This window comes from Gammaproteobacteria bacterium (assembly GCA_027296625.1).
GTDB lineage: Bacteria > Pseudomonadota > Gammaproteobacteria > JAKEHO01 > JAKEHO01 > JAKEHO01.
Genome location: JAPUIX010000134.1, coordinates 1 through 47,564 on the forward strand (window position 1 = coordinate 1; position 47,564 = coordinate 47,564).

Below are 47,564 nucleotides of genomic sequence, written 5' to 3' on the forward strand. Positions count from 1 at the left end.
GCACTAATGAGTTCTTATCACGTCGCCCTTTAGATCCGTCTCGGGCTCCTCCTGCTTGACGAGTTCGTCCGGTTCGTCACTGACGGACAACGCTTCTGGCATTCGCTGCAGTGCAATCTCGAGCACCTCATCAATCCAACGGACAGGACGAATTTCTAAATTGTGTTTAATATTCTTCGGTATTTCCACGAGTTCGCGCTCATTTTCCTTCGGGATCAAGACCGTCGCAATGCCGCCGCGTAGTGCCGCCAGCAGTTTTTCCTTCAAACCACCAATGGGCAAAACTTCGCCGCGAAGCGTGATCTCACCCGTCATTGCGACGCTCGAACGAACCGGGATCCCGGTCAGCGCAGAGACCAAGGCTGTGCACATCGCGACACCGGCACTGGGACCGTCCTTGGGAATCGCCCCCTCCGGCACGTGGAAGTGGGCATCGTGCTTCTGGTAGAAATTGGGATCGATGCCCAGCGTGTCACTCCGGCTGCGCACAACAGTCATGGCCGCCTTGATCGATTCCTGCATTACTTCGCCGAGTTGCCCCGTGTAGGTTTCCTTACCTTTCCCCGCAACGACGGCTGCTTCGATCGTGAGCAGCTCGCCACCAACCTCAGTCCAAGCCAGCCCCGTCGCCAGACCGATCCGATCTTCCTCTTCAGCCCGGCCGTAACGGAAGCGCTTAACACCGAGTAACTTCGCTAAATTCCGCGAACTCACTGCCGTGACCTTCTTCTCCGGCTTCAGCAACACCTGCTTAACAACTTTACGGCAGATCTTGGCGATCTCGCGTTCAAGGTTCCGCACCCCAGCTTCACGGGTGTAGTAGCGAACGATTTCCCGAATCGCACTTTCACTGATCGACAACTCACTCGATTTAAGACCATGGTTCTTGAGCTGCTTGGGAACAAGATATTTCATGGCGATCTGGACCTTCTCGTCCTCGGTGTATCCCGATAGACGAATGACTTCCATACGATCGAGTAACGCTGGCGGAATGTTTAGACTATTGCCTGTGGTAACAAACATGACCTCTGAGAGATCATAATCCACTTCCAGATAGTGATCGTTAAACGTGTTATTCTGCTCAGGATCAAGCACCTCAAGGAGTGCGGAAGCCGGATCACCGCGAAAGTCCATCGCCATCTTATCGACTTCATCGAGTAGAAACAGCGGATTTCTCGTGCCAATCTTTGCCATACTCTGAATGATCTTTCCGGGTAACGAACCGATATAAGTGCGACGGTGTCCCCGGATCTCCGCTTCATCACGGATTCCGCCCAAGGACATACGCACAAACTTACGGTTGGTTGCACGCGCGATCGACTTGCCTAGTGAAGTCTTACCAACACCTGGTGGTCCAACAAGGCACAATATCGGACCCTTAAGCTTTCTGACGCGTTGTTGTACAGCAAGATATTCAAGTATCCGTTCCTTCACCTTTTCAAGACCATAATGATCCTCATTAAGGATCGTCTCGGCCTTCGCAATATCGCGGCTGGTCTTCGTGCGCTTTTTCCACGGTACACTCAGTAGCCAGTCGATATAATTGCGCACAACAGTTGCCTCGGCAGACATGGGCGACATCAGTTTGAGTTTATTGAGCTCTGAGGTCGCTTTTTCCTTAGCTTCCTTGGGCATGCCGGCTTTCTCAATTTGCTTCGCGAGATCCTCAACCTCATTCGGAGTCTCTTCCATCTCGCCCAGCTCTTTCTGAATGGCCTTCATCTGCTCATTAAGAAAGTACTCCCGCTGACTCTTCTCCATCTGCTTCTTAACCCTGCCACGAATACGTTTCTCAACCTGGAGCAGGTCGATTTCCGACTCCATGAGGGCAAGCAGGCGTTCAATTCGTCCAGCAACATCAACGATCTCAAGAATTTTCTGCTTCTCTTCAATCTTTACGGACATATGCGCCGCAACGGTGTCTGCCAAACGGCTTGGATCGTCAATGCCAGCCAACGAAGAGATGATTTCAGGAGGGACCTTCTTGTTTAACTTGACATACTGGTCGAATTGACCTGTAACGGAACGAACCAGTGCTTCCAGTTCCAAGTCGTCCGCTGACGTGGATTCTAAGAGTTCGATCTGAGCGGAAAAGTAATCATCCGTGCCAACAAACTGCAGAACACGAGCGCGGACAACACCCTCCACTAGAACCTTGATCGTGCCATCAGGCAATTTGAGGAGTTGGAGAATATTCGACAGGGTGCCGACGGAATAGAGATCGTCCATGCTCGGCTCGTCTTGAGCGGCACTGAGCTGCGCCAGCAGTAAGACCTGCTTGTTGCCCCCCTCCTCCATGGCCCTTTCCAAGGCCTTAATGGATTTCTCCCGCCCTACAAAGAGCGGAATCACCATGTGCGGATAGACAACAACGTCCCTTAGCGGCAGAACAGGGGCCACCTGAGCTTGTAGTTGCAAGTCTTTGGAAGACTGATCGTTTTCCATTCCGTATCCCTCTAATGAGATTGTGAGGTTAACATGCCACTCAGGCTATATATGGGGGAAATAACAGGGCTTTTCAAGTCTTTAGGCCACAAAAGCACACCGTAGGCGTGCCCATGGGTAGGCAGGCGCGCCACCGCCCCCCAAGGGGCCCAGCCCTCGAGCTTAGTCAGAGGCGACCTTCGGTATCTTCGATCCCTCATAGATCATCAGCGGCTTCGATTCCCCAAGGATGGCCGCCTCATCGACCACAACTTGGGTCATCCCCTTCAAGGAAGGCAGATCATACATCGTGTCTAACAATACGTTCTCAAGGATCGAACGCAGTCCCCGAGCGCCGGTCTTGCGTTCCATAGCCTTTCGAGCAACGGCACGCAGGGAATCTTCGCGGAATTCGATCTCGCAACCTTCCATTTCGAAGAGCCTGGAATATTGCTTGGTGATCGCATTTTTTGGTTCCACCAGGATCTGGACCAATTGGCTCTCTTCCAGCTCGTCAAGGCTGGCAACCACCGGCATGCGCCCCACAAATTCGGGGATCAATCCGTATTTGATCAGGTCCTCGGGTTCCACGCTACCCAAGATTTCATTCATGCTCTGCTTGTCGTTCTTGCTCTTGACCTCAGCCGAGAATCCAATCCCACCCTTCTCTGAACGCTCCCGAATGATCTTGTCGAGGCCGGCAAAGGCGCCACCGCAAACGAACAAGATGTTGCCCGTATTGACCTGCAGAAATTCTTGCTGGGGATGCTTGCGCCCCCCCTGCGGAGGTACCGACGCGATCGTTCCTTCAATGAGTTTGAGCAGGGCTTGCTGCACACCTTCGCCAGATACGTCGCGCGTGATCGAAGGATTGTCTGACTTGCGTGAAATCTTGTCGATCTCGTCAATATACACAATCCCGGTCTGGGCCTTTTCAACGTCATAATCACATTTTTGCAAGAGCTTTTGAATAATGTTCTCAACATCCTCGCCCACATATCCCGCTTCCGTGAGTGTGGTCGCGTCGGCGATTGTAAATGGGACATTTAAGAAGCGTGCAAGAGTCTCAGCAAGCAAGGTCTTTCCAACACCTGTTGGACCAATTAGCAGCACATTACTTTTTGAAAGTTCTACATCGGATTTCTTTGTGCCTTTCTCTAACCGCTTGTAATGGTTATATACCGCGACCGACAGGATCTTCTTGGCCTGTTCCTGACCAATGACATATTCATCTAGGATTTTTTTGATCTCATGGGGCGTAGGTAAGATACTTCCCGCACCACTGGAAGTTTTTTCCTGGATCTCCTCACGCACGATATCATTACAAAGTTCAACGCACTCGTCGCAGATAAATACAGAAGGACCTGCAATGAGTTTACGAACTTCGTGCTGACTCTTACCGCAAAAAGAACAATAGAGGAGCCGATCGCCGTCTCCACCCTTGCTGTGCTTGTTATCAGTCATAAAGCACCTTTGCGCCTACCCGTGCATCCGTAACGTATTAATATCAAACATAACGTAATCTAGGTGTAATTCAACTGCGATTCCTCCACGATTCAGCTGTTGTGTCCCTTTGTGAGAGCACCGCATCAACGAGCCCATAGTCCCTGGCTTCTTCAGCACCCATAAAATTGTCGCGCTCAGTATCAGCCTCAATCGCCTTAAGCGGCTGTCCCGTATGCTTTGACAGGATATGGTTCAGCCGTTCACGCACCTTAAGTATCTCCCGCGCGTGAATGTCAACGTCCGTTGCCTGGCCTTGAAATCCCCCCAGCGGCTGGTGAATCATAATCCGCGAATGCGGCAGACAGAAGCGCTTGCGCTTAGCTCCACCTGCCAACAATAGCGCACCCATACTAGCAGCCTGACCGACGCACATCGTACTCACATCGGGCTTAATAAATTGCATGGTGTCATATATTGCAAGTCCCGCAGAGACAGGCCCGCCAGGCGAATTAATGTATAAGTGGATATCCTTATCAGGATTCTCAGACTCCAGGAACAAAAGCTGTGCCACGACTAGATTCGCCACATTGTCCTCGACCGCACCAACGATAAAAACCACGCGCTCCTTTAAGAGCCGCGAATAAATATCATAGGCACGTTCACCTCTGGCCGTCTGCTCAACCACCATTGGCACGAGATTCAATGCCTTGATTTCTCCAGGAGAATTGGTATTTGGGTTATCTGCCACTCGCCACGTCTCCGCTATCCAACATCAGTCTGCCCTTTATTCATCAAGGCGTCAAACGCGGTCTCGACCTCATTAACCTGGGCGCGATCCAAGATCCAATTGACGACCTCCTCTTCAAGGACAGCGGATTCCACTTCCATCAACCGGGTTCGATCACTGTAGTACCAGTTAATCACCACAGACGGGTCCGCATAGCTCGCGGCAATCCCTTCGACCGCGGCGCGCACCCTCCCCGCGTCAGGCTTCAGATTGTTGTTTTGGATGATCTCTCCCAGTATCAACTTCAACGCCACACGTCTTTGCGCCTGCTCAGTAAACATGGCAGGCTGCAAATTCTCATAACTTTCGTTACTAGCCCCCTGTTGCTTCATCGCATTCTGCATCTCAATTAAAAGACTCTGTGCCTCAGAGTCCACAAGTGCTTTTGGCAAATCAATGGGATTAGCTGCAAACAATGCATCCATAATCTCATGTTTAACCCTGTTCTTAATTGTTTGATCGGCCTCCCGCTCCATGTTCTTACGAACTTCCTCCCTGAACTTTTCCAGTCCGCCCTCAGCGACCCCAAACGCATTAAATAATGATTCGTCAACTTCCGGGAGTATCGGCTCAGATACTTGGTGGACCTTGACCTTAAACTGTGCGGGTTTGCCCGCTACATCCTTGTTGCGATAGTCATCAGGTAATTTCAAACCTAAGGTCAACTCATCAGACGCACTAGCTCCCACAAGCCCTTCTTCAAAATCTTTCAACGCACGCATTGAACCCAATTCAATTTCAAAACCGTTTGCTTCGCTACCCTCGAAGATCCTCCCGTTAACCGTTCCCGTAAAATCGATTTTCAAAACGTCACCGAGCTGCGCGGGGCGGTCTACCTTCTCCAACTTCCGTTGCTGCTTGCGAAGTACCTCGACCATATTGTCGACGTCTTCATCTGCCACGGCGCAGACGGGCTTCACGAATTTGATCTTTTCTACAGCGCCAACCTTGAACTCCGGATAAATTTCGAACGTCGCTGTATACGACAGCCCCGTACCCGGATCATCATTGAGCGGGTCAATGGTCGGGTGACCAGCAGGCCTCAGCTTGTGCTGGGTCACCGCTTCGCGAAAACTCGATTGAACAACCTCTCCGACCACCTCGCGACGAACTTGCGGTCCATATCGCTTCCGGACGAGGCCTATGGGCACTTTGCCCGGACGAAATCCATCCAACCGCGTCTTACGGGATAGATTGCGTAAGCGAGTCTGTACTTCATGCTCAATGCGCTCTGGCGGTACTTCGACTTTCATGCGTCGTTCGAGTGGACCGGTAGTTTCAACTGAAACTTGCATTGGTGCGTACTGTTAACCCGATTCTAGCGAGAAGCAAGGCTATGGTAGCAAAACCCTGTTCCGGCTTGTTGCGCAACATAGCGGCCTATTGGTGCGAAAGGAGAGATTCGAACTCTCACGGGTTGCCCCACTGGCACCTAAAGCCAGCGCGTCTACCAATTCCGCCACTTTCGCAGTTCCCCCAAGTCACTCTTCTGCCAGGTAACCGCCCAAATTCGGGCCGAGCTGCAGAGATGAGTGGAGACAATCGACACAAGAGACCTTCCCGGGGACCCGTCAGGCCATACGCGTTGCGCCCCGCCGGCTGTCGGGTCGCAGAGCGTTGGCTGGCCACATTATATGTGCCGTGCCAGGCATTGTAACCCCTCTCCCAATGACCCCTTAGGCCCCCGCGGCGGCCACCGTGACACCCCGCTGGCGCCTCTCGCGCTGCCCTATCATCCCATGACCCTATGGTTTCTACTTCTGAAAATAGTCAGCTTCCCATGATGTTGCAAGCATTAATTCGTCCTCACCATTAAGACATACACTTGCTATACTGTATGGCAAGCACTTTTGTAACCATAAGGCAACCAGCGGCATGAGATTGGTCACCACCGTGATTCTTTCAACGCTGTATCTATTTGCAGCGTCTAAGCTCAGCGCCGTTAAGGTCTATGAGTGTGTGGATGAAGAGGGTACCCATTCCTTCCGCGATTACTGCCCGCCAGGTAGCACACCCGTCGGCGAGAAAAAGCTATCAACAGGCCAACATCCGGCGGGCCAGGACGGCGGTACAAGGTCGTCGGTCGACGAACTCGCAGAGAAGTACCCGATCACGCTTTATGGGATCCCTGAATGCGACGCCTGTGACCTCGTCAGAAACTTCCTTAATCAGAGGGAGATCCCGTTTACCGAGAAAAACGTGGCCGATGACGTTGATGTGCAGCTTGAGCTAGAAGAAAAGATTGGTTCTCTTTCAGTGCCTGCCATCACCATCGGCGAAGACAAGGTATTGATGGGCTATCACCCGACAAGGCTTAAGGAGGAGTTCGACGCGATCGGATATCCCGATGCCACGGCAGCCGGGAACTCTACCAAAAACACAAGCGAGGCGGAGTAGCGCTAAGATCCGATCACCTTTCGCCCAGGTGCGTTTTGAGGGAGATGCTTGAGGGTACCGAGTCCCAGCTAATTTAAGGCATACGATTAAAGGGTGTGTCCCGCACGACCCCACCCGATGATCCAAGCAACCCTATGCGGGTTCCATGGACTCTTCGATAAAGCGCCTGAGGACGTTGGCACTGTCCCCGTCAAATTTGGTGAACTTCATCCCGAAGGCGATGCTACCCGGGACGACGGCAATGTACATCAATCTGCAATGGGCCTTGACCTCCACTTCTCCTTTCTTCAGTGCCACGCTCAGCCGGATATCCACCTCTGGTGCATCCTCCGGTTTAATGAATGCTCCACTCGGATGGATGAGCTTCGCTGCTTTCCGGTCACAGCGTACCTGTAATCCATCCGGCGAGATGTCATGGACCACCGCATCGACCAGATCACCATTTGATGTACGGACCTCGACACGGCGTTTCACAATGAGTCTCGGAAATCGCCTTCTTTCTTCAAAGACCTTCTGGTGCCAGGCACCCGATACCTGGGATTTGACCTGTCCTTTGCTATTATCCGTCGACATAGGTGTGAACGCCGGTGCTTTGTAAGGTTTTTGCGGAAATCGATGGCTTAATAACTAAAACGAATACACATGCCCCTGTGTTCACCATTTTCAGATGATTTCCGCAAAATAGTGATCAATTGCTCTGGTTCAGTATAGAAGCTCCTTGAACGTTGTGCGCCCTGTTATTCGCAATTCTTTTTTCACCGCAAGGGGGACGTATCCTGTGCCGACGCAGATAGGGAAATCGTGCCTTGCATGCTTTTCGAAAGACACTCGAGTGAACGAACTAAGCGTGTATTTGTCTTTGCCCGAGTCATATCTGGATCGGGGACGGCGTTGACTGCACCAAGCTGATCAATATATGACCGAGGTAGCGCATGATCGCGTGCACCATATACAACAAAGGCTTTGTACCAAGTAAACGGCTTTAGTGAGTCATCGATAAACTGTGGATCCGCGAGATACGTAAAGGCGGTTTGCTCTTCCCCTTCAATTGTCACTGTAACATTCGCCTTATGATAGCCATTACCCAAACCCTCAACGGTATCGAGCTGCACCTTGTCACGTGCCCTGATTTCATAGACTACACCGATAACACGGTCAGATTTCACGCCCGTGTAGTAGGCATTACATTTCCCAGAACTATCCTTGAGGCCCCTTTTATGAAAGCGCAACACAAATTCAGGCAGCTCTGATACACCCAACGAACGAAACGATAAAACCCGCTGACGAAAGCGTCCACGGTGCATGTTAGACCCATAGGCAAAATATTTGAGATGTGACACAGTTATGCCTCGCGCGCAACTACACCGGCATGGCAGGCACGAGTCCTGGGGAAGAATAAACAGCAAATTCCTCCACAGGAGATAGCGTTCGGCTGCAAAGGGAAACCAACCCCTTAATCCGTGTACAAGGGCGGCTCACCCAAGTGCAAGAACCAACGATCCATTACGACGTGACGGGTGAACCAATGAGTCGCTAGCAGCTTCTGCGCAAGGGATCTTTTTAGCCAGTCGGGCAGCTTTGCCGAGATGCTTGGGTCCGCCTCCCGTTCACCGAAGCGTTGCCTGAGGCGCGCCAGGTAGCCCGCGAGTTGCTCACGCCGATAATCCCCCTGGGCTGCCCGGATCACGTCCGCCGCCATCATCCCCGACTCCACGGCAGGCCGAATACCCTCACCGCTCTGTGGATAAGCCAATCCCGCTGCATCACCAACCAGGAACGCGCCATCAACAAACTCCTGCCGGGCGGCGTGCTGATACAACAGATAGGCATGGCCGTTAAACTTATGGTTTACGTCATGGGGCAGCTTGTCCTGCTCTTGCAAGAATGCACAAAATTCCTCCACGTGTTCTGAGAGTTTATGATTGTCCTCTCGGCCGAGTCCGACATTCAAATAGTCCTGTTTCCGAAACACCCAGCCATATCCTCCGAGGTCTTCACAAAAAAACAATTCGGGCACCTCTGGTTTGACGTTACAGGCCGCGCTTTCTTCCGGCCTCAGCTTGAATTCAATCTCTTGGGCGGCCACCACCATCTCGCTTCGTCCAAGTTTGGCACCTATGGCCCGGGCCACTGGGCAAAAGTGTCCTCCAGCGCCCACTACGAGCGGCGTTTCAATCTGCTCGTTGACGATCCATGTATCACCGTTACGTACCATGCCCTTAAAGGGCTCTCCTAAACGCAACGTGGCGCCCGAACGTTCCAGAAGGTAGTGATCGAACTCGTACCGGCGGATGCCATAACTGACTGGTTGCCCTGAATAGAATGTTTCAACCTGCTTACCCCCCATACAGCTGATCCGAAATCCATGGATCGGCTGAAACACCCGGCCTTGTCGATAATCCTCCATATCAAGCTGTAACACATCGATGACCGCCGGCGTGACCCAGCCAGCGCAAACCTTATCACGGGGAAACGTTTTCTTATCCATGACGATTACGTCTAGCCCAGACCCCCTTAATGCCCAGGCCAATGACGATCCCGCGGGACCCCCACCGACGATCAATACATCACATCGATCCATTCTCTCACGACGCTCCGAACGACACCCTTATAACTCATACAGGTGCGCTCTCGACCACGGTAAATCATTGTTTCTCTGTCGTGTGAAAACAATCTGAAATAGCTGCATTGAACCGGTAGTAAATCCCGCGATGGACCCAGCTAAGTACAGACGCCAGGCGCGAACAAACGGGTCATCATACTGTTCCCGAATCTCATCAACGTGCGCCTCAAAACGTGCGAGCCAATGCTCCAGTGTCTTCGCATAGTGCAAGCGCAAATTCTCGACATCGAGAACTGAAAAAGACCACGGCTCAAAGATATCCATCATCTGGCGAAGGCTAGGGGGACTCGCGCCCGGGAAGATACGCTTCTCGATCCAAGTATTCAGCATCATCTCTTTATTGCGACCGATTGAATGGATAAGGCCAAAGCCCTTGTCCTTCAAAGTCCGATCAACTACGCCGCCTAATTCGTACTCGTTCTCAGGACCGGCGTGCTCCAGCATACCAATCGACACAAACACGTCGTACTCGCCCTGGATATTGCGATAGTCATCTTCAACATACTCAACACGCTTGGACAAGCCTTCTCGCGCAGCCCGTTCCTGTGCATAGGCCACTTGCGCATGGGAGATGTTGTATGCCTTGACCGTTACGCCATAGTGTTTCGCCATGAAGGCTGCAAGACCGCCCCACCCACATCCGGCTTCCACAACAATTTGACCGGGCTCCAGGCGCAATTTGCGGCAGATATGATGCATCTTGGCAGTCTGTGCATCTTCGAGGGATATTGTCGGGTCTGGAAAATAGGCACAGGTGTACTGCATGGCTGGACAGTCTAGCCACAATTCATAGAAGGCATTACCGATATCGTAATGGTGGTGAATGTTATTGCGCGAACCAGAAAGCGTATTGGTGCGCCGGCGGCCACGTAGCAATCGTGATAACCACCGGGAGATCTTATGTCCCTTGCGACGAGCGAGCGCCATATAAGTGGACTCGAGGAACGCCACGAAGTCCCCTTCAATGTCAACACGGCCCGCACTATACAGATCACCAAAATGCAGATCAGGATCGATCATCAACTTGTAGATGGCGCTGCGGCTATCAATCTTCACCCTGGCCTGCGGCACGATGTTTGGCGCAATAATCTCTTGTCCATCCCACAACACAATAGAAAACGGTGGATCGCCCACAATGCGCAATAGGGTGCGTGCCAACCACCGATCAAACCTCGTCACGGCACCAGAGCGAGCGCGCACCGCGGCGGTATCAACTGCATTGCCCTGCCGGTTCAGCTCTGAGAGGTTCGGCGCGTTTTTTTTATTGTCGTGCATCGAATGAGCCCGCATCAGGATCCTATCGTTAGACTCGGTAAATAGGCCAGAGCCGCATGTCCTTGCATGATACTACGAGTCGATGGCGGGACGCACATCTTGCGATTAAATCGGTGGTTCGTGGTGGCATCGACTTTGAGATCGGCTCAGAAGAAAAAGGCGGCGCACGTCGCCTGCCACCCGCCTGTATACACCACCATAGCGCTAAGCGGTGTGTACCGTTATTTCTTGCCGATGGGTAGTCCAATCGGGACACGAAACTTGAGTCGGCTGACATACCAGCTGCCTTCGGGGGCGACGCCCTTGCCTTCCACCGCCAGCACAGAGATCACCTTCGATTTCTCATCATTCTTTTGACTTGCCACGGCCACATCGAAGTCAACGTACTGGAGCTCTCCACCCCCCATGAGCGCCAGCCCGCGTGGCGTTCCACGCGTGACCGGATTGATGGCACCGCCGCTATTGGTTTGCTTAGGTTAGTGTCGCGCTAGCTTGAAAAGCTGCATTTGGGTGAGCGTTAATCCGGAAACCTCCTTTACCCGCACAGGTAAGGATTATGATTTCTTTGTATGGCGCGGTGATCTGGACCGCAACCTATGAAAATTAAACAGATTTGCCCGATAACTCCCGACAAAACGCTGGCGGCATTGGCTTCAGGCTTCCGCTTTTGCTTTTGTTTTTCGCGTTCTTGAACTTGTCTTAGGCTTTGCCAATTGTAGTTCCAATTTTTTCTGCGTCCTTTCCATCATTTTTATAAGGGCTGCATTACTTCTTGCTGCCATCTTTAAAGCCGCGAGTTCAGCGCTAGAGGCAGCATCCGCAAGCTTCGATTTCCTTAACCAAACGGCCATATTGTGCAGTTCTTTATTGAGTTTTGCGATCTCCCGTTTCGTTACGGGTACAGCTTTCTTTCTGTACCGTACTGTTAGCCTTTTCAACTTTTTCGCCGCTTGTTTTTGTTGTTTCAGCAAACGATCCATCGTCCTTTTACCAGCAGCAACTTCCTTATTGATGAGCCGAATAGCTTTACTGTAGGAATTCGTGATCGACTTAGCCAATTGGCCTTGCCGAGTACTCATTGCCTTAATATATTTCATTCTTTTTGACCCGGCTGTTGGCATTGCAGATTTAGTTGCCGCCTTTTTTCTTGCCACTTTTTTCCTCGCTGCCATCTTGCCTACCCCTCTTTTATCAATAACTGATTAGAATAGTACCTGTTACCCACGCATCCGCTCGCCGTCACCATTTATCACAATTAACGATCTCCAAATAAAATTATGCGTTTTTCACAGCTTATGGGGTAGCGAAAACCTCATCAACCCTGTTTGCTAAGAATCGTACCTGTGGATCGAGGATAGCCCACAGTCAGGAAAAACTCTTCTTGTTCGATAATGAATATAATTCGCCCTCGGTCAGCTTTGCGTAAATGCGAACTACAGCGACACGAGACGTATCCTCGGATCGCGCTCTACAGAGCCGTAACCGAAGTATAGAAAATCTATTGGAATTGCGCCCCTACTCTCTTACCGGATTTGCGACTTAGTCACTAAGGGGCGGTGGGAAGTTAAGGTAACGGCTAATGCCGTATTCCAATTTGTTCCTTATACGTTTCGAATAGCTGGCAAGACAGCTTTCTTGCCGCTTCGATCTCAGCTGGCGTCATTAAGTCAACCATGATATCCCGACTCTTGCTCGCCGTATCATCTCCCGCGGCTGCGCCCACGTTAAACCAGGCATACGCCACTACATAGTCCTGCGGGACACCTGTCCCCTTGAGATAGGCGACACCGAGGTTGTATTGGGCATGGACCTGACCTTGTTCTGCAGCTCTCCGCCACCATTTCACCCCTTCCACGGGGTCTAGCAGTACCCCCTTGCCATTCATGTACATATCCCCAAGGAAGCACTGCCCAACAGGAGCTCCCTGCTCGGCCATCAGCCAAAATGTGCTAAGCGCCACGGTATAATCGGCTCGTTCATAGGCGGCTACGGCAGCGTCAAAATCTTGCAATGTGAGCATCATAAGGCGCATCTCCCCTGAGGATCCAACGGCAAGCACCGTTTCTGCTGGTGCCGATTCTGTAACGCCACTTTGGCTTGGTCGCTTTGCCGACTGCGTTCAACCGGCGGTAACCGCCGATCTGGCGTATAGGACATTAGGTCGTGCCGATATGCACCCTGCGTACCAGCGGTCCTTTGCAGATCCCCATGGCCGCCTGTCGCAGCGAGCAGGGAGACGGCCAGCACGGCTGGAATCAAAAAGTATTGCATGCTTGTTGTCATCGCAGCGCCTCAAATGAACGAATGAGATTGCCTTTAAAACTCTGCATCCGCTCGACCTCTTCATAAAACTACTTCTAGCAACCCGAATGCAGCATGTCAGCCTCTGCACGACAGGAGGTGCGGATCGGCCGACAAACGGTCCCAGCCCTGCGCAAATTGTGACGTAGGCCCGAGGGACGCCCTTTAGCGGAAGCCGGGTTGTTTGTGCCATACGGCCAATATAGGGAAAACGACGCGTCGGTTAGAGCGCCGCGACAAAGCGTTGTTGACCTGGAAGTGTGACGTGATGCTAGCTGCGGGGAACGTGCCGGTTACAGTCAACGATACCCACGAAAATAGCGTTTAAGTCCCTCAAGTGTTTGATTGATGTCCTGCATCTCTGCATCTCGCTGTTGTTCCTTAAGCCGGTTTTCGGCAAGTGCAAGTTCCTCCTCCATATCTAGATTCTCTATCGCTCTCGCTTCACGTCGAGTTTCTTGATCCGGCTTATCATAGAATTTATCTAGCTTTTCGTCGATGGCAAATAATTCATCGCCAACGACGCGAGCTTCTGTCAATTCTTCATATGTAATAGTGGCCGTTTTTAGGCGCCGAAATACAGCGGTGCGATCCGCCTCAACCCGTTCCTTCTCGTCCAGTAGTTTCTGATACTCAGCTTCTGCGGTGCGACGGGCCCGTTCCGCTTCCCTTTGAAGTCTCGCTTCTTGGCTAGGTGATGTCGGCATGCACTCGATCCGAACAGTTTTTTCACGGGTAATACACGAGCGCGGGACGGTGCTGATGTGCTTCACGCCTTCACTATCAACCCAGACGTAGAGCGCATGACTATTGCAGCACACAGCGAATAACAATACGCCGATGCAGTAGCGAATCAATGTTCCCATCGTTTCCACGCCTCTGGGTACTTGAGCATCCGTTGAAGCTGAGCCATTGATCATACAGCTTATCCCATTGTCGGCTGATGCACGAAACGCGCTACGTATTCTCCCATCTCTCACGTAGTATAGCTCGCTGCATCCAAATAGCCTGCGAACACACATGTTGCCAGATTTAATCTTCGACCTCATGTTACCGAGGAATTGTGCGTTTGCAGATCCAACCCTTAGCGTCAAGGACAGTAAGTGCCACCGTCCGCAAGTTGCGCCATTACGTCGATCCATTCCTCAGAAGATTTCACCATTCGAGTGTCGACTCGTGAAGACACCGACTGCCAATGAACACTCCATACTTTAGGATCACTGTCGCGTGGGTTGTCTACACAACCGCTCCAATGACATACATAGACTGCGATCCAATAGTCCTTGCATTTTAGGCCTCGCAGCTTAGGAGAAATAAATCCCTCGACCTCCGATCCATGCCGCGTCCTGCCAATTACAATCGGAGCATACGGATCCAACGGGTCTTCAAAAAAAGCCTCGAGATAGACGCCATCAGGCATACTCGGCTTGGGCCGTAATACAATTGAAAACTGTCCAACTACTTCGCCCGCGCTCCAGTCCAGTGCAATGTCGGCATTGACCGTTTCAAGGTATTCAGATGATTCATAAAATGGCACAGCATCTGACACCACCGGCAAATGATCGTCCCCCTCGTGTGCATCACCTCCGGGCGAAGACTGCTGGTTGTTCAATTGCTCTCTCAATCGCTGCCGCGCTTCTCCTGTCGCTTCGTAAAAAGGTAACGGCCTAACGTCAACGATTTCTCCCTTGTGTTCCTCAGATGGATTATCGGAGTAGGTGACATTGCCCTCATCATCCTCCCACTTGTAGACGGCAGCGGCAGCGTTCATGGTGGCTGCAATTAAAACGATACCAGCCGCTAAGTACGTCTTCACATATCGAACCTTACTCATCGATCCGTTTCACCACCTATGCGTTCCTTGAATTCTTCTCCCCGTATGCCCGAATCAGCTGATTCTTGCTGCCCCGTTTTTGAGCGTGAAAATCGCTCCCTAAACTCCTTAAGACGTTTTTTCGAAGAATATGTCTGAGCTTGTTCGCGTTTTGCAAGCCACGCCTTTGTTGCACGTTGAACGTTATCCGCATCCGGTGCTAGGCGCGAGGCTTTCCGCAAATAGTATCTCGCCTGTTCAATTTTGTTAGCATCGAGATCGCGGTAGACAAGATGAACATACCGATTGACGATCGCTTCGATACCATCTTTCGCATCCTGGTTATTCGGGTCAAGCGCTAATACTTCATAGTACTTATCCAGCGCATTTTTCCCCTTAGGACTGGAAAGTCGCCATGCCTTGAAATCTGTCTCGGCGCCTTTCAAGAGTTTGTCGATGCGCTCGGCATTCTGTGAGGACACAACGGGCTGTGCTGCTTCGGGAACACCCGGCGCTTCGGTGGAGACCCCCGGCTCGGTTTCCCGCGGCCCGACCATCACCGCCTGCTCAACGGTCTGGGCGGGTTCATCAATGTCAGAAACCTCCGGGCCAACATGCTGTTCAGGCATCGATGCAATGATAAAGAGACCAACGAAGATAACGAGCAGAAACAAAAGGGCAACGATAAGGCCCTTGTGAAGCCCCCATTTGACCATCTTCTTGCGTGGGCGCGTTGGGCCCGTTCTTGTTACGCCAAACTCTTCCCGCCACTCACGCACTGAGCTCGGACGGTCTTGGGACTTGAACGCCAGTGCATGATCTATGGCGCGCAGAAAGCGATCAGAATACCTTCCAGCGGCCATTTCAATGCTCGCCTTGTATTCATCTGCAGCGTTTTGTGTGATTCCTGCGCTTCGTTCGACCGCGTCCGCCGGCGTCACTCCCGTAACCGCCCGATACAGCGTCGCTCCGAGCCCGTAGATATCGGTCCAAGGGCCCTCCATCTCGCTCTTACCGGCGTATTGCTCGATGGGGGCGTAGCCAGGTGTGGCAATGTTTGTCAGCGTGCGTGATTGTTGCTGCAGGGCTTGGCGTGCGGAGCCAAAATCCAGCAGGACCGGGCTCCCATCGCCGCGAATAAAAATGTTGCCGGGTTTGATATCCCGGTGAATAAAGCCTGCCTCATGGACCTCTTCTAGGCCGCTAAGAATGGGCAGAAGGATCTTGATGAGTTCTGCCTCTTCCAATGTCCCTTGGCTAACCAGAAAATCTTTTAGGCTCTTACCGACTTCATAGCTCATCACCATATAGGCCGTATTATTCGCCTCAAAAACATTTATAACCCGCACAATGTTCGGATGCTCGAACTTCGTGAGCGTGCGCGCCTCACTGATAAAGCGGTCAAGTCCCCACCTGAACTGTTCTGCATGCTCCTCAGAAAGCGGGTGGACTGTTTCATCCGTCTCACGCATTGCGAACTGGGCCGGTAGATATTCTTTGATTGCCACATGCCGATCGAGGTTGATGTCGTGACAGAGGTAGGTGATCCCAAATGCACCCTGTCCCAGGATCCCTTCTATCCGGTACCAGTGCAGTTCGTAGCCCAATGGGAGTGCATTGCGGTGCGATGTTTGCTCCATCGGTGTCTTTCCTTACTCAGTGGGCGATTGCAGGATCAGGGTGTACTGTCGAGCGTAATTGAAGAAAATCAGCCTACAGAATTTCTAATTCTGAGCTTCTGACGCAGGCGGTACGCCCGGCATTGCATATGGGCGCGCGCTATACGGAATCGTATCGGCTCGCCAGTGATCGCTAGTGGTGATATTGATCAAAGATACTCTCGAGCTGGCCCTCGGAATTAAAGTGCAGGACCTTGCTAGCTGAGCCATGCCGAACATAGATCCATTGATCGCCAGAGTCATCCGTTGGCGGTCCACACAACTGAAGGATTTCGTTTTTATAAGGCCCAACGGTCTGGCCATCTTCGATGATTTCACCGCCACAGCGCATATTGCCGGCCGATAGCGCTTGTGCGTAAAAAAATAGGCACAAGATGCTCACCTTTAGAACGAGTCGTTTCATATCCGAGCCTCCTCGGGGTTTCAAGTCACAACATCACCGCAAGCCAAGCGCGGCGCGAGAGTACCTTCTACCTCACATGCCAATAAAAAGTCTAGCCTGTTTCCAAGCCAACCGAGTTCTGCGCTCACACGGGTGTCGGCGATGCCAGCGACCCGCCACACGGGACACCCGACGCGGAGCCAACAAGCACCGGGCGAACCGAGAATTTTCCCCCTACCCATGCCTTCCCGGTTTAGCAGACGCCACAGGTGCTACAATTAAAAAATTGCTCTCCTATTGCGGTGAACGGCGAAACGGTTCGGCGGGCGCTCTTCGCGGGGGTAGACGATCTAGGGAGCCGCCTGACCTTAATAATAAGAATGATCAAATGGAGATGAACTAAGCTATCAATGCGATCGATGGTCATGCCCTGGCCTTCTCAGAAGGAAGAGGCCCGGGCAAGGTGTCGATCGGTCTGCTCGAGTTAACACCCCAAACCAGGGCCCGGGATCGGTGCACTGGCAACGAGAGATGGGGCACCTGGCTTGGGTAGCTGCCGAGATGGCTGAAGCAAACAATACCATTAAATCGACCCGACCAGCGGTTGAGGGCACGCCTGCGACTTGCGGCTGACGTCGCCCCGACGTGGAGAGGGCCAGCGCAAAATGAGTGAAAAGGCCAGCATTCTGATCATTGACAACGACGAGAGCAGCCGTCGCAGCCTGTCGCTCGCGTTTGAGCAAAATGGCTACGAGGTCGAAACTGCGGAAACGGCGCTCGAGGCCCTAGAAAAAGCGGGAGGCCAGTCGTTTGAGGTCGCGCTCTTAGAGATCGGGCTGCCGGACATGCAAGGCGTAAAGCTTGTGGCACCATTAAGGGAAAGGCACCCCAATATGGTGGTCATTATCATTGCTAGCCATGCCTCGCTGGACACGGCGGTAGGGACATTAGACGACGGAGCATCGGCGTTCGTCGTAAAGCCGCTGGACCTAGAAGAGGTGATGTCGACAATCAGGCAGGCCCTCAGTGAGCCGCCCCTCATCATGAAGAACCGGATGCTCGCTCAGGCGGCGCAGCGGGAAATCGCCCAGCGTAAGCATGCCGAGGAAGCGCTCCGGGAGGCCCAGACACATTTCCAACACCTGTTGAATGCGAGTCCCTCCGTTACCTACGCGACGAGCGTCGAGGACGAACACGCGTGCAACTTTGTGAGCGAAAACTTGTTGGAGGTTATGGGCTATGAGCCTGGGGCGATGACCAGCGATCCGAGGTTCTGGATCAACCATGTCCACCCAGACGATGCGGCGCGTATCACCCGTGAGGTGGAGGGAGCACTCAAACAAGGTGGCGGTACGCTCGAATATCGCTTTCAGGCCGCCAACGGCAAGTACCGCTGGACCCATGATGACTTTCGTCTGATCCGCGACGAAGCCGGGGAACCAGTTAAAATTGTCGGCTCGTGGACGGACATCACCGAGCGCAAACAGGCGGAGGACTCACTTGGGGAGCGTTTAAAATTTGAGCAGCTTGTCTCAACGATCTCCACGAGCTTTGTCGACCTGCCGATCTCAGAAGTCGACAAGGAAATCCAGCACGGTTTGAAGCGCATTGTGGAGCTTTTGGGCCTCGACCGCAGCACTCTATACCGGTTTTCGGATGATAAGTCCCGACTTCGGGTAGTAAATTCCTATGCTACCTCTGGAATCAAGCCGGCAACGAACCTCCATAGGCAGGACGAATTTCCCTGGTTTACCGAAACACTGCGTCGTGGTGAGATTATTCGTATATCGCGGCCGGCGGATGTGCCGGAGGTCGCAGTTAATGAGCGGGCCTACTATTTGAGGGAGGGACTCAAGGCCAACCTGACCATCCCCTTGACGGTGGGCGGTTCGACTCTGGGCGCAATGGCACTGGCGTCATTTCGTTCGGAACGAAGCTGGCCTGACGGGCTTGTCAAACGACTGCGACTCGTCGGGGAAATCTTTGCCAACGCCTTAGCGCGCAAGCAGGCAGAAGAAGCACTACGCGCAAGTCAGGAACGCCTTACACGAATCTATGCCTTCGCCAATGACGGCATCTTCATCATCGATTCGGAGAAGGACGAGATCGTTGAAGTGAACCCGAGGGCAGCTGCGATGCTGGAGTACACACCTGAGGAACTGGCCGGAATGCCGGTCCGTCGGATCTACCCGAAGGAGATGGGCCATTTTAGCCGTATTGCGGCTGAGATACGTGAGAATGAGCAGCGCTATACCCGCGAGATGACCTGTCAGACAAGATCGGGGGCAACGATCCCAGTCGAGATCTCAGCGTCGACGATCCAAATTGGCGAGCGGGCTTTGATACTGGCGATTGCACGTGACATTACAGAACGCAAGCGAGCCGAGAGTGCGTTGCGGGCCAGCGAAGAAAGACATCGCGTCTTGTATGACGACATTCCCTCGATGTACTTCACCGTCGGTGCAAAAGGGACCATCTTATCCGTCAGTCGTTTTGGTGCTCAGCAGCTTGGCTACACGCGAAAGGAACTCGTTGGCACCTCCATTATTGATTTGTTTCACGACCAAGATAAGGAAACGGCCAAGCAGATGCTGGAGAAGACGCTGAGCGAGCCGAATCGCTTGCACCGTTGGGAGATCCGCAAGGTGCGCAAGCACGGGACCATGCTGTGGGTTCAGGAAACGGCTCGGGTCGTGAAAGGTGCCGATGGTCAATCAACCCTGTTGATCGTATGTGAGGACATCACAGAGGCTCGCCAGCTATCCGAAGAGCTTTCCTACCAGGCCAGTCACGATGTCTTAACGCGACTGGTTAATCGCCGGGAATTTGAACACCGTTTAACGCGCACGTTACAGAATGCGCGCAAAGGCAAAAACAAGCACGCCCTGTGCTACTTAGACCTCGACCAGTTCAAGGTCATCAATGACACCTGTGGGCATGTTGCCGGTGATGAATTACTGCGGCAACTTGGCGAGGTCTTGAGGGGGAAGGTAAGGCAACGCGACACCTTGGCCCGCTTAGGGGGAGATGAGTTCGGAGTCTTGATGGAACACTGCTCATTGACGCAAGCGAGCCGGGTTGCCAATGCATTGCAGAAGGCAATTCAAGAGTTTCGGTTCGTCTGGAAAGACAAACGTTTCAGCATTGGCGTCAGCATCGGCTTGGTGCCCATCGACGAAGCCAGTGAAGGTGTGGAAAGTGTATTAAGGATGGCCGATGAAGCGTGTTACGCCGCCAAGGACGCCGGACGCAATCGAACGCATATTTACCACAAGGCCGATACCGATCTGGCAAGGCGACGTGGGGAAATGCAATGGGTCTCTCGGATCCACCGGGCACTCGACGAGGATCGCTTCCATCTGGTATTCCAGCCTATCGCGCCTATCGTCACAGCGGATGATGACGGCGATCATTATGAACTCCTGCTTCGGATGGAAGGTGACGAAGGGCGTCTTGTGCCGCCGGGCGCCTTTCTCCCTGCAGCGGAGCGTTACAACCTCTCAACGAAGGTCGACAGCTGGGTCGTCGCCAAGGCGCTTGAGTGGCTGACGAGCAACCCGAAGCACTTGGCAAGCTTAGCCATGTGCTCCATTAACCTATCCGGCCACTCCCTGGGGGAGGATACGTTTCTTGAATTCGTCGTCCGTCAATTCAACAAGACAAAAATTCCACCGGAGAAGATCTGCTTTGAGGTAACAGAGACAGCGGCCATTGCAAACCTCTCGAGCGCAACCCGATTTATTAAAGCACTGAAAGAGCTTGGCTGCCTGTTTGCGCTAGATGATTTCGGGAGTGGTCTGTCCTCGTTTGCATATCTTAAGAACCTGCCAGTGACCTTCCTAAAGATCGACGGCTCGTTTGTGAAAAACATTGTGGAGGATCCCATCGACTTCGTTATGGTTAACTCGATCAATGAGATTGGACGGGTAATGGGTAAGAAAACGATTGCCGAGTTCGTTGAGAATGAGTCTATCTTGCAGATGCTTCGAGAGATTGGGATCGATTACGCCCAGGGCTATTACATTGGCCGCCCACGACTCTTGACGGAAATGACGTGACTGCGTCGCATTGCGCGGCGGTGAATTGGCCTGTTTATCGTGGGGAACTCTCCACCGCTTCTAGTCTCTTGCGATAGAGTAATTTCCAGCTTTCGACATCTTGCCTGTCCCTGACAGATATTGGCGTTGCGATTGCCCGCACTTCATCAAAGTAAATATTGGGTTCAGGGATGATCAATGACGCAGCGACCTTCTCCTTTTCCGCCTCACTCATCGAGTGATAGATCAAGCTCAGATGTGGATCAAGGACATAATCAGATGGCTTTGCCAAGCGTTGCCTCAAGGCGTCTGATAAGGCACTCAGCCTGTGTGATGGATGAAACTGCACGAATAACGTCTTCGTAAAATCACTTGTATGACCAATGCGATCGATACGAAGCCAAACGCCTTCCATCCCGGCGGTTGCCTCCTCAATCACATCCCCAAGCGATTCATTGTCACTGCGCTCCCCTACAAAGATCGTCACATGGGGTTCAAACACCGGTGCACCATAGGTGTTCGCTAAGGTGTTGATCATCTTTTGGAAAGGCGGCCGACCCCTATCCGACGGCATCAGCCAGTAGGCCACTCTTGGCAGCATCACCGACCCCCTACTCGCCAAGCGCATCACGCCCCCCAGTGTGGCAGCGGACGACCCTGCGCGGCTCCCGTCAACCACATGATCTGATAGATGCGGCAGGGGTGATGAGTCGCCTATTCTCCCTCGCGCGACTTTCTCCCTGGGAGCGGTATGAGCATCGACACCTGGCGACTGTATTCGTTGTACCGTTGCCCAAGAAAAGTCCTCAGATCCCGCTCTTCGAATTGGATACCAATGAGAATGTAGCCTGTCGTTGCAATAGCGAATAAGAGATGGCCTTGTGTCATCTCCGGTGTCGCCCAGAACACGATCACGAACCCCAGCATGATGGGATGGCGCACATACCGATACAGCGCCGTGGTCTTGAATTCAACCGACGTATATTCCAGGCCACGCAGATGCAGATAGACCTGACGTAAGCCGAAAAGATCGAAGTAGTCAATCATAAAAGTCGAGAGGAGCACGGTACCCCAGCCAATCCAGAAGAGCCCTATCAAAACAAAGCGACCGGCTGTATTCTCGACCTGCCAGACGACATCCGCCATCGGGCGCCACTGCCAGAAGAGTAGTATCAGAATGAGACTGGATATCAGTACATAGGTGCTGCGCTCAACAGGCCTTGGAACGAACTGCGTCCACCACTTTTTAAACCCCGGGCGGGCCATCACGCTGTGTTGAACCGCAAAGAGGCCGAGCAAAAGGCAAAACTACGCCTTTATTACGGCCTAAACAAGCCACCTCAGGACGTCGCTTGCTTAGAACCTGTCCAAGCGATCAACTTGTGCGTACGATTCTCAGGTAAGTTGTGTAATATGATATGCGATCAATCAACAGAAAATTTTACAGTGCCCCCTCAGAGCCGAGACAACGGCGTCGGATCATGAAAGGAGATTCACGTCCATTCTGTGCAGCCATAAGCTGCCTGTTTGCCACCGTGCTGTTGTGCGTTGCGAGCCCTGTGGCGCATGCAGCCGTCATCTATAAATCGGCCAGCCTCGGCCCCATCGGACAATCCGGTGGCCATGAGGTCAATGCATCGCTCTATTTCGCAAACCGCTTCACGGTAACTCAAGATACGCAAGTCACGCGTATCGGGGGCCACATGCGCTGTAACACAGGCTGCGGCGAACAGGGCGCTATCTTCGGTGCCATCGTAAAGATCTCGCCAGAGACGGGTTTTCCCTCGTTCAAACCCTCGGAGATCGGGCAACCAAGTAAGGTGCTCGCCTATACACGGCTGACACCAACGCAGCTCAGCAAGGATGTGCGCGCAATCCTCCGCGTGGTCCTACCACCCGGTGAATACGCGCTCGTCTTCGGCTCTGGGGCCCTTGGCGCCTCCGGATCAGCCAGTCTACCGGACAACAATCCCGTTCTTCCCGGGGCTTCGTTTTTCCAGGGAACCGTTGAGACAGACACCTGGACCAACATCGACAGCTTACCAATGCGATGGCGATTAGTCGTCGACGGGGAGCCCCTTCCCTGGTGGCATATCTTCCTCAGGAAGACCACGCTCGTCAGTGTCGGCATCGGCATTCTGCTGGCTGTGGTCTTCGTCTGGGCGCTCAGGCGACGGCGCCAACGGGGCGAGGCAGAAAGCTAGCTGCTTGCTGGCGTCGCTGAACTCCCCGCCCCGTCCCCTGACCTCACCCCGATCCGTAAGCGATCTGTAAGCCGCTTGTAAGCAGCCTGTAGCCCTCCCCCTGCCAGTATGGCGTCACACGGCAATTTCTATTGCGATTGCTGAGGACCAAATCAATTTCGTGAGATGGACGTTATCTGGACAGAAGAGGTGCTGCGATGTACGAATTAATCTTTGCACTCTGGGTGACCTGGACCGACGGCAACGTATCAGCGAACCATTGCCACCAGTTTGCCCACGCCGCAGAAGCTGCTGCCGTGGTAAAAAATAAAGACCTCCCCGCGGTACTTGCAGCTTTTGAAGGCGCAGATATTACCGACTACAAGCGGGATATGTTCTCAACCGCACTGCAGTTCGTCGCAGCAAACCAGATCGTAAACCCGACCGCAGCTCACGATATCGCCTTAGCGATGTGCATGGGTAAGCGCAAGGATGGTCCCGCTAACACGTGGACGAATAAAAGTCGGTGGCAAGGCCCATTCTAATCCTGGGCCACACGCTGCCCTATCCTCCGACACATCCCCGGTTCGCACAACTGTAAGCAACTTGTAAGTCGTTTGTATGCGGCCGGTAAGGACGACCCTGCGATGATGGCATCGTCATTCTACTGAATAGGAGATGATGTGATGAAACTTAGCAATTTAAATATGAGTAATCTGTTGAGTACCCGTTGGTCGAGGTTTATAGCGACCACGGTTTTTCTGCCTGTCATCGTCGCCACACTGGCTGTGGTATCTACGATGGAGGCCAATGCAGCGCCCGGCCTCCAGGTTGGGGTGCTGACCTGTGAAAGCGTCCCCGGTACGCGTTTCAATATGCTCATTCACTCCTCCGTGGATGTTGAATGCGTCTTCAACTACGGTGGCGTCGAAGAGCAGTATTACGGCGAGACAGGTATCGGGATCGGACTTGATCTAAAGTCGGTGGGCGATGAGCAAATCGCATACATGGTGTTTGCTCTCTCCGGCGATGTCGAACCCGGTGCGCATGCGCTCGCAGGTGATTACATTGGCGGGAAAGCCAGTGCCGCGGCAGGCGTCGGTGTGGGCGCCGCGGTTCTCGTCGGCGGTGGCGACAAGAATTTCAGCTTGCAGCCACTGGCCCTTGAGACCAGCACGGGCTTCGGTGCCTCAGCAGGTGTGAGCTATCTCTCGATCTGGCCGGCCGACAAGGAGTAAAAGTGCAAGCACCACTTCTCGAACAAGGATCGTCATGATGTGCTATCACAGCCCCCGCCCTGGCGGGGGCTTTTTCTTGCGGCAGAGCGCGAGAGTCTAATTTAAAGTGCGATAGCCGTTGCTAAACGAACCTCTATTGCACCCTGCCGTTTTATTACAGCAGCATTATTGCTGCTGCTCACATTGGGGATTTTTGCCTTGGGCGCGGGCCTGGTCGCGCAGTTGGATGGCATCCGGCATGCGCGCTTCGAGATCATGGATCCGGGTGCCATGGGATGGATGGGTGGACAGAAACTCGGGGGGCTGTCCCCCGCCGGCTTCGCTCATATTGACCCATAAGTTGACGCTTTCCTGCGGGTCAAAACCCGCCTCAGCCATGAGATCCAGGCCATACAGGTCGGCTTCGCTTTCATGAACGCGGCTATAGGGGAGCAAGACGCCATACTGCGCCCCTACACCGAGCGCACCCATCAACGCCTCACCCGACGCGCTGTGCGGGTTTGCCACAGCGCTAGCAACACTCAGCCCCGTATGCACGGCAAACTGTTGCGAAACCCGCTCATTGCTGTGATGGGACAACACATGCGCCACTTCATGACCAAGCACAGCGGCCAGTTGATCTTGATTCTCGGCAACGGTTAACAAACCCCTATGAACCCCAATCTTGCGACCCGGGAGCGCGAAGGCATTGGGTCTATCATCCTTGAATACAACCACTTCCCAGTTGCCCCCCATTTCTTGCGTTATGGCGTTGGCGACACAGTCAACGTACGCGTTAATATGCTTATCCTGCTCAATGGGTTCTTCTGCTTTAATGCCCTGAAACGCTTCCAGTCCCATCGCATCCATCTGTGCTTCCGAAAAGATCACGAGTTGTTGCCGCCCCAGTGGAGACGTAGCACAACTCACGAGAATAAGTGCGCTAACGAGAGCGACTGACAGCGCTTTAAACATACCTACCTCCTGAGTCGGGCTCCGATCACATAGCCGTTAGGCAACAGGATATTCCGAGCGCCTGACGTAAAAGACCATGCTCAGCCCCAATAGTTGCGCTCATGCTGCCGGTGCGTTTAGCCATGACCTTGCAGCATGCGACGCAGCACCTGCTTTATTAGCCAGGCAGTTTAAGGGAGGCGTATGATAAATAAAATTTAATATTTTTATAGTGAGGGTAGAAAAAAACTATTAAGCCCCGCCGGCCATGATAGCGTGTCAGAAGGGCGATCGTGGCGTTTTGTTCTAGGTTGTTACACGCACACAGCGCCTGATACCACTGCGCTGGCCGCTACAAAACAAACCAGCAAGGTGTCGAGTCGATGGTGGGCCGTATAGGAATCGAACCTATAACCAATGGATTCAGCTACCCCGCCGTTTCCGGCCGGACTGGACTATCTCACGACCCTCAGCCTTACCTGTTAGGGTCCCGGGCGCTTCAGGCGGTGATTAAGGGGACTGGACCCCTCCGCTAGTCTCTGGACCTTCCGGGGGTGCACCCCCGGCTTGGCTGCGGATTGCCATAGGCTAACGCCCTTAGGTTCCCCGCAATTCACCCGGATCATCTCACGTCTTTCGAACGCAAGCGCTCACTTGTTGCAAGAGTCCACTGCTCTACCTAGTTGAGCTAACGGCCCAGTAATACCAGAATTATTTTATCTTAAACGTAACAAGATTGGGGTGAGCGATGGGATTTGAACCCACGACCGCCGGAACCACAATCCGGAGCTCTACCAACTGAGCTACGCTCACCATGACCAGCCTGGGTCAACTTCTGCTCGCTCAGAAGTTGTCGAACCTTTATACAGTGCTCGCCTGCCAACAACAGCAACTATTCGAATAATCCAGATTGCTGGATTATTCGAATAGTTGGCGCGCCTGGCAGGACTCGAACCTGCTACCCTCGGCTTAGAAGGCCGATGCTCTATCCGGATGAGCTACAGGCGCAGTCACATCAAACCCATGCCAGCGTTTATCATCTGGTCGGGGTAGAGGGATTTGAACCCCCGACATCCTGCTCCCAAAGCAGGCGCGCTACCAGACTGCGCTATACCCCGAAAATACCGCCACAATCGCGCGCTACGAGGGCTGTGCGATGATACGCGCAGGCACAATTAGCGTCAATGAACGCCAATGACCGCGCACCTCCGTAGCAAATAGGAACAGAGAACCTTTAACTCCGCCGCCAGGTAGTGCCTGACGCCGCGTCCTCAAGAACGATCCCCTTCTCCGCGAGCAGCACGCGGATTCTGTCTGACTCAGCCCAGGCCTTGTGCTTGCGCGCCTCATCACGCTGCACTATGAGTTGCTCGATCATCTCAACGAGTATCGATTGATCCGCCCCTGCCTCAGCGCGCTTAAGGAAAGCCTCTGGATCATCTTGTAACAATCCGAGGATTTCACCTAGTCCGCGTAACGTTGTCGCCAGTTGTCCCGCCTTGACCGGATCACGCTCGCGAACCCGATTAATCTCATGAGCAAGGTCAAAGAGTACGGCGATGGCTTCCGGTGTATTGAAATCATCATCCATCGCCGCAAAAAAACGATCCGCGTGCACGTCTTCGCCTTCATCGTGCATTTTCGGTAGGCCGCGCAACGCAGTATAAAATCGCGTGAGCGCCGCCTTGGCTCCGTCCAGGTGTTCCTTGGAGTAATTGAGTGGGCTACGATAGTGGCTGGAGAGAATAAAATAGCGTACCTCCTCCGGATGATATTTCGCCAACACCTCGCGAACCGTGAAGAAGTTGCCGAGGGACTTCGACATCTTTTCATCATCTACGCGCACGAAACCGTTGTGCATCCACACATTTACGAAGGGCTTGCCCGTTGCCCCTTCCGATTGGGCGATCTCGTTTTCATGGTGAGGAAATTGCAGATCCTGACCGCCACCATGAATATCAAAATGATTACCGAGGCAGTGCGTGGACATGGCGGAACACTCGATATGCCAACCTGGCCTACCTGGGCCCCAGGGCGACTCCCAACTGGGCTCGTTGGGTTTGGCCGCCTTCCATAGGACAAAATCAAGCGGGTCATCCTTGGCCTCTTCCACCGCGACGCGGGCACCTGCGCGAAGTTCTTCCGGGCGTTTGCCTGATAACTTTCCATAGGATGGAAAACGGCTTACATCATAATAGACATCGCCGTTATCGGCGGCGTAGGCGTATCCGTTTTCCATTAGCTTATTGATCATGTTAATGATCTGATCGATATGCTGGGTTGCGCGAGGTTCCGCATCCGGCATCTCAACGCCCAGCGCCGCCGTATCTTCGTGCATGGCTTTAATGAAGCGCGCCGTCAATTCACTGATATCTTCTTTGTTCTCGTTGGCGCGGTTAATGATCTTGTCGTCGATGTCTGTGATGTTGCGTACGTACGTTACATCGTATCTACGGGCACGAAGATAACGCACCACCATATCGAATATGACCATGGCGCGCGCATGTCCGAGGTGCGAATAATCGTATACCGTCAATCCGCAGACATACATTCGCACTTTACCGGCTTCAAGCGGTTTAAACGGTTCTTTCTTACGGGTGATGCTGTTGTAGATCGTTAACATTTTAATGGTGCCCTTCAGGCGCCCTTTTCAAAACGAGATCGTATGCGCTTAGGATCCATCAGCGGGAAAAGCGCCTTGAGTTCAGGTCCATCCATCCGCCCGGTCAAAGCTGCACGAAGCGGCGCAAAGAACGCCTTACCGCGGAGCGCAGACTTCCCCTGCAACTCAGCTACGAACGCCTGGAAGTCGCGGGGATGCTTTTCAAGCACATCGATTGAATGAAGAAAAAAATCGCTGCCCGTCTGCTGGATCACCTCATTGGCGGCAGCCGTGACCTCCAACGCATCCCCATAGATAACACGAGCCCACACCAATGCGTGTTCTGGAAACCGCACATTGGCACGTACCGTATTAATAAATGGTTCTCGGTCACGCTGGGGCACCAGTTCTTGTACACCTCGGCCCATCCATGTCCAGAGATCATCGGCCTCTGCGTGCGCAACGGTCTCACGCTGCCAATAATCTAACTGGGCCAGATCAAAGCGGGCAGCCGCTCGGCCAAGCCGCTTGAGTGAGAAACCTGCGGCGAGCCGCTCCAGGTTCATATAAGGCGTCTCCTTATAATAATGACCCAATCGAGCCAAGAGATTGTTGACGGCCATCGGCAGATATCCCCGTTCACGTAAGGCCTTGACACTGTAACTGCCATGACGCTTGCTAAGGGGCGTGCCGTCATCCCTCACTACCAGTGCTATGTGTCCATAACGGGGCACTTCGAGACTGAGCGCGTCTAGCAGCATGATCTGACGCGGTGTGTTGCTCAAATGATCCTCGCCCCGCAACACATGGGTTACCCGCATCAACGCATCGTCAACGGCGTTGGTGAAGAAAAATGCCGCAGCCCCGTTGGCTCGGCGGATGATAAAGTCACCAATATCATTACTAGCAAAGGTTTGTGGTCCTCGGACTAGATCATCAAATTTGAGTGTCTCACCCTCGGGAACCCGAAACCTCAGGGTGGGCACAAGCCCCCGCTCCAGGTGCTGGGCGATCTCGGCCTCGCTTAGACCCCTGCAGGTACCCAAATACCGCGGGGCCTTACGCCGAGCCAATTGTTTCTCACGTGCAGCGGCAAGCGCCTCGGGAGTACAAAAGCACGGGTACACCAGGCCCTGCTCCTCGAGTTGCCGCATGTGCTGATCATAAATGGAATGGCGTTCCGACTGGTGATAGGGGCCCATATCGGTCTCTTTTCCCGGCCCTTCCTGCCAATCGATGCCAAGCCAGCCAAGATCCTCAATCAGCGCATCGATCGTTTCACGCTGGGTTCGCGTAACATCCGTGTCCTCAATGCGAAGAAGAAATATCCCGCCATGATGTTTTGCCAACAGCGCATTGAACAAGGCGGTACGGACATTGCCGATATGAAGCAGCCCGGTTGGGCTAGGGGCAAAACGCGTCTTGACGGAGTAAAACGACATACGCGGCGGATGTTAACGGGAATATGCTAGTTGCTCAAAATGAATTTGCCTTGTAAGAAGGCGTGCACCCATTATGATACGCACGTACCCGATCTGAGGATGCCGCGCCTGAAGACAAAGTTCACCACCAACTGGGGCACGATCATTATCGAGCTTGACGAAGAGAAAGCGCCCGTCACGGTTGATAATTTTGCCGGCTATGTAATCCGTGGCCACTATGACGGTACGATTTTCCACCGCGCCATTGATGGCTTCATGATCCAAGGAGGCGGTATGAGCGCTGATATGAAGCCGAAGCCAACCGAAGCGCCAATTGTGAGTGAAGCAAATAATGGCCTCAGTAATCTCACCTACACGGTTGCCATGGCACGTCTACCGGATCCGCATTCCGCTACGGCACAGTTCTTCATCAATGTTGCCAACAATACCTTTCTAGACTATCGTAAGTCGACAACGGACGGCTGGGGCTATTGCGTATTCGGCAAAATCGTGGCGGGCATGGATGTAGTAAACAAAATCAAGAATGTGGAGACGACCACGCGTGCCGGCCATCAAGACGTGCCAGTGGAAGGCGTGATCATCGAGAAAGCTGAACTGCTACAAGATTAATTTGCCCTGTCACGAGCGATAAAAGTAACGGGCGTATAACTAATCCCTTGATACTAAGTCATCCAGCCTACCAGTGTCATGATCGCAAGCACGGTCAACCACACAATCAGCGTGCGATCCGCCAAGCCCTTGGTCGCAGTGATCCAATACGCCTCGTTTTCAGTACTTTGTTCAATATCTACATCAACCTGATGCAGGCTGAATTGCAGGGCATTTAGTCCGCTTGCTTTGATTATTGATTCATTTACGCGCAATGACACCTCTTCATTCGCCTGCCACCCATCGAGTGCATCTACCAAGCTTCCACCAATCGCATAACCCAGTGCGAGTAGACGGGCAGGAATCCAATTCAAAATGTCATAGAGATCGTCGGCTGACCCCGCGAATCCTTTGTATTGACCAGCCGGTTGCAATGTGAGTTCTGAGGCAAGGCGGTATAACAATGCGCCGACCGGACCAAGAACGGCAAACCAAAATAACACGGCAAACAGCCGATTATTCGCCTGTACCAGAATCGTCTCGATAAGCAACTGCCCGCGAACGTTCTTGCTAACCGGGGCTTCGCCCGCCACGATTTCTTTGGCGATGGCCTTGGCACGTGTTTTGTTACCCTCCTTTAACACCTCGAGATACGCCTTAATCTGCGAATTCAGGTCCTTTGGGCCCAAACTATAGAGCAGGACAACGATGGCAAAGACGTAATCTAAAAAGCCTAAGACGTTGTCCATCCACGCGTAGATTAACCCCACAGCAAGAACTGGTGGCGCGATCACAACGAGGACTCCTGTAGGCCCATCCCATGGTCTGAAGCGAGCGAGATAATTCTGCAACCATTCGCAATATCGCCTGAACCAGTCCAGTCCGCGTAATTCGTTCAGTGTTCCGACAAAGCGTTCCAGCGCGAGGCTGAGCAAGATCATGATTAACGTCATTGCCCTATACTCAATTCAAAGTCTGCCAAATGGTCGCAAGCATACGCCACATCGCTCCCGCACTACAGTAGGCGCAAGTAACGTTCCCAGTCAAACGTGCGACCCGGATCGGTCTTTCTTTGCGGTGCAATATCGCAATGACCTACGATTCGATCCTTTGTTATTCCAGGCCACAGCCCCATTAATAGTTTTGTCAGCGGCATCAGTGCTTCATATTGAGCCGCTTCATAATTCTTATCATCGCACCCTTCCAGTTCGATGCCTATCGAAAAATCGTTGCAGGCTACACGGTCGGAGAAGCACGAATCGCCAGCATGCCACGCCCGTCTGTGGAAGGGCACGTACTGGGTGAGGATACCATTTCGTTGGATCAATACATGAGCTGAAGCTTTAATATGCGCGATCTCTTCAAAATACGGATGGGCACCGAGATCCAAAGTATTCGTGAAGAATTGATCGATATAGGGCCCACCAAATCCCCCGGGCGGCAGGCTAATTCCATGGATTACCAGCAGATCGATCTCCGTGCCAGCTGGACGCTCGTCACAATTGGGTGACGGCACACGACGCACATCTAAAAGCCACCCGCTTTCAGGGTCCAGTTTCATGCGATCCATAACGTATCCCAGTCTACGGCCTCAAAGATAAAATCCAATAACGTGCGTGCGGTTGCAGTCGGGCACAATGTGCACCCGAACAAGCCACCCGATCTACCCGCTATGGATCATCGTCTCCACCTCCTGTAGGCTAGCAACCGGCAAATACAAGCAGAAAAGCCCCATTTGGCTGTCCTTGCAACGACGATGCTTCGCTCATGTGCCGGCTTGCCGCATACCTAGGGCCACCGATCACACTACAACGTTTCCTGGTTGATCCCGCCCATAGTCTCATCGAACAGGCTTGGAACCCCAGAGAAATGGAGAACGCGCGTTTGAATGGGGACGGCTACGGATTCGGCTGGTACACATCCACAGGACGGTCTGCCGTCTACACAAACCCCATGCCCATCTGGTCAGACAGCAATCTTCCCAATCTGGCCCATTCGCTGCAAAGCAGCCTTTGGATGGGCAATGTTCGTAGCGCCACCCCCGGCCAACCCGTGAGTCAGGAAAACACGCAACCGTTCATCGATGGCACTTGGTTGTTTATGCATAACGGTTATATCGAAGAATTTACTACCTCGCTGCGTCCTCGCCTTCATCGGGTTTTGGAACCTGAAGTGCAGGCCAAAATACAAGGAAGTACAGATTCGGAGTACCTGTTCGCACTGCTTCGTCAGCAACGTTACCAGGATGATCGCTGTGAGCCCGATATTGCCATGATGCGCGCGTTTGCCGATCTCGCTGATTCACTGGATGGGGAAAGCGCGCTCCTGAATATGATCGTCAGTGACGGAACGAAGCTCTATGTCGTCCGGCATGCCGTTGCCGGAGCCTGCCCGTCGTTGTATTACACAACCGAAGATACGTCCTACCCGCGCGGCTGTATTGTTGCGTCCGAACGCTTGACCGGATCGGACGCCTGGCTCCCGGTTCCGGAACATCATTTGATGATCGTTGATCCCAAAAAACCGATTGAATTGATCGCCCTGTGAGTCTGCACTCCCTGTTAACTGAGCTCAATAAACACCAGAAGATGGTCTGGTGGTGCGTCCAGAAGGTCGGCGCACACGACTACCGGATACAGCACCATACCAATCTGAGTCCATGCGGATGGCACCTGGGACACTGTGTTTTCACGGAGATTTTTTGGATCCGGGAGGTAATACTCAAAAATGAAAGTCTTCCCACCGAAATTAAGTCGCTCTACATTCCTGAGAATCTGGCAAAGCCAAATCGAGGAATGTCACTTCCACCCTATTCGGAATTGCTTGGGTGGGCGAAGAAAGTACAGCACGAAGATATCGTCCTTTTGGATAGGCTCATGCAGACCCACACCAACCATCCACTCATTCGTAATCACTATCTTGTCAACTTTCTCACGCAGCATTATGCCCAGCACTACGAATTGATCCAGATGGTGCACACACAAAGAGCACTAAAAAAGAGTAACGGCACATTCGAAATCTCGACGCCTTTGCAAGAACAGGAAGTCAACCGCACATCCCGCTATCTTCCGCGCAACCGCTATCGGGTGGGCGCAGATGAGCCTGTTCTTCCTTACGACAATGAGTATCCAGCCCACACCGTTGAACTCGATGGCCTACGAATCGCTGCCCAACCGGTCACCAACGCTGAATATCTCGCCTTCGTCGAAGCCGATGGCTACAGCAACAAGAGATTCTGGAGCGTGGAAGGTTGGAACTGGCGCGAGCGGAACAACGTTACGCACCCGGATCGTTGGCGACGTAACGCAGCCGGCCACTGGTATGGCACAAACGTATACGGTCCCCATGAGTTGGATAACACAACACCCGTCAACGGAATAAGTTATTACGAGGCATCTGCTTTCGCATCGTGGGTGGATGCTCGCCTGCCGCACGAATACGAATGGGAAACCGCCTGCCGCCAAGGACTATTGGATAAGACGGGCGCTGTGTGGGAATGGTGTGCCAATGCCTTTCATCCCTACGAAGGGTTCAAGGCATTTCCATACGAAGGCTATTCCTCTCCGTATTTTGACGGTAAGCACTACACGCTGCGGGGTGGCAGCCAACACACGCGGCCTATGATAAAGCGACCTACATTTCGCAATTATTATCAAGCCGATAAACGCCATATTTTCGCTGGCTTAAGGTTGGTGTTCCCGACCGCGTAGCGACACAAAGCGTACGCTCACGACGCGACTACAACAACAATCCTAAGGGGGGATCCACTTGGAAGAGCTGTTAGATACGCTCACGACACTGACCGGCGAGCTGTCCGGCCTGCTTTGGGGCAATGCTCTGACGCTGGGGCTCCTTCTGGGGACGGGATTGTATCTCACCATCCGGCTGCGGCTTATCCAGGTACGTGGCTTTGGCGCATCTTTTCATCTCATCCTTGGAACTCGCAGCCGAGAAAAGGGCAAGGGCGAAGTGTCGTACTTTCAAGCGCTCAGCACTGCGCTTTCGGCAACTGTCGGGACCGGCAACATCGCCGGGGTGGCCACGGCGATCTCGCTCGGAGGGCCGGGGGCGCTGTTCTGGATGTGGGTCACCGCGGTACTGGGCATGGCAACGAAATTCACGGAATGCACCCTGGCAGTGAAATTTCGTGAAGTGGATCCCAATGGCGAAGTGGCCGGTGGACCGATGTACACGCTGTTGCACGGTCTCAAGATGCGGCGTATGGCGATCGCCTTTGCCGCTTTTGCGATGATCGCCTCGTTCGGCATCGGCAACATGGTTCAGGCCAACTCGGTGGTCGACGGGATCGCCTTTATCTGGCCAGAGTTGGAGGGCCACGGTTGGACACTGGGCGTCGTCATGTCGATCCTGGTCGGGTTGGTCATTATCGGCGGATTAGTTCGCATTGCCAAAGTTGCCAGTGCCCTGGTGCCGTTCATGGTCGCGCTCTATATCGGCGCAGCCTTGATCGTACTGTTCAACCATAGCGCTGCGATCCCCGCCGCACTCGCGCGGATCTTCAATCTTGCACTGAATCCCTGGGCCGTCAGCGGTGCGGCTGTCGGTGAGGCGATCCGTTGGGGCGTCGCACGTGGGCTATTTTCAAACGAGTCTGGATTGGGATCAGCCCCAATTGCGTATGCCGCTACCAAGACCAATGAACCGGTTCGAGTTGGTCTGGTTTCGTTGATGGGACCCTTTATCGATACATTAGTGATATGCACAATGACGGGACTTGTGATTATCGTCACCGGCGCATACGACAGTCATCCGCCGGAGGTGGAGGGTGCAGCGCTGACGTCCTATGCCTTTAGCCAGGTTCTCGGCCAGGGTGGGGCCTGGGTCGTGGGGATCGGATTGGCCCTGTTTGCCTATTCCACCACTTTGGGCTGGTCTTATTACGGCGACCGATCTGCGAAATTCCTCTTCGGTGAGCGGGCCGTGTTACCTTACCGGGTGATCTACACGATATTGATCATCGTCGGCGCTGCGGTACCCTTGAGACTGGTCTGGAACATCGCCGACATCACCAACTTATTGATGGCACTCCCCAACATTGTCAGCTTGCTCCTGCTCGCCGGGCTGGTAAGCGGGCTCACAACCAGTTATTTCGCGCGCCAGACGCCAAGTGCTGAATGACCCTTGAACATGCCGCCACGTCTCCCTGACGATATCGATGCCGTCGTCTCTCAAGCGCTTACAGAGGATTTGGGCAAAGGTGATCTCACAGTGCCCCTCATCCCGGAAGCTGCGCTCGCGAGGGCCCATGTACAGAGCCTCGAATCCGCCACACTATGCGGTACCGCTTGGTTCGACCGGGTGTTTAAGCAGATCGACGAACGCATTCATATCACATGGCGCTTGGGCGACGGCGAGCAAGTTTCCCAAAACCAGATACTGTGTGAGTTACAAGGCCCAACCCGGGCACTCTTGTCCGGTGAGCGGACTGGCCTTAACTTCCTGCAGACGCTCTCGGGGACTGCAACCATAACCAGAAAATACGTTGAGGAACTCCACGGTACCCGCGCTAAACTCCTGGATACCCGCAAGACGATCCCGGGTTTGCGAAGCGCGCAGAAGTATGCGGTCCGATGTGGCGGCGGCCACAATCATCGTATTGGCCTCTACGACGGCATACTGATCAAGGAAAACCACTTACTTGCCGCAGGCAGTATCCAAAACGCCGTCACTGCGGCAAAGGCACGCCATCGGGATCTACCCATCGAAGTGGAAGTCGAGACGCCTGATCAGATCGAAGAAGCGATCGAGGCCAGCGCGGATATCGTGCTGCTCGACAACTTCACCGTGCCCGCGTTGCAGAAAGCCGTTGCGTTGACGCGCGGTCGGGTCAAACTCGAGGCCTCAGGTGGCATTGAGCTATCGACCGCACGCGAAATTGCAGCGACGGGTGTCGATTTCATTTCGGTTGGAAGTCTCACCAAACATGTTCGTGCAATCGACATTTCAATGCACATCGAACGCGAGGACACCGACGATTAATATGCCACGCGCGTTATCGATGCGGTGCCAAACAACCTCATCACCGGCATTCAGGTAAGCCAATCCCCCTCACAGCTTACTTTTCACCAACGCATACACTTCCTCTGTCAATTGATCGGTGCCTGCTAAGACACCCTGTAGCTCTGCGCGTTTCTCGTTAATAAATACCTCGTCCTTTATAGCACCAATGTTGATGTGGACATTCAAAGCCGCACTGCGCAACGCAGCATATGCTGCCAGCACGGCAACACCTGCATCGCTGATGACATTTAAGTTACCTTTCTCAGCCGCCGTTTTGCTGAGAATGATGACATCAGCACAAGCATGAGCACAGGATAAGGGCACAATGGTTGCTTCCTTAAGCGCTGCTTGAATTGCCTGCGTGCGGGCGACCTTCTCATCATCGGTATCACGCGGCAAACCATAGGCACCCATCACTTTATTGAATACCTCAATGTCTGCCTTGACCATGCCGGTCAGCTGTTCGCGCAGCGTTTCAGCCTTTTGAAGGAGCGCATTAAACTCATCTTCAACATCGGCATAGTTTTTTTTGCCGATGGTCAAATTGCAAACCATACTAACCAAGGCTGCGCCCATCGCGCCGATAATGGCCGCAGCACTGCCCCCACCAGGTGTTGACGCCTTGCTCGCTAGTTCATCTAGGAACTGTCGTAGTGTCTTTTCTTCTATCATCATACCTCTCCGAAGTTTCCCAACCGAACCCTTGAAGCAACATAGCACCGGCTACTCCATGCTGACAATAAAAACCCCGCTGCCTGACGGGGCTTGGTAAAGTCACTATTGCATTTTGTGCTAATCCGTTGCATCGCTAGAACTACGCAGTTTTGCAATTTCTTTCTCCTGTGCTTGACCTACCGCAGAAAGCGCCTTAATCAGCTTAGGATCACGCTTAACAATAGAAAGAAAAGCCGACTTCGCTATCTTAATAAGCTTCGCTTCATCGTCCGTCCGCGCATTCGCATTTCTTTTCCCGGAACCGCCAGGCAGCAAAGCCTGTTCGCCAAAGTAGCTCCCCCGCGTTAAGACCTCAAGCGTGATGACTTTGCCAAGGTCACTGACAATAAAGATTTCCACCCTGCCCTCAAGTACCACGTGCAATGCGTCACCAACCTGGCCTTCCTTGAAGATAAACTGTCCAGGCTCACATTCGATCACTTCAGTCCATTGTGACATCGTATCGGCTTCGAGATCGGTTAGCCCTCTAAAGAGGCGAACACCGCGTAACAATCCACGAACCTCGTGATACTTAAATGATGCAATGGCCTTAGGCCGGCTTGGTGTGAAGTCGGGATTTCCTTTCAATCCGAGGAGCACATCCGGCTTAGAAATACGAAACAGCTTGGTTGCCCCCAAGCAGCGCACACTCGCATTGCGCTTGCCGGTACCTCCTGGCAAGAGCGACTGTTCTCCGAAATAACCCCCGGCTTTGAGTGTCTGCATCGAAATTTGTCGGCCACCCACGGTGCGGATGAAGACGTCCACGGCGCCATCCAGAATAAGATACATGCAGTCACCGATCTCACCCTCCTTGAAGACCACGTCACCCGCATGACACTCGATGATCCGATTAGATGGCGAGCGCAATATCTCATTAATTGCGCCGTCGCCCAGATACCGAAATATTGGGATCTTATGAAGAACGTCTGGCGTGACCCACACAGCAGTCATGTCATCAACCCTCACATGGACGGCCTGGATGTAGCCATCGCAAGGCCCAAACCGGTGGATGCTAAGCAACGGATATACCCGCACGCGCGGGTGGATCCCGACACTCCTGAGCAGGCCATCCGACGCCCCGTGACCGCTTCCTAAAGCAATATGGCAGCCAGAATTCGGTGAGTCAAGAACACCGAATTCAAGGCCCCGCGGCATCGGAATAGCTTTAGCGCAGGGCGACTCCGTTGATCCAATTTGCCCCTTCAGCGGGGGATGACTTGCCGGACGCACACGAAAGCGGTGTCACTGTGGCAACTCGCATTCCAGCGGTTTGTCACGTCGCGCCAGGCGCATGGCAGAACACGTCATCTAACCTATTAGCTTGCTAATTTTCGGCAACCTCTCAGCTTGTCAGCTATACTCTTCTTACTTTACAAACCGATCGATCCAATAGTTCAAACCGTTTGCTAATAGTTTGTTGGCCACAATGATGAATCAGATAAAGAGCCGTAAAAGCAACCGTACGCCGGAATCTCACGGTGACAATGGCAAGCCAGACAAGAGGCAATACCCGAGAATCGTCATCAACACTCCCATTGCGATCCAGCAGTCCGATGGAAATGTAATTAATGCGTTGGCGCATGACATTACCCTCGACGGAATTCAGGTTCAGTGTGACCGGGCAACGGCGCACTGCTTAGCGCCAGCCGGGAGATATTTAACTGATGAGAAGGCCCCGGAAATTGATGCGAGGTTGGCGCTTCCTATCAAAGGGGCGCTTACAGAAATTTCCGCCCGCTGCCGAATCTTATATGTCGCCGACGTACCGGACGAACGATGCGCAATTGGATTACGTTTTGCGGGCACAAAAAACGATAGCTCTAGACAGTTAGACCAATTTATGCAGGAGTTCATGGGTTCGAAGTAGATAATCAAATCCAGCATTTGTCTTGGACCCCGGCTCCGAGCTATCTGCACAAAGCTCCTACTTTATTACTCCCTATATCGCAAATTTTGATCCGTGTGACGAGCAGCGGTAACACGCTGAAATAACGAGCACATTTGCGTCAAATTTCTCATTTTTGAGAAATAAGTCACACGCTAGCCCCCAAGAGTGTGATTCATGTCACGATTTACGCGCAACCCTGTTGCTATAGTCAACCCAAGGTGCAACGGAGAAGGCGTTACGTAGGTGCTTAGATGCTTTCTCAGCGTTGGCCTGGCTGCTTTATGCAGTCAAGTCCGTTAACTCATTGGCAGACGCTACTTGACATGTTTGACTTATTGACGTTCGCTACAATGCCAACCGATAACAGTAAAGAAGAGAAAGGCAGCCGTATGTCGGGAACTGGATACTACGAAGTCCAGGAAGAGAAAAGACGATATCCGAGGATTGTGATCGATTGTCTCGTCGAGATTGAGCACGCCGATGGGAAAGTCGTTAGCGCACTAGCGCATGATATCTCGCCGGACGGATTACAGATTCGATGTGACCGTGAAACGGCAAAGACCCTTTGCCCGACGGGCAAAGAAATACAAGGCGGCAAAGGTCCAGAGTTTAAGATCAGGCTGAGCCTCCCGCTCCAAGAAGGGTTAGTCGAACTCGGTGCCCGTTGCAAGACCTTATACCAGGCAGTCGTTCCGGGAGAAGGCGTCGCCTTTGGAATGCAGTTTAAAGAATTCGAAGGCGATAGTTTTAAGTACCTCCTCATAGGCTTGTGGAGTCCAATCGGCCTATAGACCGCCTTGCAGCCAGCGCTGCCTCCAAACTAGCAACTCCCTCATCAAAAGACCCGCGCCGGCATTGCAACCGGCCTAGGCGAATACCGCCTACCCCTACCGAACCTTAAGGGCCAATGATGATCAACGTTTCGGGCGCCTAGAGCGCTACACCCGCAATGCAGCTCTTCTGGTAGTTTATGCCACCGAGTGCGATCATTGGCGCCCAGCATGGCGAGTAAATCTCTTCTGGTCACCGTGCTGTTGTTGGTGTCAGCGTCCGTATGCGCAGATTTCGATGCGGGGGTTGGCGCGCTGGAGCAAGGTGACTACCCAACGGCTATCCAGCAATTCAAAGACGCTGCGGAGGCGTTGGACGCCGCCGCCCAGTTTAACCTGGGTGTGATGTACGCTACGGGACTGGGCGTCAACCAAGACTATGCACAAGCCCTAAATTGGTGGCGTATGGCTGCACTGCAGGGGTACAGCGCCGCCCAGTTTAACCTGGGTGTCCTATACGCGACAGGACTTGGCCCCTCTGAGGACCTCGCAGAAGCGGTGAAATGGTATCGGAAGGCCGCAGATCTTGGCCACGCTGAGGCCCAATACAACCTGGGTGCGCTATATGACGACGGCCTCGGCGTTCCGCATGATTATGGTAAGGCAATCAAGTGGTTCCGTAAGGCAGCCGAGCAAGGGCATCCCGGTGCTCAAGGCAATATCGGCTATATGTACGCGAATGGCCGCGGCGTGAACCGGGATTTTGTGCAGGCCTACGCTTGGTTCAATCTTGCTGCGAGTGCCGGGCACGATACAGCGAGAGACAATCTGTCCTTCCTGAAAGAGGAAATGACCCCTACAGAACTCAATAAGGGTAAGGCCCTGTCTCAGCAACTCATAAAAAAGTACCGTCGGCCCTGAACCATTGGAGATTACTGTTCACTGATTCTGTGCCCGATAGACCAGGAACAAGATACCGATGATGATGCCAGAGACGAGATCCCCGTAGAAAGTGCTAGGCAAACTGGAGGTCCAAACAAGCACGCCACTCACAACCGCCCAGGACAGGAAGTACAGACCGAGCCCCGTGAGCACCGCGCCATATTTAGCGGGCTCGCGAACAGCAAGGACGATCAACACGCCCACCCAGAAGAATGTCAACAGGATCGCTCGAACCATGTATCGGACGACGGCATCATCCGGGAAGATGGTGTCTGAAAACAGGCCGATAAAAGCATTGAAATACTCCCACGGCAGGAACACAAAGATCGCTGATACCAGGCAAAAGGCCGCGACAAGATAAAGGATAAATTTAAGAACGCTCATACGTGCACCTCTCATCCTGCCGAGTCTATAATTTCAGTGTAATGCTTCTGCTGACCTTAGACAAAGCGCAGTTTGGCCGACGCCAAAAAACGATTCCACACAAAAAATCCGGCAAGTAGCAAAGAGAGGGGCAACCAAAAAACTAACCTGTTTAAAGCGCGCACCTATCACATCGAGCTCTACAAGGAGATCATCATGCCAGTGAAAAAATTAAAAGACTTTCTCGATAAAACTAAGACCAAATATGTTTCCATCAAACACTCTCCAACATACACGGCACAGGAAATAGCAGCCTCGGCACACATCCCCGGGAAAGAACTGGCTAAGACCGTGATGGTTAAGCTAGACGGTAAGCTGGCCATGGCGGTCTTACCGGCATCCTTTCGTGTAGATCTTAACCGCTTGAAGGATGCTGCGGGTGTAGGCGTGGTTGAAATTGCAAATGAACAAGACTTCAAGAACTTGTTCCCCGAGTGTGAACTTGGTGCCATGCCACCCTTCGGTAATCTCTACGATATGGATGTTTACGTCGCACAAAGCCTTGCTGAGGATGAAGAGATTGCATTTAACGCCGGGTCACACACGGAATTAATCAAGTTAGCCTATAAGGATTTTGAAAAATTGGTAGCGCCGAAAGTCGTCGAGTTTGCCTCACTCGATTAACGCAAAATCGTATCGCTTACACATTGGCCGATCCATCTTGCGAGCGATCGGAGAAATCAGCAGAAGGTCTCGCCCGTGGCGCGTTAGCAAAGAGCTCTCGCGGGCTTTAGGTGCCTCGGTTGTCGGTGACTGCGCATTGCGTTACCTTATGAGCACGACCTTTTTTGCCCGGATCGGTTACACCTTAAATTAGATCGGCCATAGGGAAGTCCTTCCGCCGCGCAGCATGTTCAAGGGGAAGAAATAGTGGTCACGGCAGGAAAGGAAAAGGCGGGGGCTAAAGGGGGATGTGAAACACCAATTGCGACTTTTGCCGGGCATGGCTGCCAGGTCATGGGCCTTGCCCGAGACGACATAGGTTCAAGGAAAAACGATGAAGAAATTACTGTTCCAATTCGATACGGATCCGATACCAAATGTGTTCGACACAGTCGTCGCGTACGACGGAGGCGCAGACCATGTGACCTCCTATGGCGGTCTAACCCCTGATAATGTTGGGGCATTGGTGGACGGCGCCATCTTTACTCGCCCGCCGAAGGAAAAAAAGTACACCGCACTATTTATCACTGGTCGCGACCTGGCCGAGGGCCAGGCGCTATTGAAAGCAGTGCAAAAGAAATTCTTTGCCGATTTTCGGGTTTCAGTCATGTTGGACAGCAACGGCAGCAATACCACAGCGGCAGCAGGTGTCGCACTGATGTCACACGCGGGAACGCTCGCGGGGAAACGTGCGGTCGTGCTAGCCGGGACTGGCCCCGTGGGCCAGCGTGCCGCGGCACTGCTGACAAAAGAAGGCGCCGAAGTCACACTCACCTCGCGCAAACAGGCGCGGGCAGAGCGTGCGTGTCAATTGATGAAGAAGCGCTTCGGCGTTTCAATCACCCCACTGGAAGCCTTCGACATTGACGCCAGAAGCGCCGCGCTGGAGGGTGCGCACATTGTCTTTGGGGCAGGCGCGGCCGGCGTGCAGTTGCTGGAAGAAAAGCACTGGCAGCAAAACCCCACGATAGAGATAATGGCAGACACCAATGCCCAGCCACCACTCGGCTTCGAAGGGGTCGACATGATGGACAAAGGTGCCGAACGGCAAGGAAAGATCGTATTTGGTGCAATCGGTGTCGGTACCCTCAAGTTAAAACTCCATCGAGGCTGCATTCCCAAACTGTTCGAAAGCCACGACCAGGTATTCGATGCCGAGGAGATCTACGCCTTGGCCAAAGCAATGGTTTGATGCCCTCTTACCAGACCCACACGCCGAACCAGCGCCGCATTACGTGTTTTTTGATTTGAATCTTGGACCTTGGTACAGAAATCAGTCACCACCCAAGAGCGGGTAGCCGTGCAGGCCCTGCTGTGTAAATCGCGTACGTAACCCAATGTGTGGACGTTTCGCCCTGGCCACAGATCCGGAGAGGTTAGTCAGCCTCTTCGACGTCGAGCGAGTACCTGAACTTAAGCCGCGCTATAACATTGCGCCTGGCCAGGACATTGCGGCGATCCGAGTGAGTCAGGAGGGACAACGGGAGATAGTACTGCTGCGCTGGGGGCTGATCCCTTCGTGGTCAAAAGACCCACGGATCGGGGCACGGTTGATCAACGCCCGTTCTGAGACGGTGGCGGAAAAACCGGCCTTTCGCACCGCGTTCCAGCGCCGGCGCTGCCTCGTTCCCGCGGACGGATTTTATGAATGGACAAAACAAGGGACAACTAAGGCACCCTATTACATCTCGGGGCGCGAAAAAGTGCCGTTTGCGATTGCCGGCCTATGGGAATCCTGGACCGGTGGCCCCGGTGAGCCCATCCAGTCGTGCACACTGGTTACTACCGAGGCAAACTCGTTTATTCGCAAACTACATCCGCGTATGCCTGTGATCTTGAAGCGCTCGGACTATGCAAACTGGCTTGATCCAGAAAACCATGATACCGAGGCACTGCGTTCGCTTTTGCAACCGGCGCTACGAGCTTCACTTACGGCGCACGCTGTCAGCACGCACGTCAATAGCCCCAAAAATGACGATGCCGAGTGCATCGCACCGTTACCTGCAACGTGATTCCCATTCAACATATTAGAACTGACTGATCACAGGAGGAGACCGGCCCGTGAATCAAACGCCAATGAGGCAACCCAAAAAAACCTGGGCCATCCTGGTGCTGGCGCTTTTTGCAGCTCCCGTTGTGTCGGACACATTTGAGGAAGGCAAGACCGCCTACCGGGCAAAAGATTATGAGCGGGCCTTTAAAATCCTCAAGCCGTTGGCAGAAGAGGGTGATCCAGAGGCGCAAAAAACCATTGGCCTGATGTATGAATACGGGCGCGGCATTTCGAAGGATGAAAGTGAGGCGATCGCCTGGTATACAAAGGCCGCCCTCCAAGGGGATCCTGTGTTGCAACACGATCTCGGTATCAAATATTTCACTGGGCAAGGCGTTTCCCAGGATTATGAGGCGGGGGCAAAGTGGTGGCAAATGGCGGCTGATGCAGGCCTTGCCAAATCGCAGGCCAACCTTGGAATCATGTACTACCAGGGTCTCGGTGTTGAAAAAAACTACGTTGAAGCAGCCAGACTATTCAGGGCTGCTGCCGAACAGGACCTCGCACAAGGGCAATACAACTTGGGCTTAAGCTACGAAAAAGGCAACGGTGTGCCACAAGATTATGCCGAAGCGCTAACGTGGTACGAAAAGGCCGCCAATCAAGAACTGGCGCTCGCCCAATACCGCCTCGGGATCATGTATGAACATGGCTATGGGACAGAGAAAAATGCGCAAGAGGCGGCCAGATGGTACCAGCTTGCGGCCGATCACGGACTTGAACAGGCCGAACAAGCCGTCAAAATGCAAGAGCGCGAGGCGCCACCACCGCCTCCCCAAAAGGAAGCTGCCGGCACACGGAGCAAGACGTTAAACGGTGACGACTGGGTGCGCGCACAGGACCCGAGCCACTATACTTTGCAACTGACGAACGTTGGCAATGAAAAAGCGGTTGTCAAGTTCATCAAACAAAACGGGCTTGAGCATGAGGCCGTTTATATTAAGCTCAGTGTAGATGGGGTCACGCGCTTCGCTGCACTCTACGGTATCTATCGGACGCACGATGAGGCGGACAAGGCCCGCGGGACATTGAAGGCGCCTCTTCGCGAAGCGCGGCCGTGGATCCGAAATTTCGGCGAGCTACAAGCACTGATCCGGCCATAGAATGCAATATGTCAAAAAGGTGTTTTTAACCGGGCGCTGGGGCTTGAAACAAACGCGGGTTCGCCCACTTAGATAGCAGTATTTGAAGACAATATCCTGCAGACCCAATATCGCATGAACTCGAACCCAATTTAATCTGGAATCACTAACATGACAGCTTTCCAAGACGTCCTGAGCGCATCGCAGGAACAGCTTGTCAATATATTTTACAAGCTGGAAACCGACGATCGCGAAGACACAAAAAAGAAGCACTCGCGGATTGCAAAAAAGCTCAAGCTTAATCCGACCCAATTGGTTTGTGCCTTGGGGTTTAACAGGGGTACACGCGATTTAACTGAGATCCTGGCTCTCCTGGATTTTGACTCGTTTGAGGAACTCGCCAAAAAGCGAAACGAATTTTTCATTAATGACATCTATAAGCAACTGTCATTAGACAATGTTTTATCTATCTACTCAGTGGTTAAAGATGATGCGGATTCCGTCCAGATCATGCAATATCTTCTCATGAGCCGCTTACAGAACATTGAGAGTCGCATCGAACAGACCGTTAATTCGCTCACCATCGAAAAATACAAAGCTGAAATGAGAGCGGTCTATGCAGATGGAATTGCTCAGATTGACTTCGCCGAAGAACGACTTAATCCAACGAACAGCGGTTTTCGAGCGTTGCTCAACGAAGTCAGCGTCATTGTTGACACTAAATTGATCCCCGTCGGTGATATTTTTTTCAGGGATAGCATCTTGCCGGAAGAAAAGCGAAAGCTTCTTATCAAAGGACTGATACCGAGAGATCTGATCTGCAGCCGCCTTGAGGATCAAACCATCTCCCGGCAGGAGCGCACCATGTTGGAAGAGTATCTGCGCCAGATGGGAAAGGAACAATCGGGGCCGAGGCAATAGAACCCATGTCCAATGGCAGCCACCCTTGCCATTGAGTTAACTTGTCGGTGAGCATTGGGTGACACCCTATTTCTTCGGATATTTTTCTGCAAACTCGCTCGCTAGCTTGTTCCCGTCCTCGCGTTCATCCGGGGTCATTTCATCTTTGATGAGAACGCGATTCATCTTCGCCGTCTCATTCCCGCCCTCAGCAGCCATATTTAACCAAGCGTAGGCCTGTACCCGGTCTTGGGGCACACCGCGGCCTTGGGCGTACATGAAACCCAAGTTGTTTTGTGCGTCCAGGTGCCCTTGCTCGGCAGCCAGACGATACCACTTTGCCGCTTGTGCAAGGTCCGGGGTGGTGTTGATGCCTTCATCGTATTGAACGCCTAGCGTGAACTGTGCTTCAGGCAATCCCTGGTCCGCCGCTTTCCCATACCATTTAATCGCTTCGGCCGAGTCTTGTTCGACGCCTTCACCTTTGTCATACGCAAAGGCGAGATTGTATTGTGCTTTTCGATGTCCTTGCTCCGACGCCTTGCGGTACCAATGTGCGGCTTGAGCGTGGTCTTGTGAGACCCCCTGCCCTTCGTCGTACATGATGGCAATGGCGAACTGGGAATTGATTTCCCCTTCCTCCGCCAAGATCTTGAACTCGTCAAATGCCGTGTGAAAGTCGCCCTGACTGTAAGCAGTTAAGGCCGTATAGAAGTCTGCCGCCAACGCGGTGGATGAGCAGAAGAATAAAACAACAACGAAAAGCGACCGTTTCATTTGAAAAATGGCGCCACGACGAATTCCGCTTCACCCAACTTCGGTAATCAAATTAAGTACACACGCAACGATTGTTGAAAAATGCTTCCCGGATTGCAAGGCCAAGCCGAACGGATCATTGATCGATGCGGGCGCTACCACCAATCGTCCCTTGCCCAGCCCTGATAGCTGCGTCCATCCAAGATTACGTAGGCAGTGAACTTATAATAGGCGTCCGCCATGGTATCGATACAGCGTGTTTCATCCAGCACAATCGCGATGTGATGCCTATCAGGCTCGTCGATTTTCGATCTATAGATCCGTTGCCCGGCGGAGATAACCGGTGGCGAGTAAGGGAATTCGAGCGCCGCGTGTCGCCCCAGCTCGGAAAAGACGATACCACCCATGGCGATGTCCACATGCCAGAAGGGTTCATTGCCAAAGGCGCGAAACTCACGTGCCGCGGCGATTGATTCACCAGGGGCGTTTTCGTCCGCGTGCGCCGATGATGTGCTCATCACCGAAGCAAAGACCACGAACAACAAAAGGCCCGTGCGTTGCATTGCGGCAACCGCCGACGCGTTCCTTGTTGGCACTCAGGCCTTTTTGATCAAACTGACGAGATACAACAGCACGATGGCGCCGACGGTCGCGGTGATCAAGAATCCGATCAAACCGCCTGCCGTGATGCCAAGTAGGCCAAACAGAAAACCACCAAGCAGCGCGCCGACGACACCGACGATGAGATTGCCGATAAGGCCAAATCCTCCACCCTTCATGATGTTGCCGGCAAGCCAGCCAGCAATGAGTCCAATCAACAGAAATAAAATCAGACTTGTAATGTCCATAACATCCTCCCTTGTAAAACCACTAACACACGAGGGATAGTCCGATTGCAGATCTCTGCACAAGCCGCCGCTAGATTCATTGGACGCGAAATCTACCGCGGGACCTGCGTGGGATACCGGGCGTTACGCTGTGCGCCTATGCCAAAAGAGCACGACTGCCCTAGCGAGCACTGCAGGCACGAGCAGTATCCAGAAATATTCCTCGAGAAACGCGGAGTTCCGTATCCGAACCGAAGACGGCGACGCTAAGTATTTACTTCGCAAGTGCTTCCTGCAACGGTTCGAGATATTGTTCGTAATTTTTCCAGCGGTTAACGGAACTATGGTATATAGGTTGTCTTGCCTGCCACA

Annotated in this window: 47 protein-coding genes, 4 tRNA genes and 1 pseudogene; 19 read left to right on the forward strand and 33 right to left on the reverse strand. The window is 53.0% G+C overall.

Translation table 11 applies throughout. The annotated features are described in order from the left end of the window. Window positions 1-3: 3 nt before the first annotated feature. From lon to O6944_07330, 5 genes are all read right to left on the reverse strand, one after another. On the reverse strand, window positions 4-2,445 hold the full coding sequence (lon, locus tag O6944_07310; protein MCZ6718941.1) for an endopeptidase La: 2,442 nt from the start codon (window positions 2,443-2,445) through the stop codon (window positions 4-6). Window positions 2,446-2,607: 162 nt separating this feature from the next. After that, the gene (gene clpX, locus O6944_07315; protein ID MCZ6718942.1) at window positions 2,608-3,888 is read right to left on the reverse strand and encodes an ATP-dependent Clp protease ATP-binding subunit ClpX; all 1,281 of its coding nucleotides are present in this window, start codon (window positions 3,886-3,888) and stop codon (window positions 2,608-2,610) included. Window positions 3,889-3,958: 70 nt separating this feature from the next. Further along, window positions 3,959-4,582 (reverse strand): ATP-dependent Clp endopeptidase proteolytic subunit ClpP, encoded by a 624-nt coding sequence (clpP, locus tag O6944_07320; GenBank protein MCZ6718943.1) that lies wholly within the window; start codon window positions 4,580-4,582, stop codon window positions 3,959-3,961. 50 nt (window positions 4,583-4,632) lie between these two features. Further along, window positions 4,633-5,952 carry a trigger factor gene (tig, locus tag O6944_07325; GenBank protein MCZ6718944.1) on the reverse strand — a complete coding sequence of 440 codons (1,320 nt, stop codon included), beginning with the start codon at window positions 5,950-5,952 and terminating at the stop codon, window positions 4,633-4,635. An 89-nt stretch (window positions 5,953-6,041) separates the two neighbouring features. Continuing rightward, a tRNA-Leu gene (locus O6944_07330) sits at window positions 6,042-6,126 on the reverse strand. Between the two features lie 406 nt (window positions 6,127-6,532). Between O6944_07330 and O6944_07335 the strand changes: the two genes are divergently transcribed. Continuing rightward, window positions 6,533-7,054 carry a glutaredoxin family protein gene (locus tag O6944_07335; GenBank protein MCZ6718945.1) on the forward strand — a complete coding sequence of 174 codons (522 nt, stop codon included), beginning with the start codon at window positions 6,533-6,535 and terminating at the stop codon, window positions 7,052-7,054. Window positions 7,055-7,186: 132 nt separating this feature from the next. On the opposite strand, the gene O6944_07340 is transcribed toward O6944_07335, so the two are convergent. From O6944_07340 to O6944_07355, 4 genes are all read right to left on the reverse strand, one after another. Further along, window positions 7,187-7,627 carry a PilZ domain-containing protein gene (locus O6944_07340; protein MCZ6718946.1) on the reverse strand — a complete coding sequence of 147 codons (441 nt, stop codon included), beginning with the start codon at window positions 7,625-7,627 and terminating at the stop codon, window positions 7,187-7,189. A 182-nt stretch (window positions 7,628-7,809) separates the two neighbouring features. Continuing rightward, on the reverse strand, window positions 7,810-8,394 hold the full coding sequence (locus O6944_07345; protein MCZ6718947.1) for a gamma-glutamylcyclotransferase: 585 nt from the start codon (window positions 8,392-8,394) through the stop codon (window positions 7,810-7,812). A gap of 113 nt (window positions 8,395-8,507) precedes the next feature. Beyond that, complete coding sequence (locus tag O6944_07350) at window positions 8,508-9,635, reverse strand: NAD(P)/FAD-dependent oxidoreductase (GenBank protein ID MCZ6718948.1); 1,128 nt, start codon at window positions 9,633-9,635, stop codon at window positions 8,508-8,510. Between the two features lie 27 nt (window positions 9,636-9,662). Beyond that, window positions 9,663-10,967: a cyclopropane-fatty-acyl-phospholipid synthase gene (locus O6944_07355; GenBank protein ID MCZ6718949.1), complete on the reverse strand. Its 1,305-nt coding sequence runs from the start codon at window positions 10,965-10,967 to the stop codon at window positions 9,663-9,665. A 41-nt stretch (window positions 10,968-11,008) separates the two neighbouring features. Here O6944_07355 and O6944_07360 point away from each other — a divergent pair, with 41 nt between their 5' ends. Then, complete coding sequence (locus tag O6944_07360) at window positions 11,009-11,194, forward strand: hypothetical protein (protein MCZ6718950.1); 186 nt, start codon at window positions 11,009-11,011, stop codon at window positions 11,192-11,194. Here the strand turns inward: O6944_07360 and O6944_07365 are convergent. The 8 genes from O6944_07365 to O6944_07400 all read right to left on the reverse strand — a co-directional run bounded on the left by O6944_07365 (window position 11,174) and on the right by O6944_07400 (window position 17,148). Continuing rightward, window positions 11,174-11,359, reverse strand: a complete 186-nt coding sequence (locus O6944_07365; GenBank protein ID MCZ6718951.1) for a hypothetical protein — start codon at window positions 11,357-11,359, stop codon at window positions 11,174-11,176. The two genes, O6944_07360 and O6944_07365, sit on opposite strands and share 21 nt — an antisense overlap. Before the next feature lie 246 nt (window positions 11,360-11,605). Then, window positions 11,606-12,124, reverse strand: coding sequence for a hypothetical protein (locus O6944_07370; GenBank protein ID MCZ6718952.1), 519 nt, complete (start codon window positions 12,122-12,124; stop codon window positions 11,606-11,608). A 404-nt stretch (window positions 12,125-12,528) separates the two neighbouring features. Next, window positions 12,529-12,975, reverse strand: a complete 447-nt coding sequence (locus O6944_07375; GenBank protein MCZ6718953.1) for a tetratricopeptide repeat protein — start codon at window positions 12,973-12,975, stop codon at window positions 12,529-12,531. Then, on the reverse strand, window positions 12,972-13,235 hold the full coding sequence (locus tag O6944_07380) for a hypothetical protein (GenBank protein MCZ6718954.1): 264 nt from the start codon (window positions 13,233-13,235) through the stop codon (window positions 12,972-12,974). Before O6944_07380 ends, O6944_07375 begins: the two co-directional genes overlap by 4 nt. 317 nt (window positions 13,236-13,552) lie before the next feature. Then, window positions 13,553-14,119 carry a DUF4124 domain-containing protein gene (locus O6944_07385; protein MCZ6718955.1) on the reverse strand — a complete coding sequence of 189 codons (567 nt, stop codon included), beginning with the start codon at window positions 14,117-14,119 and terminating at the stop codon, window positions 13,553-13,555. Between the two features lie 224 nt (window positions 14,120-14,343). After that, window positions 14,344-15,087, reverse strand: coding sequence for a DUF4124 domain-containing protein (locus O6944_07390; GenBank protein MCZ6718956.1), 744 nt, complete (start codon window positions 15,085-15,087; stop codon window positions 14,344-14,346). Beyond that, window positions 15,084-16,706, reverse strand: coding sequence for a serine/threonine-protein kinase (locus O6944_07395; protein ID MCZ6718957.1), 1,623 nt, complete (start codon window positions 16,704-16,706; stop codon window positions 15,084-15,086). Before O6944_07395 ends, O6944_07390 begins: the two co-directional genes overlap by 4 nt. 172 nt (window positions 16,707-16,878) lie before the next feature. After that, on the reverse strand, window positions 16,879-17,148 hold the full coding sequence (locus O6944_07400) for a hypothetical protein (GenBank protein ID MCZ6718958.1): 270 nt from the start codon (window positions 17,146-17,148) through the stop codon (window positions 16,879-16,881). A gap of 644 nt (window positions 17,149-17,792) precedes the next feature. On the opposite strand from O6944_07400, the gene O6944_07405 reads away from it, so the two are divergent. Then, window positions 17,793-21,185 carry an EAL domain-containing protein gene (locus O6944_07405; GenBank protein ID MCZ6718959.1) on the forward strand — a complete coding sequence of 1,131 codons (3,393 nt, stop codon included), beginning with the start codon at window positions 17,793-17,795 and terminating at the stop codon, window positions 21,183-21,185. A 34-nt stretch (window positions 21,186-21,219) separates the two neighbouring features. Here O6944_07405 and O6944_07410 read toward each other — a convergent pair whose 3' ends face one another. Together O6944_07410 and O6944_07415 are read right to left on the reverse strand one after the other, a co-directional pair. Further along, window positions 21,220-21,765: a 2'-5' RNA ligase family protein gene (locus tag O6944_07410; protein ID MCZ6718960.1), complete on the reverse strand. Its 546-nt coding sequence runs from the start codon at window positions 21,763-21,765 to the stop codon at window positions 21,220-21,222. Between the two features lie 113 nt (window positions 21,766-21,878). Continuing rightward, a pseudogene (locus O6944_07415) lies at window positions 21,879-22,463 on the reverse strand (NnrU family protein). 182 nt (window positions 22,464-22,645) lie between these two features. Here O6944_07415 and O6944_07420 point away from each other — a divergent pair. The 3 genes from O6944_07420 (at window position 22,646) to O6944_07430 (ending at window position 24,585) form a co-directional block, all read left to right on the forward strand. Further along, window positions 22,646-23,368, forward strand: coding sequence for a hypothetical protein (locus O6944_07420; GenBank protein MCZ6718961.1), 723 nt, complete (start codon window positions 22,646-22,648; stop codon window positions 23,366-23,368). A gap of 197 nt (window positions 23,369-23,565) precedes the next feature. Next, on the forward strand, window positions 23,566-23,892 hold the full coding sequence (locus O6944_07425) for a hypothetical protein (protein MCZ6718962.1): 327 nt from the start codon (window positions 23,566-23,568) through the stop codon (window positions 23,890-23,892). A gap of 141 nt (window positions 23,893-24,033) precedes the next feature. Beyond that, complete coding sequence (locus tag O6944_07430; protein MCZ6718963.1) at window positions 24,034-24,585, forward strand: DUF992 domain-containing protein; 552 nt, start codon at window positions 24,034-24,036, stop codon at window positions 24,583-24,585. Between the two features lie 165 nt (window positions 24,586-24,750). On the opposite strand, the gene O6944_07435 is transcribed toward O6944_07430, so the two are convergent. The 6 genes from O6944_07435 to gltX all read right to left on the reverse strand — a co-directional run bounded on the left by O6944_07435 (window position 24,751) and on the right by gltX (window position 29,562). Further along, window positions 24,751-25,539 carry a M48 family metallopeptidase gene (locus tag O6944_07435; protein ID MCZ6718964.1) on the reverse strand — a complete coding sequence of 263 codons (789 nt, stop codon included), beginning with the start codon at window positions 25,537-25,539 and terminating at the stop codon, window positions 24,751-24,753. Between the two features lie 716 nt (window positions 25,540-26,255). Next, window positions 26,256-26,331: transfer RNA gene (locus tag O6944_07440), tRNA-His, on the reverse strand. Between the two features lie 118 nt (window positions 26,332-26,449). After that, window positions 26,450-26,526 (reverse strand) — tRNA-Arg (locus O6944_07445). Window positions 26,527-26,559: 33 nt separating this feature from the next. Next, a tRNA-Pro gene (locus O6944_07450) sits at window positions 26,560-26,636 on the reverse strand. Between the two features lie 116 nt (window positions 26,637-26,752). Beyond that, window positions 26,753-28,141 (reverse strand): cysteine--tRNA ligase, encoded by a 1,389-nt coding sequence (cysS, locus tag O6944_07455; GenBank protein MCZ6718965.1) that lies wholly within the window; start codon window positions 28,139-28,141, stop codon window positions 26,753-26,755. Window positions 28,142-28,155: 14 nt separating this feature from the next. Then, window positions 28,156-29,562 carry a glutamate--tRNA ligase gene (gltX, locus tag O6944_07460; protein MCZ6718966.1) on the reverse strand — a complete coding sequence of 469 codons (1,407 nt, stop codon included), beginning with the start codon at window positions 29,560-29,562 and terminating at the stop codon, window positions 28,156-28,158. A 99-nt stretch (window positions 29,563-29,661) separates the two neighbouring features. On the opposite strand from gltX, the gene O6944_07465 reads away from it, so the two are divergent. Then, window positions 29,662-30,171 (forward strand): peptidylprolyl isomerase, encoded by a 510-nt coding sequence (locus O6944_07465; protein ID MCZ6718967.1) that lies wholly within the window; start codon window positions 29,662-29,664, stop codon window positions 30,169-30,171. A gap of 53 nt (window positions 30,172-30,224) precedes the next feature. Here the strand turns inward: O6944_07465 and ampE are convergent, their stop codons facing one another. Beyond that, window positions 30,225-31,103, reverse strand: a complete 879-nt coding sequence (ampE, locus tag O6944_07470) for a regulatory signaling modulator protein AmpE (protein ID MCZ6718968.1) — start codon at window positions 31,101-31,103, stop codon at window positions 30,225-30,227. A 62-nt stretch (window positions 31,104-31,165) separates the two neighbouring features. Next, window positions 31,166-31,711, reverse strand: coding sequence for a 1,6-anhydro-N-acetylmuramyl-L-alanine amidase AmpD (gene ampD, locus O6944_07475; protein MCZ6718969.1), 546 nt, complete (start codon window positions 31,709-31,711; stop codon window positions 31,166-31,168). Window positions 31,712-31,917: 206 nt separating this feature from the next. Here ampD and egtC point away from each other — a divergent pair, with 206 nt between their 5' ends. The 4 genes from egtC (at window position 31,918) to nadC (ending at window position 36,150) form a co-directional block, all read left to right on the forward strand. After that, window positions 31,918-32,697, forward strand: a complete 780-nt coding sequence (egtC, locus tag O6944_07480) for an ergothioneine biosynthesis protein EgtC (protein MCZ6718970.1) — start codon at window positions 31,918-31,920, stop codon at window positions 32,695-32,697. Continuing rightward, window positions 32,694-33,860 (forward strand): SUMF1/EgtB/PvdO family nonheme iron enzyme, encoded by a 1,167-nt coding sequence (locus O6944_07485; GenBank protein ID MCZ6718971.1) that lies wholly within the window; start codon window positions 32,694-32,696, stop codon window positions 33,858-33,860. Before egtC ends, O6944_07485 begins: the two co-directional genes overlap by 4 nt. A gap of 67 nt (window positions 33,861-33,927) precedes the next feature. Continuing rightward, a complete protein-coding gene (locus O6944_07490; protein ID MCZ6718972.1) occupies window positions 33,928-35,289 on the forward strand; it encodes an alanine/glycine:cation symporter family protein in 1,362 nt (453 codons plus the stop codon). Between the two features lie 9 nt (window positions 35,290-35,298). Further along, window positions 35,299-36,150 carry a carboxylating nicotinate-nucleotide diphosphorylase gene (gene nadC, locus O6944_07495; GenBank protein MCZ6718973.1) on the forward strand — a complete coding sequence of 284 codons (852 nt, stop codon included), beginning with the start codon at window positions 35,299-35,301 and terminating at the stop codon, window positions 36,148-36,150. Between the two features lie 69 nt (window positions 36,151-36,219). Here the strand turns inward: nadC and O6944_07500 are convergent, their stop codons facing one another. Together O6944_07500 and O6944_07505 are read right to left on the reverse strand one after the other, a co-directional pair. Beyond that, entirely contained in the window at window positions 36,220-36,843 is a 624-nt protein-coding gene (locus tag O6944_07500) for a cyclodeaminase/cyclohydrolase family protein (GenBank protein ID MCZ6718974.1), read from the reverse strand. Window positions 36,844-36,963: 120 nt separating this feature from the next. Beyond that, window positions 36,964-38,043: a cyclic nucleotide-binding domain-containing protein gene (locus O6944_07505; protein ID MCZ6718975.1), complete on the reverse strand. Its 1,080-nt coding sequence runs from the start codon at window positions 38,041-38,043 to the stop codon at window positions 36,964-36,966. A 271-nt stretch (window positions 38,044-38,314) separates the two neighbouring features. Here O6944_07505 and O6944_07510 point away from each other — a divergent pair, with 271 nt between their 5' ends. The 3 genes from O6944_07510 (at window position 38,315) to O6944_07520 (ending at window position 40,467) form a co-directional block, all read left to right on the forward strand. Beyond that, window positions 38,315-38,755 carry a PilZ domain-containing protein gene (locus O6944_07510; protein MCZ6718976.1) on the forward strand — a complete coding sequence of 147 codons (441 nt, stop codon included), beginning with the start codon at window positions 38,315-38,317 and terminating at the stop codon, window positions 38,753-38,755. Window positions 38,756-39,126: 371 nt separating this feature from the next. Beyond that, window positions 39,127-39,567 (forward strand): PilZ domain-containing protein, encoded by a 441-nt coding sequence (locus O6944_07515; protein ID MCZ6718977.1) that lies wholly within the window; start codon window positions 39,127-39,129, stop codon window positions 39,565-39,567. 210 nt (window positions 39,568-39,777) lie between these two features. Then, window positions 39,778-40,467 (forward strand): tetratricopeptide repeat protein, encoded by a 690-nt coding sequence (locus O6944_07520; GenBank protein MCZ6718978.1) that lies wholly within the window; start codon window positions 39,778-39,780, stop codon window positions 40,465-40,467. A gap of 18 nt (window positions 40,468-40,485) precedes the next feature. Here the strand turns inward: O6944_07520 and O6944_07525 are convergent, their stop codons facing one another. Further along, window positions 40,486-40,872, reverse strand: a complete 387-nt coding sequence (locus O6944_07525; protein MCZ6718979.1) for a hypothetical protein — start codon at window positions 40,870-40,872, stop codon at window positions 40,486-40,488. A 195-nt stretch (window positions 40,873-41,067) separates the two neighbouring features. On the opposite strand from O6944_07525, the gene O6944_07530 reads away from it, so the two are divergent. The 5 genes from O6944_07530 to O6944_07550 all read left to right on the forward strand — a co-directional run bounded on the left by O6944_07530 (window position 41,068) and on the right by O6944_07550 (window position 45,630). Then, window positions 41,068-41,535, forward strand: a complete 468-nt coding sequence (locus O6944_07530) for a YbaK/EbsC family protein (protein MCZ6718980.1) — start codon at window positions 41,068-41,070, stop codon at window positions 41,533-41,535. A 373-nt stretch (window positions 41,536-41,908) separates the two neighbouring features. Next, on the forward strand, window positions 41,909-42,766 hold the full coding sequence (locus O6944_07535) for an NADP-dependent methylenetetrahydromethanopterin/methylenetetrahydrofolate dehydrogenase (protein ID MCZ6718981.1): 858 nt from the start codon (window positions 41,909-41,911) through the stop codon (window positions 42,764-42,766). A 145-nt stretch (window positions 42,767-42,911) separates the two neighbouring features. Then, on the forward strand, window positions 42,912-43,586 hold the full coding sequence (locus tag O6944_07540; protein MCZ6718982.1) for an SOS response-associated peptidase: 675 nt from the start codon (window positions 42,912-42,914) through the stop codon (window positions 43,584-43,586). A 64-nt stretch (window positions 43,587-43,650) separates the two neighbouring features. Beyond that, a complete protein-coding gene (locus tag O6944_07545) occupies window positions 43,651-44,730 on the forward strand; it encodes a hypothetical protein (protein ID MCZ6718983.1) in 1,080 nt (359 codons plus the stop codon). 150 nt (window positions 44,731-44,880) lie between these two features. Beyond that, complete coding sequence (locus tag O6944_07550; protein MCZ6718984.1) at window positions 44,881-45,630, forward strand: hypothetical protein; 750 nt, start codon at window positions 44,881-44,883, stop codon at window positions 45,628-45,630. A gap of 66 nt (window positions 45,631-45,696) precedes the next feature. Here O6944_07550 and O6944_07555 read toward each other — a convergent pair whose 3' ends face one another. The 3 genes from O6944_07555 to O6944_07565 form a co-directional block, all read right to left on the reverse strand. Further along, a complete protein-coding gene (locus O6944_07555) occupies window positions 45,697-46,386 on the reverse strand; it encodes a tetratricopeptide repeat protein (protein ID MCZ6718985.1) in 690 nt (229 codons plus the stop codon). A 134-nt stretch (window positions 46,387-46,520) separates the two neighbouring features. Continuing rightward, complete coding sequence (locus O6944_07560; protein MCZ6718986.1) at window positions 46,521-46,928, reverse strand: hypothetical protein; 408 nt, start codon at window positions 46,926-46,928, stop codon at window positions 46,521-46,523. A 33-nt stretch (window positions 46,929-46,961) separates the two neighbouring features. Then, on the reverse strand, window positions 46,962-47,213 hold the full coding sequence (locus tag O6944_07565; GenBank protein ID MCZ6718987.1) for a GlsB/YeaQ/YmgE family stress response membrane protein: 252 nt from the start codon (window positions 47,211-47,213) through the stop codon (window positions 46,962-46,964). Window positions 47,214-47,564: the final 351 nt, after the last annotated feature.

What these genes read in the sequence shown, in the direction of transcription:
- O6944_07400 (MCZ6718958.1), bottom strand. Translation starts at nt 17,148, where the DNA reads ATGAAACGACTCGTTCTAAAGGTGAGCATCTTGTGCCTATTTTTTTAC.
- O6944_07465 (MCZ6718967.1), top strand. Translation starts at nt 29,662, where the DNA reads ATGCCGCGCCTGAAGACAAAGTTCACCACCAACTGGGGCACGATCATT.
- O6944_07420 (MCZ6718961.1), top strand. Translation starts at nt 22,646, where the DNA reads ATGAAAGGAGATTCACGTCCATTCTGTGCAGCCATAAGCTGCCTGTTT.
- O6944_07430 (MCZ6718963.1), top strand. Translation starts at nt 24,034, where the DNA reads ATGAAACTTAGCAATTTAAATATGAGTAATCTGTTGAGTACCCGTTGG.
- O6944_07520 (MCZ6718978.1), top strand. Translation starts at nt 39,778, where the DNA reads ATGGCGAGTAAATCTCTTCTGGTCACCGTGCTGTTGTTGGTGTCAGCG.
- O6944_07560 (MCZ6718986.1), bottom strand. Translation starts at nt 46,928, where the DNA reads ATGCAACGCACGGGCCTTTTGTTGTTCGTGGTCTTTGCTTCGGTGATG.
- O6944_07540 (MCZ6718982.1), top strand. Translation starts at nt 42,912, where the DNA reads ATGTGTGGACGTTTCGCCCTGGCCACAGATCCGGAGAGGTTAGTCAGC.
- O6944_07555 (MCZ6718985.1), bottom strand. Translation starts at nt 46,386, where the DNA reads ATGAAACGGTCGCTTTTCGTTGTTGTTTTATTCTTCTGCTCATCCACC.
- O6944_07370 (MCZ6718952.1), bottom strand. Translation starts at nt 12,124, where the DNA reads ATGGCAGCGAGGAAAAAAGTGGCAAGAAAAAAGGCGGCAACTAAATCT.
- O6944_07355 (MCZ6718949.1), bottom strand. Translation starts at nt 10,967, where the DNA reads ATGCGGGCTCATTCGATGCACGACAATAAAAAAAACGCGCCGAACCTC.
- O6944_07385 (MCZ6718955.1), bottom strand. Translation starts at nt 14,119, where the DNA reads ATGGGAACATTGATTCGCTACTGCATCGGCGTATTGTTATTCGCTGTG.
- O6944_07505 (MCZ6718975.1), bottom strand. Translation starts at nt 38,043, where the DNA reads ATGCCGCGGGGCCTTGAATTCGGTGTTCTTGACTCACCGAATTCTGGC.
- O6944_07390 (MCZ6718956.1), bottom strand. Translation starts at nt 15,087, where the DNA reads ATGAGTAAGGTTCGATATGTGAAGACGTACTTAGCGGCTGGTATCGTT.
- cysS (MCZ6718965.1), bottom strand. Translation starts at nt 28,141, where the DNA reads ATGTTAACGATCTACAACAGCATCACCCGTAAGAAAGAACCGTTTAAA.
- nadC (MCZ6718973.1), top strand. Translation starts at nt 35,299, where the DNA reads ATGCCGCCACGTCTCCCTGACGATATCGATGCCGTCGTCTCTCAAGCG.
- ampD (MCZ6718969.1), bottom strand. Translation starts at nt 31,711, where the DNA reads ATGAAACTGGACCCTGAAAGCGGGTGGCTTTTAGATGTGCGTCGTGTG.
- O6944_07500 (MCZ6718974.1), bottom strand. Translation starts at nt 36,843, where the DNA reads ATGATAGAAGAAAAGACACTACGACAGTTCCTAGATGAACTAGCGAGC.
- lon (MCZ6718941.1), bottom strand. Translation starts at nt 2,445, where the DNA reads ATGGAAAACGATCAGTCTTCCAAAGACTTGCAACTACAAGCTCAGGTG.
- O6944_07435 (MCZ6718964.1), bottom strand. Translation starts at nt 25,539, where the DNA reads ATGTTTAAAGCGCTGTCAGTCGCTCTCGTTAGCGCACTTATTCTCGTG.
- O6944_07565 (MCZ6718987.1), bottom strand. Translation starts at nt 47,213, where the DNA reads ATGGACATTACAAGTCTGATTTTATTTCTGTTGATTGGACTCATTGCT.
- tig (MCZ6718944.1), bottom strand. Translation starts at nt 5,952, where the DNA reads ATGCAAGTTTCAGTTGAAACTACCGGTCCACTCGAACGACGCATGAAA.
- O6944_07545 (MCZ6718983.1), top strand. Translation starts at nt 43,651, where the DNA reads ATGAGGCAACCCAAAAAAACCTGGGCCATCCTGGTGCTGGCGCTTTTT.
- O6944_07550 (MCZ6718984.1), top strand. Translation starts at nt 44,881, where the DNA reads ATGACAGCTTTCCAAGACGTCCTGAGCGCATCGCAGGAACAGCTTGTC.
- egtC (MCZ6718970.1), top strand. Translation starts at nt 31,918, where the DNA reads ATGTGCCGGCTTGCCGCATACCTAGGGCCACCGATCACACTACAACGT.
- O6944_07365 (MCZ6718951.1), bottom strand. Translation starts at nt 11,359, where the DNA reads ATGGGGGGTGGAGAGCTCCAGTACGTTGACTTCGATGTGGCCGTGGCA.
- O6944_07405 (MCZ6718959.1), top strand. Translation starts at nt 17,793, where the DNA reads ATGAGTGAAAAGGCCAGCATTCTGATCATTGACAACGACGAGAGCAGC.
- O6944_07425 (MCZ6718962.1), top strand. Translation starts at nt 23,566, where the DNA reads ATGTACGAATTAATCTTTGCACTCTGGGTGACCTGGACCGACGGCAAC.
- O6944_07515 (MCZ6718977.1), top strand. Translation starts at nt 39,127, where the DNA reads ATGCCAACCGATAACAGTAAAGAAGAGAAAGGCAGCCGTATGTCGGGA.
- O6944_07340 (MCZ6718946.1), bottom strand. Translation starts at nt 7,627, where the DNA reads ATGTCGACGGATAATAGCAAAGGACAGGTCAAATCCCAGGTATCGGGT.
- O6944_07350 (MCZ6718948.1), bottom strand. Translation starts at nt 9,635, where the DNA reads ATGGATCGATGTGATGTATTGATCGTCGGTGGGGGTCCCGCGGGATCG.
- O6944_07510 (MCZ6718976.1), top strand. Translation starts at nt 38,315, where the DNA reads ATGATGAATCAGATAAAGAGCCGTAAAAGCAACCGTACGCCGGAATCT.
- O6944_07395 (MCZ6718957.1), bottom strand. Translation starts at nt 16,706, where the DNA reads ATGGAGCAAACATCGCACCGCAATGCACTCCCATTGGGCTACGAACTG.
- O6944_07535 (MCZ6718981.1), top strand. Translation starts at nt 41,909, where the DNA reads ATGAAGAAATTACTGTTCCAATTCGATACGGATCCGATACCAAATGTG.
- O6944_07380 (MCZ6718954.1), bottom strand. Translation starts at nt 13,235, where the DNA reads ATGACAACAAGCATGCAATACTTTTTGATTCCAGCCGTGCTGGCCGTC.
- O6944_07530 (MCZ6718980.1), top strand. Translation starts at nt 41,068, where the DNA reads ATGCCAGTGAAAAAATTAAAAGACTTTCTCGATAAAACTAAGACCAAA.
- ampE (MCZ6718968.1), bottom strand. Translation starts at nt 31,103, where the DNA reads ATGACGTTAATCATGATCTTGCTCAGCCTCGCGCTGGAACGCTTTGTC.
- O6944_07360 (MCZ6718950.1), top strand. Translation starts at nt 11,009, where the DNA reads ATGTCCTTGCATGATACTACGAGTCGATGGCGGGACGCACATCTTGCG.
- gltX (MCZ6718966.1), bottom strand. Translation starts at nt 29,562, where the DNA reads ATGTCGTTTTACTCCGTCAAGACGCGTTTTGCCCCTAGCCCAACCGGG.
- clpX (MCZ6718942.1), bottom strand. Translation starts at nt 3,888, where the DNA reads ATGACTGATAACAAGCACAGCAAGGGTGGAGACGGCGATCGGCTCCTC.
- O6944_07375 (MCZ6718953.1), bottom strand. Translation starts at nt 12,975, where the DNA reads ATGATGCTCACATTGCAAGATTTTGACGCTGCCGTAGCCGCCTATGAA.
- O6944_07525 (MCZ6718979.1), bottom strand. Translation starts at nt 40,872, where the DNA reads ATGAGCGTTCTTAAATTTATCCTTTATCTTGTCGCGGCCTTTTGCCTG.
- O6944_07410 (MCZ6718960.1), bottom strand. Translation starts at nt 21,765, where the DNA reads ATGCTGCCAAGAGTGGCCTACTGGCTGATGCCGTCGGATAGGGGTCGG.
- O6944_07335 (MCZ6718945.1), top strand. Translation starts at nt 6,533, where the DNA reads ATGAGATTGGTCACCACCGTGATTCTTTCAACGCTGTATCTATTTGCA.